Source organism: Dendronalium phyllosphericum CENA369 (assembly GCF_016056275.1).
Taxonomy (GTDB): Bacteria; Cyanobacteriota; Cyanobacteriia; order Cyanobacteriales; family Nostocaceae; genus Dendronalium; species Dendronalium phyllosphericum.
In genome coordinates this window covers 1-45,416 of record NZ_JAECZA010000312.1, presented here as the reverse complement: position 1 = coordinate 45,416, position 45,416 = coordinate 1, and the positions used below count along the sequence as shown (strand labels likewise).

The window sequence follows — 45,416 nt, the reverse complement described above, 5'->3', positions numbered from 1 at the left end:
GTGGGGATGGTTAGCGCAGCGCGAATTAGAAGTACACCCAGCAAGTTATAAATCATTGACTAGGCAATACCAACAATCCGCAGCAGTACAATTTGGATTTTCCATAGATCCATTCGTGCGGCTGCACGCCTATTGGCTGTGCGATATCGCCTTGGAGGAGCAACGACTTGAGGCTGTTCTCAAGTCGTTGGTCAACGACGATCAGTTTGCTAAGTACAACCAAGTTTTTGATTTATTCAAATTTGGGCTGAGGATTCGCGCACGCCTCTTGAGTCGCATTTACCCGTTTGAGGCCTTCTTAGTCGATGGCAAACCGCTGATTGAGCGAGAAGTCCGGGAGGTGAAGAAGAAGGAAGTCACCCGCGAAAATGGTAAAGCTGTGGTGAAGTTTCTCCCTGGCGATGTCAAACGAGTGAAACGCAACCGTTCAAGAGATGCTTTCAAGCTCAGGTTAGGTATGGGCACTGTGCTAGAGCAATCCGGCGACAAGCTGGTGGAAAAAGGTAGCGGTTCGGCACTGTGCAGAATGAACTTTTGGCAATATACGATCACGAAAATCGAGATTGACAAACGCTTACCCAATAACCCTATCGGTGAGGAGATTGCTTTGTACAAAGCCGAACTCAAAAAAAATGTTGACGCTTCTGGTAAGCAGCTACTTAACGGCAAGCACTTACAGTCTAAACTCAGTTCCAAGGTTGCCAATATGCTGTTTCGGGAATTAACCAAAGCGATCGCTTTGGCGCGATCGTAAATAAGAGACGCACTTACCCCACTTAATTAAAGTGGGGTTTTAACTCAATTCAGTGAGTTAAAATTTGACCCTCAAAATTTTAATTGAGTAGTGAGACGTTAAAGGAATTATGACAGTTGAGGACTTAATCAAAAAATTAGAATCATTTCCTTTAGAGATGGAAGTAACTATTTGTACTACTGGATATGAGTACCTAGAGATTGAATCTTTCCAGTTTGACGATGTAGGAAAGACAGTAGAAATAGTAGTAAGTGATTTAGATGACGAATATTAAGAGACAAAAAGGGAATTTTGACTAAATAGCTGTATGAGCTACAAATACAAAGGATTCTGGGCAAGTATTCATGCAGTGTGCGAATCAGATAAATCTAGATTAGCCAGAGGTGATTGGCGTTCTCGCATTTTGGGATATAAGTACACGGTTCGCCGTAACGGTAAAGTTTGTTTACGTGTGGGATATGAAGATGAAGAAACGTTACCGCCCACTTATGACGATGCGATTGCTGATTTTCAGCATCGCGTAGATACGATTTTAGAAAGTTTATAACCCTGACAGAGGCGGAAGGTAAACCTTTGCATTTATCAGGGGTAACTTTATCTTAATCCCTATTCGCTATTCCCCAGTCCCCAGTAACTTACTAGAGTGAAGTAGGGAGTAGAGGGAGAGGAGCAGAGGGGCAGAGGTAGAAGAGAGCAGGGGGGGAGATGAGGGGGATGAGGGAGAATAACAACTGACCACTGACCACTGACAACTGACAACTGACTCAGCACTTAATAAATTCAGTCGCCAGCAGGAGGAAACACCAGATAGTACTTTTTAGGCTGATGGTATAGATATCCTCAAGAACTTAAAACATATGCCTCTCTACAAACTGGAACAATTTTACCCAAACTATCGAGAAAGATTTGGTGGTGATGATGTAAAAGCTTTAGATGTTCATACCGAAGGTGGAGTGAGGGTTGGCTCAGTTGCTGACGCTTTAGTTGACCAGGATGGTCGTTTTCGATATCTAGTTATTGACACAAGCGTAGATTCTCTGAGTAAAAAAATATTACTCCCAATTGGCCTTTCACGTATCAACTATCCAGCAAAACGTGTCTATGTTGACGGATTAAGTAAACAGCAAATAGAACATTTACCTGAATATGGAGAAAACATCCCTGTGGATGAAAATTTTGAAGAAAAGGTACGCAGTGTGTTTCGTTCTTCAACAAGTAATCTAATTTACGATCGCGAGACATACAGTTACCAAAAAGAACCAGCTTTATACGATTTGAACGAGCAATATCACCAAACGCTAAGACTTTACGAAGAACGTTTGATTGCTCACAAACATCGAATCAAAACTGGAGAAGTAGCAGTTAGCAAACATGTCGAAACCGAAATCGCAAGGGTTTCAGTACCTGTTGAAAAAGAACGTGTTGTAATTGAGCGAGTTCAGCCTACAGCAGCAACAGTTGTAGATCCAAACGAAGCTAAGTTTCAAGAAGGGCAAGTAGCACGTATAGAAGTATACGAAGAAACGCCCGAAATTTATAAAGAAGCGTTTGTGCGCGAAGAAGTCCGAGTTAAGAAAGTAGTAGATAGAGACACAGTAGAAACGCAAGATACAATTCGTCGAGAAGAGTTAGATATTAATACTGCGGGCGAATTGCATGTGGATGAAACTAGTACAACTAGACATGGAGTTGTTTAAGAGCTAGTTAAGGAATTTGTGAAGATATATTTTAAAAAATAGTACAGGCAGAGATACATATGTACTCTGCCTGTACTTTTGGCATTGCTATTAATTATATTTACCAAAATGTGAAACCTGATATCTAGAGTATAAAAGAGAATACCTATTTCTTTTGATAACCTTATACTGAAACAATTCAGTCGAGAGAAGGAGGAAAGTTCAGGGATAAATTTGTATTCTAATTAATAAGAAGAAGGTATGAAACTACTGAGGTAAAATTTAATGGCTCTTTATAAATTAGAAGATTTCGATCCTGATTACAAAGACACTTTTCAAGGTAATGATGTCAAAGGATTAGGTGTATATACAGAAGGAACTAACGAAAAGATAGGCATGGTCAGCGATGTCTTAGTAGACGAAGAAGGCCATTTTCGTTATCTGGTTGTTGACTTAGGTTTCTGGATTTTTGGCAAAAAAGTATTACTACCTGTTGGTCGTTCTCGCATTGACTATAACAGCGATCGCATCTATGCTGTTGGTCTGACAAGGGAACAAGCAGAAGATTTACCTGAGTTCGACGAACGTAACGCGCTCGATTACGATTATGAAGAAAGAGTACGTGGAATCTATCGCAATCCCAGCTACCAAACCACTGGTTTAGGAACTTCGCCAGTTATAGATACACCAGTTGGTCTAGGAACTCCAGCAATTGTGGATACACCTACACCTTTAGATGCAACCTTAGATACAAGCTATACAACAGCGAATACTCCGACTTACGACCGCGACACCTATAATTACGACCGCGATGATTCTTTGTTTGGGTTAAACGAGCAAAATCATCAAACCTTAAGATTGTACGAAGAACGGCTAATTGCGAACAAGCGACGCATCAAAACTGGAGAAGTTACAATCGGCAAGCATGTAGAAACTGAAACGGCAAGGGTAGCAGTGCCTGTAGAAAGAGAACGCGTTGTGATTGAACGCGTAACTCCCGCAGATGCCGGTAGAGCTGTTGCACCTGGCGAAGCTGACTTCCGTGAAGGCGAAGTTGCTCGCGTAGAACTTCACGAAGAAACTCCTGATATTCGCAAAGAAGCTGTTTTGCGTGAAGAAGTCAGAGTTAAAAAAGTTGTAGAGCATGACACGGTAGAGGCTCAAGAAACTATACGCCGTGAAGAATTAGATGTCAACGCTCCAGGACTGCCAGTTGAAGAGCGCTAATCGACAGAGTTAATTAGTGATTAGCTAATAACTAAGTAGACATAGTACAGGTAAAGCTTTTTTATAAATTAGCTTTACCTGTACTTATAGTTGCTAAATTATGATAAATAATATAATTAGTTTTTTAAATGTATTTCTTAAATCTTGTTTATGAATAGCCAATCAATGGCGGATAAATTCGATAGACACAGCCAGAAAAATAGTATTCGGAACTTACTAGAAATACTGAAAAAAAGAGTAAAATATTTCACTGTCATCGATAGTCAAGGTCAAATTGTCGGCAAAGTTAAAGATTTAATTTTAGATGCTAATCGTCAGATTAACTTCTTAATAGAACGGCAAATAAATGACCAAAATCTACAAACAGAGGAACAATATTTAGATAAACACAGATTCTTCACTTTAAGAAGTCAAAAAATCCAAAAAATTGACGATAAAACTAAATCTGTTTTTTTAGACATGGATCGAGTGCAAATAGAGTATATGCCCGAACATTTAGGAAGAGAAACCCCAGGTGACGAAAAAATGGCGGAGAATTTAACTGAGCAAGCAGGTAACCATCAAATAATAAATGGCCAATTAGAACCAGCCAATTTATCAAAAGCTGAAGAAGAAAAGATTATTCGTTTACTCGAAGAACGACTAGTAATTGACAATAAAAAACGCAAAATTGGCGAGGTAATTGTTCGTAAAGAAATTGAAACTCGGATGATACAAGTTCCTGTCCGACGAGAAAAACTAATTGTAGAACAAGTTAGTCCAGAACACAGACAACTTGCAGAGATTGATTTAGAGGAAGGAGAAATTTCTGGTATCGAGTTAACCGAAGGAGAAATACCCCAAGTCACTAGTTTTGATAATGGTTTAACCGTAACAGGTAACTTTAGCTCTCCTAAAATAGCTAGTTTACTTTTAAATGCGATCGCCTTAGAACGCAATCATGGATGTCAGCAGGTGAAAATAGCAATTACCGTTACAGACGAGTCAACCCAGAAAAAATATCAGGAATGGTTCGATAGGTGTTCTCAAGGACAACAATCCAAGCCGGAAATCTAAACTTTGAGCAGGTAACTTAAACTTAGTAGTGTAGATTTATCTACACTACTTTTTTGCTATTTACTCAAATCAGGTAGATAAACCCTAGTTATAACTACCGCTTACAATTTTTGCTTATAGTAGGCATAGTATCTATTAAACAGGCAGTATTTAAAAACCATTCCAAATTGTAAGCACCTATTGAAGTTGCAATCACAGATATTATGACTACCAAACTAGTAGTCCAAGGCTTCATTTCATGCATAGATTTTCGTTGTTATAGATTGGTGAATAGTATACTAAAATACATTAACTTAATCTGGTTTGAACAAGTCTTGTTCTTAACTATACTAATTTATAGTACCTCATGCATCAATACGGTTCAGTGGAAGAAGGTATTTGTTGAGGCTCTGGAGACAGTCGGAGTCCTTTCTTTCGTACTTGACGAACCAAAAGCTAGATACCAAGGTTGATATGACTGATTTTGTATAATTAAGTTTACCTTTATACAACTTTTGGTATGTACCTTTGGCGAGTAAAAATTGCCAAAAATAATACAAGAAAAGTCAGGATTCCAGCTAAATATAATGGATAGCCATAAGTTTGAGGATTTGATTGATGAATTAACATTCCTGCTATTACGGGGCCAACACCATTGGCAATACTTAAATACGATGCATTCAAACCCATTGCAGTACCTTGGTCTTGTGGTTTAGCGTTAAGAGAAATTAGCGTGTTGATCGCGGGTTGCACTAGAGAATTAAACAGTGAAAATAATATGCTGACAGCCACGAAATAAATTACTATAGGCAACACTGGCATCAGCACAAATGACAAACTGCGGATAAATAACGCTAAAAACAATATATTAACTACACTAAATTTACGTTTCAGGATTGAGACTCCCCAAGTCTGCATAATCGCACCTAGCACACCAAATAAGAGAAACATCGTTGTTAAAGACCGATTATTTTGACCCAACACATTCAGAAAGTAGGGTTGAAAGGCATAGGTAAAAATTGTGAAAGTAGTTCCGATGAAAAAGTTGATAATTAGAAGTACGCCCACTTTTGGCATAAACAAACCTCTAATTAAATTACCTAAACCGAGATCAAAAATATTGTGTGCTTTCTCAGCTCTTGTTTGTAGAGGTTCTGGGACAAAAAAGATTGTAATTAGAAGAGCGACGAGTGCGACTGTACTCGAAACTAAAAACGCAGCACCCAAAGATATCTGCTGTGCCAACAAGCTTGTAGCTGGCCCTAACACGAAGCCTAGACTTAAGCCAGCTCCAAAAATGCCAAATCCCTGAGCGCGGTTTTCAGGACTGGTGACATCTGAAATCATTGCTTGAGCAACAGAAGCATTGCCTCCAGTGATGCCATCTAAAAAGCGAGCTAGAAACAAAACAATTGCTGTTGTCGCAGTTCCAGCGAGTAAATTAGCGATGACAGTCCCAGCCAAACTAATAATCAGTAAAGGCTTACGTCCAAAGCGATCCGAAAGTTTGCCGATGACAGGAGTGGCGAAAAACTGAGCTATGGAATAAATCGAAAACAACAAACTAGTCTGGAAATCGCTCAGTCCAAATCGTTTGCCATAAAGATAGATAATGGGAATTAAAATTGTAAAACTGAGGGAATTAATAAAGGCAATTAAAGCTATAATCCAAAAATTTCGATTCATTTGCGATATTTAACCAGCAGGTTGTAACTTGTTGACAGTTCTGTAACTAAAGCCAGCAACTTTTGAACTCTAGTCATACTAACTACTCGCCGTTCCTTTGGCTACTCCCAATGAAAATTCGACTGAAGCGACTTTCACGGAAGCAACGAAAGCGTCTAATGCCATGCATTCACATTAAAGTCCAAAATGGACATTTCGAGATTGTGGGCTTGGGTGCATGGTATTCCTACTGGCGCGATCCCTACCATCTGCTGCTGACAATTCCCTGGAGCGGTTTTTTGGGGATGATATTTATTTTTTATGTAGCTATTAATACTGTATTTGCCTTAGCTTATTTGGTAGGAGGCGATTGTATTGCCAATGCGGAACCTGGTTCTTTTTTAGATTTCTTTTTCTTCAGCGTGCAAACTTTGGCATCTATTGGCTATGGTGCGATGTATCCTAAAACTATTTACGCCAATACTATTGTCACCATAGAAGCGATGGTGGGTTTGATGGGAATTGCGGTGATGACAGGATTAGCATTTGCTCGTTTTTCTCGACCGACTGCCCGTGTAATGTTTAGCCGTGTTGCAGTAATTACACCACATGAGGGAGTACCGACTCTGATGTTTCGCACTGCTAATCAACGACGCAACACAATTCTAGAAGCACAAATGCGGGTGTATTTGATGCGCGATGAAGTGAGCGCAGAAGGGCATTTTATCCGTCGGTTCCACGAACTCAAACTATTGAGAAACCAGACACCTGGCTTTGCACTAACTTGGTTAGCAATGCATGTAATTGATGAGTCCAGTCCTCTCTATGGAGTGACACCAGAGTTGCTAATCGAGACTCATACTATACTTATGGTTTCTTTAAGTGGCATTGATGAAACGGTTGCACAAGTTGTTAACGCCCGTCACAGTTATGGTACTCATGATATTTTGTGGAACAATCGGTTTGTCGATATCATACATCATAAACCCAATGGCGATCGCTACATTGACTATAAAGACTTTCACGATGTCTTACCTCTAGATTGAAGTAAATTAACTTCAGTCTGTAGGCTCCAACTGAATTGTTATACCTGCTTCACAGTTCAACCACAAAATCAGTGATGAATTTATCGTTTGCAAAAAACCTCGTGGATTGAGTAACGTCTGTAGCGATCGCGAAATACACGTTATATCCAAGTCATGCTTTGCTAGCCCTCCTGTTCTCGAAAAAATACTGTATTATTCAGCTTTTTACCTAGTATCGCCGTCGCCAGTAGTATTAGGACATTAACAGACGCTCGAACCTAGACATAAAAAGACTTTTCACCCAGTCACCAGTACCTAGTCACCAGTCCCCAGTCCCCAGCTATATCGCTAAATAATTCATGAGCAACATCTCTGCATTGCATCAAGCGTTGGTCGAACGGCTAAAACAGGAGGGACTAATCCGGACTCCGCGTGTAGAAGCTGCTTTTCGTGCTGTACCACGCCACCTTTTTTTGCCGGATGTACCACTAGAAAAGGTTTATAAAGATGATGCTATTGTCACTAAATATTTAGATGGTAAGCCTGTAAGTTCTTCGTCACAGCCAGCTGTGATGGCAATTATGTTAGAACAACTCGATTTGCAACCGGGCGATCGCGTTTTGGAAATCGGTGCGGGAACTGGTTATAATGCTGCACTCATGGCCCATATTGTTGGTGAAAGCGGCCAAGTAATTGCAATTGATATTGATGAAGATATTGTCCAAGACGCGCAAATGCATTTAGAAAAGGCTGGCTTTGAGCAAGTAAAAGTTATCTGCGCTGATGGAGGGTTTGGTTATCCTAGCGCCGCACCATACGATCGCATTATCCTCACGGTAGCAGCATGGGATATTGCGATCGCTTGGCAAGAACAATTAAAACCCCAAGGAAGGCTTGTTTTACCCTTAACTCTCAAAGACGATATCCAAATCACTATCGCTTTTGAGTTAGCTGATGGCTATTTAGTTAGTGTCTCAACTAGCAATTGCGGTTTCATGAAACTCCGTGGTGCTTTTGCCGAACCTCAAGAAGTGCAAAAGGCTCAGAAAAATATCTCTTTTCGCCTTAAGAAACTACTTATTCAAGTTGGAACCATGTTGTTATTACCTTTACCGCTGCAATTGCGATTAAAGTTATATAACTTGACGCGGTTTGGTCGTTCTTCTCTTCAGGGTATGCGGATTCGAGTCTATCCACAAAATACACAATACAGACCTGCGGCGAATGAATTGGCGATCGCCAAACGCTGGACGCAAGTTATTTTGGATTGGCAATGATGAGGATAAGGGGGCTGGGGATTAGTTATTTCCCTAGTCTCCTCATCTTCCTCATCGCTTTACATTCCGCTAGAAATTACACTAATGTTGAAAATTAGCCCGTTTTCTAGCTTGATATTCCATTAATGCCCCTGAGGTAACTACAGTTCGTCCATTTTGTCTTCGAGTCGGGATTTGTCCCTTTTGCAAAGCCATATACAAACTACTTTGGTCTACACCCAAAAACCTGGCTGCTTGTACGAGTGAAATGCCTGGTTTGAGCATATTCTGTCTTCTGTGTCTAGTTGATGAGCGGTACAACATGGCGAAATGTAAATCAACTACTACAAAAAATCGCGATCGCACAAATGCAGAACTAGCGATACTTTTTGGATAAGCAATCTTTACTTCCCTGCGCTATGGGAAAGGGTGTTGAGAACCTAACCAGTACAGCACCATTACTGCTTTGGAGAAAACCGCATTCTAATTAAATGCAAATCTAATTAGATTTTCATCTAAATGATAGCAGGTTCTAAAAAATAATTAAGATATTTTCAATATCTTAAAAAAGTGTAATAATTATTTACATAACTTAATAGTTAACTGGTAAATTCGTAACTGTTACATATAGCAATCGAAGCATAGGTTAAGACAGTATTGATTCCTCAAAGCTACCAAACAACTGCATTTATACTCAGCGAGAAGTTGCGAGGAGGGTTTCCCTCCGGGCAAACTTCGGTGACTCAGAACTTTGCTATATAGTTGCGTTTATTGTCTGCTGTTATTTAGTAAAAAATTTTAGATACATAAAAGGCTATTAGTCAGGCAATCAAAACTGCTAACTGCTCAATTTTTCCTAGTTGCGTTATTAGGATTTAATCTAGTTTATTGAAAATGCTTAATTCTTTACTTGCTGACAGTTCTACCTATATTCTTTGCTGCTACGTTAACGTAACTAATCAAATTCAGATTACTCGAATCTCTAATATTCCTGGTTGGTACTTTGAGCGCGTTGTATTTCCAGGACAACGTCTTTATTTTGAAGCACCACAAGAGGCGCACATGGAATTCCATACCTATGTAATGGCTAGTGCTATACTATCAGATCGGATTCCTTGTGAACGCCTGCAAGTTAACTGTGATGTAGACGAGCAGTTCTTAGTCAAACCTCGCCTTTTAGTTGCATCGGCAAAATAGATACAAATCATCCTAAGCCATACGTGCCTGAGCCAAGTCGCGAATTAATGGGACTCTGGAACGAATGTAAGCTTGCATCGTGTTACTTTCTTCACCAGTTAGTAGCTTATCTTGTTCAACTTGTCTTAATAATTGCTGGATCAGTTCCGCATCGCTGAATCCCAGAAGAGTGCTAGTCTGGGTTTCCTCAATTAAAAACCAGAGATGACGTAATGCTGAAGCTTTCACGGTACATACCCTCATTGCAACTGCTCATCGTTGTTGCCCCTTATCATAGTGGAGCATCAAACAATCTAAAGAAAATCTTAAGAGATAAAATCTCAAAAAATCCTAAAATAAGCAAAACTTAACTTATTAGATAGTAATCTACACAGTCTTTGATAAAATGTATAATATATGACCACAATAAATATTTCTAAAGATACTGGCATAGTCAGTCTTTATCTGCTTACATATACATCATCATTTGTGTCTCTAAATTTTCATAGAGTCGCTAGCTACTGAATATCTATGAAATCTCTCACCTAATTTCTGCCTTTGTGAAAGAATTGCCGTACAATTTCACTTGGTTTGCGATCCCAGGTGTCGATATGCTTGTAGATCAAATTATTTTGGTTGAGTTTATACGTGGAATAGCCATTGAAAAACACCTTTGCTTTCCACGGAACGCGCAATACTCCGCGAACTGTCCACTTTGCTAAAATCGTATCTTCGGCTGACTGATAGATTTCATGCACATCAAAGTAAATTTGGCTAAAGAATAGCCCAGCATGAAATCGTAATGTCCAAAATATGATGCGATAGTTAAATTTCCACTTGAATTTGTTTACCGGGTCTTGAAAGTAGATATCTTGCGTGTAGATGTCGTAAGAGATATCTTTCTCAAAAAGTGTCGGTAAATCTTGGTTGAGAGTTTGAATTACCCGATCTACTTGCAATTGAGATTCCATACGCCTAGTTCTTTAGAAAGAATTTTACAACGTTTGCGTAGACTTTTCGCGTCTACGCACTCAAGATTTAATCGCTCGTATTCATGTAACGAGTCAAAATTCTAATGACTTCTCCATTCACAGGCGACGGTAACGGTGGAGTCCATTCGCCTACCTCAGCAAAACCGAGAACATGCAAGTTGCGAACAATACTGTTAACGCTATCTTTAGAGTGCTGAGTGCTGAGTTCTGAGTCCTGAGTAAATAAAGCAAGATTTTTATGCTTCTGTTGCGTTTACAACGGGCATAGGTCTTTATCATGGTATGTATCACCTAATTTTTAGTTGATGAACGCGCGATGTCTGGCGACAAGCCGCAAAGCGTCTACGCTCTCAAGTTTTCCAGGCGAGGGAGCGATCGCTTTGTTATCTGTACATACCTAATATATTGTGAATCGAAAATATTTACAACCGCTCCGGTCTAATAAAAGACTGTAACAGTCTAATAAATCATAATTGCTAAAACAAAGTGTTAGCATCTGCCTTGCTACATCACGGATATTAACTGAGCGTTTTTGTGGTGATTCGATGGAAATTAGCAGTCATAATGGCTGAACGCAATATTAGTAACAAAGAACTGGCTGTTTTAACTGGAATGAATGCTAGATCGATTTCGAGGCTAAAAGTTCGTCGCCACTTCACCAGAATTGACGAATCGACGTTGAATGCACTTTGTAAAGCACTCAAGTGTCAGCCTGGAGACTTATTAGTTTATGAAGAGGATAAGCCTGATTCTAAAGAAAAATAGCTGATAGGCGATCTGAGCAATAAGGCTTGTTGCATTCATAGCTAAAGATTTCTAAAAAACCTCTCTACGCCTTGCCAAATAGAAGATGTTCTCTTGTTACTTGCCCTGGCAACACTCAAATCAGACAAAGTAGGAAAAGAGGCAGACTGAGCATAAGGGCCATTTCGCAGTACCTTAGCTAGAGCGTTGTTATTCTCTCGCAAACCCTCGTAAAAAAAGAATACTTCACCTTGAATGCCTAGCTGGCGATTATATTCAATTGCCTGCACTAGATATTCTGGACTCATACAGTAAGTGCCAAGCTTCATTAAAATTCCTGGCGCTAACCTTGGCAAAGTCGCATCTGTAAACTGCTGATTGACTAATTTATCGGCGATCGCTGTGTAACTATTAAACTCACGGCGATAAATCTGTGGGTGGATAATATCGACTATTCCCTGTTTCAGCCATGTGGGTGAGTCTTGTAGATATTCTTGCAATGCCCATTCATAAATATTAGGAGCCACCGACACCAATAATTCAGAATTAACTGCTTTGACTTCACTGTACAGACGCGCCCAGTAGTCTATGAGAATATTTGCACGCCACTGTAGCCATTGCCGATCTTTGGGGTTCTGTGGCGGATTTTGATGAAACTGTTGGTGATAGCGGGCGATAGTTCCTCGATCGTAGCCACCTTCACAAGGTAAAGCAGGAAAGCGATCGTCTCCTTGAATGCCATCAACATCATAATTATTTACTACTTCCAGCACCAAGTTCAACAGAAATTCTTGCACCTGGGGGTCAAGGGCATTCATCCACTCGAAACCATTTTTCTTCAGTAGATTACCATTGCAGTCAAGGGCTGCCCATTCTGGTTTTTTCTGTAAAATTACGCCACCATTCAAATTGTAGGAACTGGCAAAACCGTACTCAAACCAAGGGATGACTTTTAAGCCAACCCGCCGCGCTTCTGTAATTACTTCTGCTAAAGGATCGCGTCCAACGGACATGGGGTCTATTTCGACCCCAAAAATTTGTTGCATTGTCTGGCTGGGATACAGAGTGACTCCCTTGTTCCAAACCACAGGAAACACCACGTTAAATCCTGTTTCGGCGAGGAAATCCATCGCCTCGGCAATACGTTGCTTTGACCGGAGAACTTTACTGTCGGTAGTGGTCAACCAGATACCACGTATTTCTTTTATGTTCATGGTTTATCTGTTAGGGGACTGGGGACTGGGAAAGAAATAGTGAAGAGTTTCCCAATACTCTATAAATACTTTTATGAGAGTTTCCTGACTTGACGACAACATCTACCCAAGGGTGAGTTACCAGACGACAACTGTCTTTTAACAGATGTTTTGATAGTTAACCTCAACATAATTTAAACAACAGTAAAGTTCTACCAGAAATAAATACAACATATGTCTGTAACACAAAATTCTTGGAAACACGAATATATCACTACTAATGGAGTGAAACTACACTATGTTACCCAAGGCGCAGGCCCCTTGATGGTCATGTTACATGGGTTTCCAGAGTTTTGGTATTCTTGGCGGCATCAAATCCCAGAATTTGCCAAGTATTTCCAAGTAGTTGCTCTTGATTTGCGCGGCTATAACGATAGCGATAAACCAAAAGAACAATCTGCTTATGTCATGGATGAATTTGTTAAAGATATCGAGGGAGTAATTAAAGGATTAGGATACGACAAATGTATTTTAGTTGGACATGATTGGGGAGGAGCGATCGCTTGGTTTTTTGCCTATGCTCATCCGGAAATGGTAGAGCGATTAATCGTACTCAATCTACCTCACCCAGCCAAGTTTGTTCAAGGCTTATCTACTCCCCAACAGTTACTCCGCAGCTGGTACATCTTCTTGTTTCAACTGCCTTTACTACCAGAATTACTTTTACAATCTGCTGATTTTCAATTAATTGAACGGACTATTCAAGGTACAGCCTTTAATAAAAATGCTTTTACTCAAGCAGACCTAGATGCTTATAAAGATGCTGCGGCAAAACGCGGTGCGATCGCTGCAATGTTGAACTATTACCGCAACAGTTTATCGCAATTTATGCCCAATAAAAAATGGGGTATTTTAGATGTGCCAACACTGATGATTTGGGGAGAAAACGATACTGCACTTGGTAAGGAACTCACCTACGACACCACAGCCTATGTCAGAAACCTAAAAATTAGGTATATTCCCCATTGCGGTCACTGGGTGCAGCAAGAACAGCCCGAAAAAGTTAATCAGTATATCAAGGAATTCTTAGTAATCTAGATTACTAATATCAAACCTATCAAGTATTATTTGATAACAGAATAATAATGGTTAAAATCTCATGACAAAACTATTCTGAATAATGTAGTTTCTTAACAAGATTTAACACTTGTTTTATCGTGGTATTTTTGCAGATGATAACGCTCATAAATAGCCAAAACCTATAACCACTAATATTTCTGGCATCCGCACCAAAATATTTCCCAACACAAATAGTTGGTGAGTTAAATTAACACCCTCAAGCAACTTAATGAGATAATAGGAGCGTGTGGGAAAGAACGGATGCAATTTAATTACAAAGGGGACAACTTTATGAAACTCAAGCTATTCGGGGCTTTAGCCTTAGCAACTCCCCTCTTTTTCATTAGCGCGGTCAATGCTGGGAATTCACAAGACTTACAAAAACTATCTTCAACTGGGGAATGCACTGGGTGTAATCTATCAGGCGTGAACCTCAGTGGCGCTCATTTAATTGGCGCTGATTTACGAGGAGCAAATCTCCAAGGTGCTAACCTTTCTGGAGCTAACCTCGAAGGTGCAGATTTTACCAATGCTAATTTGAAAGAGGCTAACTTAACCCAAGCCTTAGTCACCAACGTCAATTTCAAAAAAGCGAATCTCAACGGAGTAAATTTTACTCGCGCTCAAATTGTTGACTCTAATGTGTATGGGGCATCAATGAACAATATGAATATCACTGATGCTGAAATCTATCACACTGGAATCGGTGTCGGTGGAGAAGGTGCGGGTGAAGTTATTCCTGATTGGGACTAACATAAAGCACCTTTAATTAGCATTAATGTTAACTGATGACTAATGACTGATAACTGCTCACTGTCAATAGCTAGCGGTCTAGTTGAGTCGATGTGCTATTTTTTAGGTGTAACAGTTTAGCTTTACTAAGAGGCTAGGGGAGAACTACTAATCTTTTTGATTATCTCCTCAAGCCTTTTCTGATTATTTCAGAACTTCTATGAAATACAATCAAAGCCTTTGGTATAGGGAAAAGTTTAAAGGGAAAGGGGAAGAACTTGTTTAATTCCTTTACCCTTTGCCTTAGGCGAAGCTTGTCCGCCACGCTGCACTAGTTTGAGACGTATATCATAAAGCAATCATTATGTCTAGTCTAAATTAATACGTGAAAACTTTTATTACGGTTTAATATCAAGAACAAATAGCTCAATTGACGAACGCGGCTTAAGATAGCTTTAATATCAGATAAATTCGGCATTTATCCTTATATAAATGAGAAGTGGTCTGATTTTTGCATGATTTGTACTTTAATGAGTACGGTTATGAACAACTGACACGGCATCAGATAATTACAACCTGAGGATTCAGTTGATTCATAAAAATAGAACTCAGAAAGCTGGTTATAACCAATCCTGCCACTTTCTGACTTCTATCCTCCTACTGACTGTCTACCTTGTAGTTGATGCAACGGAGGTTATAGAGCAATTATGGTTGACATTAACCCTTTTATGCTCTAAATCCAGTTGTGGTAATGCACGAGTGTATTACCCGATCAGCAGCCCTTTGGTTGTCATTGTCCAGATTAGAAAAACCCAACTGTCAAATTTATTGGAAGTGAAAATGCAAGAACCGGAATTCACAGAAACCACATCTAAAGAGACAACAGTGCCAGATATCAATAGCCAAACAGGAACTATTACCAAACTCCAACCTCCTGCACAGTCTCAAGAGGAATGGCTAAAATATGGAGAACAAATTTCCAGCTTTTTAGCGACATTACCCGAATATGTAGGAAGCTTGTTCAATCGGTACAAGCAACCATTGGTTAGCGTTGGTTTAATTCTAGGAGCACTTGTTGCGGTTAGAGTACTCTTGGCGATATTAGATGCTTTGAATGATATTCCTTTAGTCGCACCTACCTTCGAGTTGATTGGTATTGGTTACTCTGCTTGGTTTGTTTACCGTTATTTACTGAAAGCTTCAACGAGACGAGAGTTGACTGACGAAATTACAACTCTCAAATCACAAGTCGTCGGCAAAGAAGTTTAATATTTTACCGATGCTATCGTCCAAAAAACTAACCTACGGGCGTAATACTTCGGTTTAAAATTACAGAAGCTTGAGCAGTGAAAGCCACCGCTCAGGCTTTTTTAAATGCTTAAAATTTATCGCAAAAAAAGGGTAATACAAATTCAAAAAATGTTTGCAACAGATCGCCCTACCCGCCCTATCGGGTACTCTCTCCTTGGTAAGGGGAGGGCTGGGGAGGGGTTTGCCCATGTGTTGTATTATTTTTTCAAATAGGTATAAGTTTTTAGTTGTCAAAAGGCAAAATAATTCTTTTTATGCTTCACTGAGGCAGTTGCACAATATTTTCAGACGAAATTTTATCTACTTTTCCAGTTTGCACTAAAGCTTGATGAACCATTGCAGCTACTTCAGCACGGGTAGCTTCTTTATTGGGAGCAAAAACTTTGGGATTGGGATAGTTAATTACAAGACCATTGGCTGTGGCAGTTGCTATCTTACCAGTGGCATATTTAGGAATATCTTTAGCATCTTCGTAAATACTTAAAACTTGAGAAGGAGCAGCTGGTTCTTTGAGATTCAAGCCGCTAACAAGAGCAACCAACACTTGTACGTGCGAAATTTTCTGTTCTGGTTTAAAGACTTTGTTCGGATAACCTTTTAAAAATCCACTATTAATAGCTTGGTTAATAGCTGGTATTGCCCAGAAGTTTGCTGACACATCTTTAAAAGATATGGTGGAGTTATTACCTTCTTTTTCAAAAGCTCGTTGGAGTATAGCAGCAAATTCGGCACGGTTAACAGGCTGATTGGGTCGAAAAGAATAATCTGGAAAGCCTTTAATAATCCCACGAGAAGAAAGAACGTTTATAAAACGACCTGCCCAAAAGTCAGTAGACACATCGTTAAATGCAATTGGTGGGGGAATAGTTGACTTCTGTTCGGTAGGCGAGACTAAAGGTAAAGGTGATGATTGAATTGACGACTCAAAGTTTTTAGCTAGATAAGTAGGCTCCTGTGTGCTTGTTGACTCGATGGGAGGCACTTTACTAAATGGAAGTCTGGGGGTAGGAGTTACCGGGTCAATTGGGGCTGGGGTAATACTAGGTTCAACAACATCATTTGGCGACGATGGCACAGTGTTGAAGTTAGAATCCTTGTTCGGTTCCAACTGAGGAGTCAGTGATGGTGATGGTAGGTTATTAGGTTGAACGCTAGCAGATGGAGTCGGTAAAGGTGACAGTACTCCATTAAAGTTCCAGCCACGATCCTTATGGGAAAATGACCAAAATAGAATTCCACCAATGGTAGTGAAAGCAACGAAAATTCCGATAAATTCATCGAAGCCAAGGGCAGATTTCTCAGATGACTCTGGATCGAAAGGAGGTCTATTTGTCATCGTAATTACCCAGTTAAAAGTTAGGAGTTAGGAGTTAGGAGTTTGTAATTCATAAACTCATAACTATTTCAATTGTTTCACAATACCCGCAGTATGCTAGGAATACTGTCTATTGCCTCTAGATTGCGAATTTCTGCAAGGGCTTGCCGAAAGTTTCCTTCTTGCACATCGTAAGTGACAACAACAATCTCTGCTAGTTCTTCCTGAAAGCCAGTTTGGACGATTGACTCTAAGCTGACACCAAAATTGCCAAAGCAAGTACCTAGTTTACCGATAACTCCAGGTCGATCTTTGGTGAGGAACCGAGCATAAAATCGCGTCACGAGTTCCGCAATTGGAGCAATTTCACAGTAATCTTGATGTCTACACGCTAATAAAGGATTCGGATTAGTTGTACTGGTTTTGAGGGTAGCGACGAGATTTAAGATATCCGCAGATACGGCACTAGCAGTTGCACCAGCACCAGCACCGGGGCCAAAAAACATCACTTGTCCGATGGGTTCCCCTTCTACAAGAATGGCGTTATAAACTCCGTTAATGCTAGCTAAAGGGTGTGCTTTGGGTACTAAAGTGGGATGGACGCGAACGGAAAGAGGAGATGAAGGAGATGAAAAAGTTCTTTTAGCGATCGCCAATAATTTGATCGCGAATCCTAATTTTTCGGCGTAGGCAATATCTGTTTTACTAACTTGCCGAATTCCTTCACAGTAAACATCTTCCAGATGAATGCGCCCACCAAAACCCAATGATGCCAGGATGGCGATTTTATCTGCTGCATCTAAGCCATCAACATCAGCGGTGGGGTCGGCTTCGGCGTAGCCCAACTTTTGGGCATCAGCTAAAACATCGTCGAAGTTACTACCTTCTGTTTGCATCCGCGTCAGGATGTAGTTAGTCGTACCGTTAACAATGCCAGTAACGGCGTTAATTTGATTAACACTTAACGACTGCTTTAAAGGTTGAATTACAGGAATGCCACCGCCAACAGCGGCTTCTAGCATCACATATACTCCGGCTTGATTGGCAGCTGTAAAAATTTCTGCCCCAAAACGAGCGATCGCTGCTTTATTGGCGGTAACTACATGCTTGCCATGACTCAGGGCTTTCAGGATAAGCGATCGCGCTGGTTCCAATCCCCCCATAACTTCAACTACTATATCTACCGTAGGGTCATTGACAATTGCCTCTAAATCTGTGGTAATTATCCCCTCTGGCAATTCTACCGCACGGGGTTTAGAGAGCGATCGTACTCCCACCCGATATATCTCTATTTCCTGTAATAACGGGTGACGACCAACTAAGTCTTGCAGTAACTGCACCGTACCCGTTCCTACAGTTCCTAATCCAAGTATTCCCAGCTTTACACCCACAAACTTGCACCCAATTTCAGTGCTGAGTTCTGAGTGCTGAGTGCTGAGAAGTTAGAAGTACTTAGTACTCTCATATCAGAACTGAGAACTCTTTACTCAGCTATTTACAATCTAAATTTATAACAAAACAATTGTAGGTTAAGCAGTGCCTCTTGAGTGCTGATGAAGTTAGGAGTACTGAGTACTTTAACAGCAGACTCTTTTCTCAACTATTTATATAAAACAGAGTAGGGCGAGCAATACCCACCCTACTCATTCATAACTCAGCACTCAGCACTTAGGACTCAGCACTTTATTAGTATGTTTCTACGTGCCAACGACCAGCTTTCTTGATCTGTTTCTGGTAATCACTCCAGGTTACTCCTTCCTTGGCAGCAGCAGCTGTTAAAGCAGCATCAATGCCATCTTCCATACCTCGCAAACCGCAGATGTATGTGTGGGTTTTTTCTTCTTTAATCAACTGCCACAATTCATCAGCGTGTTCTGCTACGCGGTCTTGGATGTACATTCTGCCACCTTCAGGATTTTTCTGTTCCCGGCTAATGGCGTAAGTGAGGCGGAAATTGTCAGGATATTTCTGTTGGATTTCTTCCAGTTCTTCCTTATATAAGATGTTTGGAGTTGTGGGAACGCCAAATATTAACCAAGAAAATCCTTTAAATTGATATTCTGGGTTAGCTGCTCTTTCCTTATCTTTAAACTGCCGCCACAGGTAAGCCCGCATAGGCGCAATGCCTGTTCCAGTTGCCATCATGATTACTTTGGCATCGGGGTCATCGGGTAATAACATTTCCTTACCCACCGGGCCAGTGATTTTTACTTCTTCCCCAGGTTTAAGGAAACATATATGAGTGGAACAAACACCGTAGACTGTTTCACCTGTTTCTGGGTGCTTATACTCCAACTGACGGACGCACAGCGATATTGTTTTGTCATCTACATCATCACCATGACGAGTCGAGGCAATTGAGTAGAGTCTGAGTTTTTCTGGCTTACCGTTTTTATCTACACCTGGCGGGATAATGCCAATGCTTTGACCTTCTATATACTTCAAATTGCTACCAGTCAGGTCAAACTTGACGTGCTGAACAATACCAATCCCGCCTTCCTTCACCAATGGTTCATTAGAAATCACCTTACCAATAAACGGAGCATTGGGACGGTAGGTGTTGACAGGAACATCAGCGTGTTTGGCTTTCGCTTGAGTCATGGTGTTGCCTTTTTTGTCCTTATTGTTGGGCTGTTCTTCAGCGTTAGCATTCGCAGGTGTGGCTTTACCATTCCCCTTATCGTTAGCAGTTTTCCCACTTGTAAATGAGGCTCTGCCATTGAGTTGTTCTATTGCGCTCAATGGTTGTATGCTAACAATTTTGCCGCCTAGGCGAGTGATACGTCGCATTTCTTGATTCATGCGGTTGTAAGGCACTCTGATGAACACACTGCCACTATTACGAATTGGGTAGTTAGTTTGATCGGTTTCTTCGTTCTGACGCAGACCCACCACTTCGTAAACGAAGACGCGGCTACCTGATTCTATATTGGCAGCACCCTCAACAGCACCTTGATTGTACATTCGTTCTACCACTCCGATATTTACTTAACCGTTTCTCAAAAAAAAACTATTCTCATTACGCGCCAGTTTTAAGTTTATCGGATTTTGAGTTACCGAAACTGGCGCTTTGGGAAAGCGGCATAGGTAAGATAATGCCTTGCTAAGTACACTCACCAAAGACAGCAGGCATAGCAAAAAACACACCTGTTCACCTTCTAAGGTAAAGGATAAGTCTTTTGGAGAATGTTAATAATGAGTCAATTTAATCTTTTTTCCCAAACTATACCCTGATTAGGGAGATAGCATTTTACTACCCAAAAGGCATAGATACTATGACATATGAAATTAGCAGGCTAGTTTGATTGGCACAAGCCATAACTCATTTTGCCTTGACAATCTGCTGCCATACTCCGCTTTTTGGGTTTGACATTAGGTGCAACCAATTGCGGAAGATTTCTTCTAAATTGGTTTAACTTTCCTAAGTGTATACCTCTCCCGCTAACGTTTTTGACTCTGTTTGTTTTTCTGTTGTGGCTAATTCCATAACAGAGGACAGATACAGCAGCAAAACATTAATGACAGAGAAAGATATGATATAAGCAACTATAATAAGTTTTACGTGATGTGAAACATCTGTCAACCTCTATCAGTAAGACCTGATCAAACTTATTAGGTTATTGACTCACAAACGTGCTGAATCTAATAATGTGCGTTTCAGTTACATAATTTAGATTGCCAGAAACACACGGGCAATCAAGGACGCAAATATATAATCTGAGTAATAATGATTAGCTTAATGCTCGCGATCGCATTTGAGCATTTGGGGAAACTTACCGCCCAGGATTTTGTTAAATAACCTACTCGCTCATTCTTGGGATAGATTTTGGCTGGGAATTTCTCAAGCTTTGTCAGAGGGCAAATTCAAATTCAGCAACTGTCAAATTTTACTGCCAAGAGAAATATACCTGATAGACTCGACTAATCGAGATACAAACAAATGACGACGTGACCGCGCTAACTGTGGGTAATGATGACAAGTATTTTAAAATCAATAAATCATCAGAACGATCGGTAAACCACAGGATTCTTCCTGATAGCAAATCTTGTTATGGAATACCCCATTCTGTTAAAATTGTATATATCACTAGGATTAAATACTCACCAGTAGCGAATTAGAGCTAGTCAGACGAGTCACAACTAAAACTTAGTTGTATGCCCGTCTGATATATTGTAGCGCTGCTGGGTAGCGAGAACGCCGGATAAACCAACGGGGTAAACTCTTGGCTTCAGAATCTGCTGTGTGAAAAATTATTGATTGACACATTTAGTATCTAGAGGAAATTTATGACAAGTAAGCCGGAACGCGTGGTACTAATTGGAGTAGCCGGAGACTCCGGGTGCGGTAAATCTACGTTTTTGCGTCGTTTAATAGATTTGTTTGGTGAAGAATTAATGACAGTTATCTGTTTGGATGACTATCATTCTCTAGATCGCAAACAGCGCAAAGAAACAGGGATAACTGCGCTTGACCCCAGAGCCAATAATTTTGACTTAATGTACGAGCAAATTAAAGCGCTCAAAGAAGGTCAAGCGATTGATAAGCCGATTTACAACCACGAAACCGGCGCGATCGATCCCCCAGAAAGGATCGAGCCGAATCACATTATAGTTGTGGAAGGGCTGCATCCTTTATATGATGAGCGGATGCGATCGCTAATCGACTTCAGCGTTTATTTTGACATCAGCGATGAAGTCAAAATTGCTTGGAAAATCCAGCGCGATATGGCAGAAAGGGGTCATCGCTACGAAGACGTTCTAGCGCAAATTAATTCCCGCAAACCTGACTTTGAAAAGTTTATCGAACCACAAAGAGAATTTGCTGACGTGGTTCTTCAGGTATTGCCCACAAACTTGATCAAAAACGATACTGAGCGCAAAGTTCTACGGGTACGGATGCTTCAACAAGAAGGCAAAGAAGGCTTTGAGCCAGCTTACCTCTTCGATGAAGGATCGACAATTACTTGGACTCCCTGCGGACGCAAACTGACCTGTTCTTACCCTGGTATGCAACTTTACTACGGTTCGGATGTTTATTACGGTCGTTACGTTTCCGTATTAGAGGTAGATGGTCAATTTGATAACCTAGAAGAAGTAATTTATATCGAAACCCATCTCAGTAATACATCTACTAAATATGAAGGTGAGTTGACTCACTTGTTACTCCAACACCGTGAGTATCCAGGTTCTAACAATGGTACTGGTTTGTTCCAAGTGCTTACAGGATTAAAAATGCGCGCAGCTTATGAGCGTTTAACAGCAAAGGAAGCAAAACTAGCAGTTCGGGTGTAAAGCAGCAGTGTTTGTGTCAAAGCTTTGGGGGTGCTTTCGGGCGCTCCCTTTTTTTGTGAGTCATTTTTTAATTCATTCAAATTATAAAGAGTAAATATTATTGCTTCAAAAGATACTTAAGGGCATTTAGTGGTTTGTCAAAATCTCATAAGACACTAACTACTGAATGTGTCAATATTATTATGATTCCCAAAATTATTAGCTAGGCTAAATATCAATACGGTTTAGTTAATTTAACCGTATTGGGCTAAATACCAAATATTTAGTCAGCGAAAATTCTCAATAAAGGAGGAATTTTCTTTGTCTCGTCGTTATTTATTTACCTCGGAATCAGTGACCGAAGGTCATCCAGATAAAATCTGCGATCAGATTTCTGATACGATTCTGGATACTTTACTGACACAAGACCCCAGTAGCCGTGTGGCAGCAGAAGTCGTAGTTAATACGGGCTTAGTGCTAATCACAGGTGAAATTACTACTAAAGCTAACGTCAATTATGTCAATATCGCTCGCAAGAAAATTGCCGAAATTGGCTATGTTGATGCTGATAATGGCTTTTCTGCTAACAGTACCAGTGTAATTGTCGCCTTAGACGAACAATCACCTGATATTGCCCAAGGAGTTAACACCGCTCAAGAAACTCGCCAACAGGATAGCGATGAACTATTCGACAAAATTGGCGCGGGCGATCAAGGTATTATGTTTGGTTTTGCCTGCAACGAAACCCCAGAACTAATGCCCTTGCCCATCTGTCTTGCCCACCGCTTTGCTCGTCGATTGGCAGCAGTCCGCAAAACAGGTGAATTGCCATACCTGCGCCCCGATGGCAAAACACAAGTAACTGTGGTCTACGAAGATGGACGGCCTGTAGGTATTGATACTATCCTGATTTCTACCCAACACACAGCCAAGATTGGGGAAATCACAGATGAGGCAGCGGTACAAGCCAAGATTAAAGAAGACCTGTGGAAAACAGTAGTTCTACCTGTTTTTAGCGACATTGATGTTAAGCCGACTCAGGAAACACGCTTTTTAGTCAACCCCACAGGTAAATTTGTTGTTGGTGGGCCGCAGGGAGACTCTGGTCTCACAGGACGGAAGATCATAGTTGATACCTACGGTGGCTATTCACGGCATGGCGGCGGTGCTTTTTCTGGCAAAGATCCTACCAAAGTAGACCGTTCTGCTGCTTATGCTGCTCGCTATGTGGCAAAAAATATTGTCGCCGCAGGGTTAGCAGCCAAAGTTGAAATCCAGCTATCATATGCTATCGGCGTAGCGCGACCAACAAGCATTTTGGTAGAAACCTTTGGTACAGGCAAAGTAGATGACGAACTCTTGCTGGAATTAGTCAAAAAGAACTTTGAATTACGTCCAGCAGGAATTATCCATAGCTTTAACTTACGCAACTTGCCAAATGAACGAGGCGGACGTTTTTATCAGGACGTCGCGGCTTACGGTCATTTTGGGCGCAACGATCTAGATTTGCCATGGGAACGTACCGATAAGGCAGACTTGTTGAAACAGGCGCTAAATCAGTCTTTTTCAGCTGCGATCGCTTAGAGTAAGGGATAAGCGAGCGAGTCAAGGCTTTAACTGCTAACTCCAATCCCTTATTATCTTTAAATACAACTTGTGTATTAAACAGCAAACTCTCTCTGCCTTTATGCTGCTATAGCAACTACAAGGTAGAGATTTTTTATCTCTATTTGTAATCTAAACATTCAGCTATTGTGTCTTTTATTTAGATACATTTAGCAGTCAGTATACCTACAAATAATTTAGTTTTAACAGGATATATAAGAGACAGAGTAAGTTAATATACTATGCAAATAATCCGGCATCATTTTGTTGGAGTAAAGATTTTCCAAGTTTGCTGACTTATAAACATAAGCTGTTTTTCTAAAGTTGAAAGTTTTTCTACAATTAGACAAATGGATGTTAAAATCGGTCATGATATGAGCCGATCTATCAGGAGCAGCTACTTGAATGTTTTTTGGGGAAAATCAATAGTTGTCAGCGCTCTTTGTAGCTTAACCTTAGCTGTCAAGCGTTTTTATCAGACCTACATTTGCTTCTCATAGAGAACGGTAAGGGTCAGGTAAGGCAGTAGTATAGTCGATATAATATTACCGCGATTAACTAAGTATCAAAAACGGTGGTGAGAAGGATCGGCTCCTAAAAAGATATTTATCCTCAAAACTACCAAAATCACCGTGTAAATATTCATATCAAAACTACTCAAACATAATGAAATCGGGGAAATTATCTATAAAGCTATTATTTAAGCTTTTTATAAAAAAAGATAACATAAATGTTAATTTAGCAGTAGCTAACGACCGTCCAAGCAAGACTGATGTGGTGATTTTTACGGGAGGGCAAGGAGATTTGAGGGATGCAAACTCAAAAGCCAATCCCTGTTGACAGCAGTTCGGAAAGCAAAAAAGTGCCAGTTCAAGAACCATCAGACGAACTCCCGACTATAGAATTCCCCTCACGAGGGAAACTAAAAGCCAGTTCCTGGCGCATACATCAAAAAATTGGTTATGGGTACTTTGTAGCAATTGGAATTGGCTTTTTCGGTTCGCTGACTGGATTAGTCATTGCCAACTATTACCGAGGGCGAGAAATCAGGCAATTTAATCAAGCTCAAGAGCAGACACAACTATTAACTGATTATAAAGATGCAGTAGTAGGGGCACAACTACATAGTTCCAACCTCGCTGCATTTCTAGAAGATCCACAGCAGTTGCCAATCAAGAAAGCCGAATTTCTGAAGAATGTTGACAAAGCCAAGAGATTGGAGGGAGAAATTGGCAATTTTATCGATAAGAGACCTCACGATTTAGCAGCAACAAGTGCTAATTTACAGGCTTTATTACAAGATTACGAAATCAACTTAAAATCATACGTTGCCCAAATAGATACTGTTTTGCAGGCAATCGATTCCCAACAAGTGCAGCCACAGCAAATTGACTCAGCACGAGAACAATTGTTGAAAATTATGCGTGGTGAAACAGCCAAGCAATTAGATTATCTCTCACTAAAATTGACTAATATTTTGCAAACTGCTGAAAATCGAGAGCAGAGAAGGCAAACAGATGTAGAGCAAGCCAAAGGAGTTGAGAGATTAATTGTAATGGTGAGTATGTTGGTGTCAGTAGCGATCGCCGCCATTATAGCGTGGCGTACCAGTCGTGCGATCGCCGAACCAGTAATCACCGTCACTCAAGTGGCCGAACAAGTAGCGAGAAAATCTAATTTCGATTTACGCGCGCCAGTCACCACCGAAGATGAAATCGGCTTGCTGGCAAAATCGCTGAATCGATTGATTGAGCGTGTATCCGAACGAACTAAAGAACTAGAACAAGCCAAAGAATTAGCCGAAGCCGCTAGCAAAGCCAAAAGTGTATTTTTAGCAAATGTCAGCCACGAGTTACGCACGCCGTTGAATGCGGTGATTGGTTTGAGCCAACTACTGCAAGACGACGCAACCGATTTAAATTTATCCGGAGACTTTATTACTGACTTGGAAACAATCAACTCTGCTGGAAAGCATTTACTAGAGTTGATTAACGAGATTCTCGACTTGTCAAAAATTGAAGCCGGGAAAATGACGCTTTATCCGGAGACGTTTGAAATTGCCACACTAATTCATAACGTCGTCCTTACCGTCAAGCCGACTATCGAAAAAAATAGCAATATCTTAGAAATAGATTTCGACGAGCAACTTGGTACTATGTATGCCGATCAAATTAGGATGCGGCAAGTGCTGACAAATCTACTAGGCAATGCTGCTAAATTTACGACAAACGGTAAGATAACGTTGACAGTCAAGAGCGAAAAGCAAAGCTTGCTGCGGAATGCTCCTTTTGGCATGATTACTTTCACCGTAACTGACACAGGCATTGGGATGTCTGTGAGTCAACAGCAGCAGTTATTTCAACCCTTCACACAAGGCGATACCTCAACTACAAAAAAGTATGGCGGTACTGGACTGGGATTGGCAATTAGCCGTCACTTTTGCCAGATGATGGGCGGCGAAATTCTTGTCAAAAGTCAGCTAGGAATTGGTTCTACTTTCACCGTCAACTTACCACTCACGTTACAAGAATAAGTAACCTAACCATTCTAAGTAGAGAATTGAACGTAAATCCAGATGATATTTGATAATATACCTCGCTGTTAACGCTTTAGTTAACCCTGCTTAACAAACCATCTTTATTGAGCAACTTTCGGTAGGATATTGTAACCTGGGCAATAGTTACTCTTTATTGATGTGACGCTAGGCGATCGCTCTTTCACATCCATGACCACAACCATAGACTTTCTCAGTCACCTGAATCCCAGCCAACGGCAAGCTGTCGAACACTACTGCGGGCCGTTACTAGTTGTTGCTGGCGCGGGTTCCGGTAAAACGCGAGCGCTGACTTATCGCATCGCTAACTTGATTCTCAAACACCGTGTCGATCCCGAAAATATCTTGGCGGTTACATTCACCAATAAAGCTGCACGGGAGATGAAAGAACGGATTCAAAAGTTGTTCGCCGAACAACTGGCAATGAAAGAACACGGCCAGCGCTTTGATTTATTGACAGAATACGAACAAACGAAACTGCGATCGCAAGTCTGGCGCACCTACATCAAAGACTTGTGGTGTGGCACTTTTCACAGTTTATTTTCTCGGATTCTCCGCTTTGATATCGAGAAATACCAAGATGAAAAAGGACGGCGTTGGAATCGCAATTTCTCCATCTTTGACGAATCGGACGCTCAAAGTTTGGTCAAAGAAATTGTCACTAAACAATTAAATTTAGACGATAAAAAATTTGAACCTCGTTCTGTCCGCTACGCCATTAGTAACGCTAAAAATCAAGGGTTCTCACCCCAAGAATTTGAACGCGAACAACCCAATTATCGCGGACGGGTAATTGCTGATGTCTATAGTCGCTATCAAGATAAGTTAGCTGAAAATAATGCCCTCGACTTTGATGATTTAATTCTGATACCGACCAAATTGTTTCAGCAAAACGAGCAAGTATTAGGTTACTGGCATCGCAAATTCCGTCATATTCTCGTAGATGAATATCAGGATACTAATCGCACTCAATACGATCTGATTCGGCTATTAGTGACAAACGGCGAAGATAGAAAGAGTGAATGGGAATGGCAGAATCGCTCAGTTTTCGTCGTAGGGGACGCGGATCAGTCTATTTACAGTTTCCGCATGGCAGATTTTACCATTTTGTTGGAATTTCAAAATGATTTCGGTGATGGTTTGCCAGATGAAGATACCCGCACCATGGTGAAGCTAGAGGAAAACTATCGCTCTTGTGAAAACATTTTACAAGCCGCTAACGAACTAATCGAAAATAACACCCAACGTATTGATAAAGTCCTCAAACCTACGCGGGGAGCAGGCGAACAAATTTATTGTCACAAAGCAGATGATGAATTAGAAGAAGCTGACTTTGTAATTCGGCAAATTCGCACTTTAGAACACCAAAATCCAGAGGTGAACTGGGGTAGTTTCGCTATTCTTTATCGTACCAACGCCCAATCTCGTCCTTTTGAAGAATTGTTGGTGAAGAATCAAATTCCTTATACAGTTGTAGGAGGAATTAAGTTTTACGATCGCAAAGAAATTAAAGATGTCATCGCTTATTTAAGAGCGATCGCAAATCCAGCTGATACAGTTAGTTTATTACGAGTTATTAATACTCCCCGACGCGGTATTGGCAAAGCCACCATTGATAACTTAATAAATGCAGCCCAACAATTAGGCACAACTTTGTGGGAAATAATCAGCGATGAAACATCAGTTAATACATTAGCTGGACGTTCCGCTAAAGCTGTGAATAACTTTGCAGCTATGATTAGCAACTACCAAGAACAAATTGCCAACCTTCCGGTTTCAGAACTTTTAATGGGACTGTTAGAAGAATCTAGTTACGTGCAAGATTTGCAAAATCAAGGCACAGATGAAGCCGAAGACCGAATACAGAACGTCCAAGAACTTTATAACGCTACACTGCAATTTCAAGAAGAAAATGAAGATGTTTCTCTAACTGCGTTCCTCCAAAGTGCTGCTCTTAGTTCTGATTTGGATAACTTAAAAGAAGGGCAAACAGCTGTTTCTTTAATGACTTTGCACGCTTCCAAAGGTCTAGAATTTCCCGTGGTGTTTTTAGTGGGGTTAGAACAGGGATTATTTCCTAATTACCGTTCGATGAATGACCCAGCAGCTTTAGAAGAAGAACGCCGCTTGTGTTATGTGGGAATTACTCGCGCCCAAGAACGTTTGTACTTATCCTTCGCCCGCGAACGCCGCTTGTATGGTTCGCGCGAACCCGCACTGCGATCGCAATTTCTTGACGAATTACCAGAAGAATTATTAACTACTAAAAGTAAGATTCTTCAGGTTTATACTAAAATACCAGCCACAAGTAATGGCAAGCAAAACACAACACAGAATTGGCAAGTAGGCGATAAAGTATTACACAAAACCTTTGGGATTGGTGAAATAACTCACGTTTTTGGATCTGGTAATAAGATTTCTGTGGCGATTAAATTCTCCAGTCTGGGGCAAAAAATTATTGACCCTAGAGTAGCACAGTTGCAAAAAATAGAGTGATAAATTCGGATGTAGAAATGTATGAATTGTGTATATCCCAAACTGTAGTTAGCTATATTTCTACTTGTTCAAAATGTTCAACATTAGGGAATGGCTCATAAAAATGGTGTAGAAGCTTTTTCCAATCTTGGTACTTGGTAGAGCTTCTAAATCCAATAGTATGAGATTCTAAATTTTCCCATTTAACAAGTAATAAATATTTTCCTGGAACTTCTATACATTTATAGAGTTCATGAGATAAATATCCATTACTAGATGAAATAAAACTAGAAGCTTTTTTGAAAGCAGCTTCAAAATCGGATTCTAAACCCAATTTAACGTGAAGCATTGCTGCCTCAAGAATCATACTATTTTTCCTAATAATTAAGCTAATGTAATTAACTATGGTAAAGCGATCGCTAGCTGGTTATGTTGAAATTGAGAGAAGAGATTAGCCTCTAATACTTAACCAATTTTCAGCAAACCCCAATTAAACCAATTGGACTAAACTGTAATTAGCTAGAATCCTTGTAAAACGGAGAGGGGGGGATTCGAACCCCCGTTGAGTTGCCCCAAAACGCATTTCGAGTGCGTCCACTTAATAAGCTGAAAACCTTGTCTTATATAAATTTTAGAGTTTAGCAAAATAATATTTGCGTTAACTTCAACCAATTATTCAACCAATTAGTATACAATGCTACTAGTTCAACCATCTCAAAAGAGGTTATATGGTAGTGTCAAAGAGCGATTTTAAGCATTTAAGCGTTATGACCATGAAAACAAAGTATGGTGATATGTATCAGCTACGCTTAAGCAGTGCATTAGGTAGAAAAACTATTGGGTTGGGTGGTGACAGAATACAAGCACTGAATCTTGCTTTGTTGGTAGATGATGAAATAACACGGCTAATCGCGTTAGGAGAACCAATAGAACTAGATTCACTTAAAGAAATGGTAAGGAGTGAACAAGAAAAACTTAAGGCTAAAAAAACGGGTGGTATCAGATTAGTAGAAAAAAATGATTTGATTGTTTTGTGGGATAACTACGTCAAATTTCACACAGCATTGGGTGTATGGACTGAAACATATATTACTAGTCATATTGCTTTAATACGTCGATTATTAGACTCTTGCCCTTATCACAAATTAGAAGACAAACAAAGCTTGATAGAATGGTTATTTAATGACACTAATAGAACAAAAAAAACTAGTAAATCTCGATTAATGTTGATAGTAGCGGCTATTGACTGGAATAGCAAACAAGGTAATATTCCTAGAAAATGGGGAATAGAGTATCGTGATGCACTTGAAAGTATTAGTTTCAAAACTGAAAAAAAAAGCAGTTTAATCAATGAAGAAAATGATATTGACATTTTCTCGCTTAAGGAAGTCTATCAAATTATAGAAGCGTTAAAAAAAGAGACACATTCTCGATTTGAAGGAAGACATTATCAGTATTATAAGTATGTTTATTTCTGTTGGTTAACTGGTTGCCGTCCATCTGAAGCAATAGCTTTGAAATGGGAGAATGTTGACTTAGCTAAAAAACGGATAAAATTTTGTGAAGCAGAAATGAATAGAGGAGGATTGATAATTAAGAAGCAAGGTACTAAAACAGTATCTCACCGTTATTTCCCGATTAATCCTGAGTTAATGGAATTATTAACAACCATCCCACACAAAAAAGGATATGTATTCAGAAATATCCAAGGCAACCCAATTAACCATAATGTGTTTTATGGTGTGTGGAAAAACTTGTTAGACGTAATGGGAATTAAATATCGTGTTCCCTATCAGTTAAGACATACAATGATTAGTTATCATGCAAACAATGATTATCCAATTCATAAATTAGCTGAATTGGTTGGGAATAGTGAACAAATTATTAAAGAACATTATTTAAGGTTAGATATTGAAAGAATAAGTTTACCAGATGTAATTAAAAATTACTGAAATAATAGCAATAATCAATTAATAAGCTATTGTAATAAATAGACAAGTAAATAATTAATACTCGGCACTAACAGAAATACCTCTAGAACTTATATCTAGAGGTATTTTTATTTATTAGATAAGTCATTGGATGATTCATTCAATAACTCAGCAATACAAACAGACTCTTTACTTGTCTATCTCAAAACTTAGTTTAAGTAATACTTAAACTCAATTAGAACATTGCTATCTTATGCTGTCATCTAAAAACTGACAGTAAAACTGACAGTAATACTGACAGTTTTTCACAGCACATAAAAAGCATCTCTTAGTGTTCTCAAAATTTGTCTAACAAGTTGTCCAACAAGTTATCTAACAACTTAGCAACATAGACAAATAAAGGAATACAGGCAATAAAAAAGCATCCCCTAAAGGATGCCGTAAACAAAATGGTGATTAAACTACTCTCCTAGTAAGTCCATGACCTGCTCTAGCAGCAATTTAGCCTTGTACAGGTTCAGTAAGCTCTCCTGCTCCCACCTCTCAGGTGATTTCATTCTCCTACCTTCTAACGAGATTTTTATCAGCGCTGACTGTTCGTCAGTAGGCGTACCCATACGGTCTAATGCAGCGCCAATATTCTGAAAGTCCTCAAAAGGCAAGCGTTTTAACCCCCTACCTTCTTGTAACTGGTTAAGCGCGATCGCAGGGAAAGCCATTAGAGATGTAATCCAACTAACCTTATAACCAGCGTTCCCAGTCGGTCTAAGTCCATACCTACGACACAAATCACGTAACTCTGGAATTGTTTTGATTTCCAGTTCCGAACGTGTAAACATAGAATTGCCCTTTTTAAAAGTGGTATCGGTAGGTAACAAGTTTCTCAGACAGATTGCCTACCGATTCATCACTCTATTCGATTGGTTCCCATCGATTCAATCTATATTTACCTTTCTACATAAATGCCGAATCCAAGAGGAACGCCTGAAAATTTAGAACCGGGAAAAAGAAAAGGTGAAGAACCGCTAACAGAGAGAATGAATATACGCATGACCAAAGCCATGAAGGAAGCGGTCAAAGCGCAAGATGACCCTCCTGAATTTTGCAGAGAAGCCATCCAAGAGAAGCTAGACAAGCTTAACCAGTCGGATGATGGGTAACAATGACTCGACCCTTAAAGCCTGCGCTTAATATTCTGTTTTCAATAACGTAGCCTGAATGGAGTCATAAGCTAAGATACAAAATCTATTCAAAACAGCAAATTCTCTTTTTAAACCTACGACTCAGGACTTTTTTCACCAACCATAAATAAAAACTTTTTCCCGAATTGGCTAATGTATATGTTTTCGCTATTCATGTCCGAGTATCTTGGTTTTCCTTGTAGGTTATTTACATCACATAATCCTCTTTCTACTAAATTAGATAAACTATCTCTTACCATTTCTTCTGTAGGATTCTCTATTTTCCTTTGTTGTAACGCTACTTCAATTTCAGAATTCCTCAATCGATTTCCTTCTTTGCGAAAATCAGATATAAATTTCAAAACGTTAGCGTCTATACCATCTAAAAGCCTTAGTGTCTCTATATATATAGGGTGAATTGAATATCCTAATATTGCTGACTCTAATAAATTAATCCATTGTTGTCTAATTACTTCATTTTTATTTCCTATAAGTATATTCTCTAATATTGGCTGCAAGGTTTCATCTTCAATATCTTCTATTTTTTCTATTAATTTTTCAGGTTTTATATCTTTAATATTTGGTTTATTAAGAATTATTTTTAACGTTTCAACTAAATGAGCAGCTTTCTTTCTTGTTAAATTGGAAATCTGGATTATTTCTTTTTCAAAAAGTGCTTTGATTAAAATTCCTATTCCTGCTTTATCAGCATTACCTAAAATTTCAGTAATTATTGGTGTTATATCCATATTTCTATTTTATTTTTGACTTATAGATGATTTCCATAAAAATCTTACCCTATTTACGACAAAGACTGCTAATACAGGGTTTGCAAATGCACAAAATATGTCTCTAGTAGAAAAGTTTTTTCTAACACCTTAAGGTTGTAGAAATAATTTTTTTAATACTGACTAAAAAATATCCGAAAGGTTTAACCCTTCTGGCGAAAGAAACTTAGTAAAAACCATACGGTTTCCGCAAGCATAAAGCCATAAGAATAGTAAAGCTTTTAAAACAAATAATTGAATATTAGCTAATGTGTATTATACATATTACTGTATTATACAGTAGCGCTGTACCTGAAGTGTATTAATACGTATTACTGTACAATACAGTTACATTGCTTCTGCAAGTGTATTAACTGTGTGTAATACGGTACAATACACTTAGGGAATTAGGAAAACGTCAAATGTCAAGTAAAGGAATAGCTACAAGAGAAAAAGTATTTGCTGCTGCTGATGAATTATTTGCTAAAGGAATACTGGTTACTCAAGAAAAGATTAGAAAGGAGATAGGGGGCGGTTCGCATTCCACTATTGGCAAATATATTAGGGAATGGAAAGCGCAAGAAGATGATGATATTCCAGTAAAATCCTATCCCATGCCGGACAAGATAAAAAAAATGTATGAGGAGATGAATGAAGCACACTGGAATACTTTTTGTAGCAAATATGAATTGATAACTGATGATGAAAAAATTGCTGAATTAGAACAAGAAAATGAAACACTTCGAGAAAAGCTAGAGATAGCAAGACAAGATTCTATCCGTTTAGAACAATTAGAAAAAATTAGAAAAGAGGAGAATGAACGGTATGAAAAACTAGTACGGCAACAAAGAGAGGATGCTGTGGAAATACAACATTTGAAAAATCATATTGATAGTTTAATTTCACCTTAATCTCATAATTCAGTTAGGAATAGTAAATGAAAACTCAAACGTTAACACCTGAACAAGTTAAAGAATTGAGAAAAATTAAGCAACGATTAGTTGAATTAGAACAAAGCGGTGAGCAAAGAATTGCAACATTAGAAAGTATGGTGGAGAGCAATAACTTATACTACAAATAGTCCGAGTGTAAATATTGATTCGTAACCCTATTTTTATTAGATAGGGTTTTTATTTATTATTAAAATTATCAATTAATTAGAAGTGATTAATCTTGATGTAATTAATAATGATACTAAAATAAATATCTCTGCAAATCATATTTATGTTTATTTTTTCTTGACATTACCCTTAATAGCTTGGTCTAGCCAGAATTCAGAGGCGAGACTGATAGGGATGATTTTAATCTCGTTTCCACCTCCCCTACCAGAAAAGGTTTTTTCTCTCTCTATTTTTGTGACTCCTATAACTTGTTCCTGACAAGAGTTTGAGCTATTTAAACCCTCAATTTTGTGACTCGTATAATCCTTGTACAGACTACCTTCTAACCACTTCTCTTTCAAAAAACGTGACATCAAAAACTTATGTACATTGATTGCTTTGCCACACTGGGCTTGACTCATCACGTATTCCCCATCTGGTAGCTGAAACACTTCTACCTCAATTCCAGCTTTTTTTATTCCCTTTATCTGTCTATGTTGTAATTTAGTTGGACTAATAGTTGGACTATTAGTTGGACTAAATTTGAGAACACTAAGAGATGAAAGGATATAGTCTTGTTATTTGTCTATGCTGCTAAGTTATTAGATTAGTTATCCAATAAGATATTCAATAACTAGAGATGACACTAAGAGATGAAAAGATTTGTATTTAGCTATAAGTAAATATTATTTAAACGGTAGGAATTTATTAGTTCAACCAATTCAACCAATTGTTCAACCAATTCAACCAATGGAACTAGACTGTAATTAGCTAAAACCCTTGTAAAACGGAGAGGGTGGGATTTGAACCCACGAACTCGTTGCCGAGTTAACGCATTTCGAGTGCGTCGCATTCAACCACTCTGCCACCTCTCCAGCTATTTATTCACAAATTTGAGTACCCATTAAGCATTCAAACTAAGTGAATTTAAGGAATTGCAGTATCTGACGGCAAGTTACGTTAGATTTAAGCATTCCCAGGCCATGATAACAGATACTTGAAGCGATAGCCTGAAACTAAGCTAACAAAGTAATTTTCGCACTTAGGATATCGTCAAGTTTTATGAAAAACCATTACCAATTATAGACAACATCCACCTCACGCTCAGTACAGATAAAATGGCGATCGCAGATGCTAGCCAGAGAGAATAGTTAGAATGCTGGTATGGTAAGAACCGAAATTTACTTGGAGTAATTATTGGAGTACTACTGCTAGGAATTTTGGTGTAAAGATGGTATGGTCAGACTTTAGTATAGCGATAGTACTTTTGTTCTTATCAAAAAAGCTTGCTAATTTACTTTTTTGATTAACAAAAATCATAAATTAGTACATTCGTGGTACTCAAGACTAAAATAAAAGCTAAAAACGTTGAGTTTACGTTGTTATCATGATACCTATCGTTATTGAACAATCGGGTCGAGGCGAACGCGCTTTTGATATTTACTCACGACTGTTACGCGAGCGCATTATCTTCTTAGGTCAACAGATTGATAGCAACTTAGCTAACTTAATTGTTGCCCAACTACTGTTCTTGGATGCTGAAGACTCGGAGAAAGACATTTATATGTACATCAATTCTCCTGGTGGTTCGGTGACGGCTGGTATGGGGATTTTTGACACAATGAAGCACATTCGTCCAGATGTCTGTACAATTTGTACGGGGCTGGCGGCAAGTATGGGTGCTTTTCTACTCAGCGCTGGCACTAAGGGTAAGCGGATGAGTTTACCTCATTCTCGAATTATGATTCACCAACCTCTTGGTGGCGCGCAAGGACAAGCTACTGATATTGAAATTCAGGCGCGGGAAATTCTGTACCACAAGCGGCGGTTAAATGAGTATTTAGCAGATCACACTGGTCAGCCAATTGAACGCATTGCTGAAGATACCGAACGCGACTTCTTCATGTCGCCAGAGGAAGCTAGAGATTATGGCTTAATTGACCAAGTGATTGACCGTCACTCTGCTGGTAGCCGTCCTGCGGTTGCTGTTGTTAATTAATAGATAGTTGTCAGTGGTCAGTTGTCAGTTGTTAGTTGCTGCTGACTACTGACTTTTAATTTATCAAAACTCTGTTACTGGGTCTGGCTGAGATTCGAGATATTTTAAGAAATCTAGCAATTCTTCTTCTGTTATTAAAATACGCGATCGCTTGCCGTAAGCTTTAATTAAATATCCTCGTCCCCACTCTGTTGTCAAACCTAAACGCTCCATTTCAGCATCGGTTTTAGCCAGTATTTGAGAAAAATCTATAGGTTCCATAGCTGTCTCAATGTTTCAATAGTCCATGTCATTTGTCATTAACCTTCACAAATGACAAATGACAACTGACTATTAACTAATTAAAATCCTGCTACTGGATCTGGTTGAGATTCTAGATATCTCAAGAAATCTAGCAATTCTTCTTCACTTAGCAAAGAGCGCCCTAACTTTCCATAGGTTTTTTTGAGATGTTCTTTTCCCTGGTCTTTTGTCCAGCCTAAGCGCTCGATTTGGACATCTGTTTTTGCAAGTATATCGGATAAATTTACTGGTTCAGCTTTCTTCTTTTTCTTGCTAGCTGCTGTCAAATTACTCACATTCTCTGAAGAATTATAACTACGGGGTGTAAACGGTGTGACGTTACTGGCAACAGAACTGGGAAAAAGTGGAGTTTCTAACTGGTTGTCAGCCATCATATCAAAGTTTTCGGCTGGGGGATCGAATTCTAGGTCGCGATCGCTAGTTAAGGAAAAACTTTGATTTAAATCTTGATTGTAGGTATCATTTTTACTAGCGCTTCGTGTGTTACTTGTTACTACATCTGATTTAATATTCTGTTCCTTGACAGGTGGTATGGATATTTCTTGACTCCCGACCTCTGACTCTGACCACTGACCCTTCAAGTGATGCTCGTTCCTCGCTAACGCAGTCGCCCCTTCGGGGTTCGCCAGTCCTTCATCGTGACGGAGACCGCCAATACGAGGGCTAGACTCACCGCGCTGACTCACCTGGGTCGGGAAACCCTCCCGCAGCGCTGTCTCACTACTGCCAAAATCTCTATCTGTTGCAGAGGAATAAGTATTATTTATTCCTACTGTTGTTTTCAAATCAGAATTTGATTGTACTTGCGGCGATACAGTTTTTGGGGAAGATTCTACAGTCGCCTGTGGCGAACTAGTTATACCCAAAACCATCAGCGCCCTTGTTCTGGCTTGGTCTTCTGCCACTTCTACGGTTTCTGCTGCTGCCATACCAGTAGCACGGGTTACACCTTCAATTTGTACGCTTGCCCGAACAATATATTTTCCTTGAAAAATCTGTACTAATTCCGAAATTAGATTGCCGTTGGGATACAAGCTCTGAAATTGAGCCAACATAATACTGCCACCAATGTTAAGTCTGCTGAATAAGGGGGTTGATGCTACCTGTGTCCCAGTTATCTAATCGCCCCTCGTTGATATTTTCTCTTAATCCAAGTTACTAAAAAACTTTGCTAAATTTGAAGCCGTAATAGAGATAAGCTAAAGCGCATTTAACTTTCAGAAATACTTATAGTAGTTGTTGACCGCCGACTGTTGACACTCAACAGTCAACTTTGGTCAATGTGCAATTTAAAAGCGTAACAGCTTAGAGAGGTATTTTAATTCTACGTCTACAACTCTTCTATGGACAGAACAAGACCAAATTTTGGGAGTTTAACTCAAAGCGATCGCTCAAGATTTAAAATTGGCTACATAGGCAAAGGCAAAAATTTCTGATGATCGCATCGCTGCGTTTATGCTATTAGTGTGTCGATTCTGTGTCCCAATTGCAGTAACAGCAATTATTTGAGCCAATTTTTGGCTACTGTTGATTTCTGCTAAGTGGTTTTGCCTTCAATGCTATACTAATTACCCAATTCTATATCCGGAACTATTTCCTGGAAGTGCGCTCTAAATCTACAATAATGGAGATAAGGTTCGCCCTCACTGCTTGTTAAGCTGCTTAACCAATTGTTACCGATTCTACATGTGGGAAAATTGGATTTATTGGCGGTTTCTCCTTGTTAAAAATCAGAGTCTAATGGCGTAAGAGTACCTTTAAGCCAGACAATCAAACACCTGTGGTTTTCCCTGATAACGCTTTTGGGTCGCTTGGAGAGTTACAACAACCAGCCTCTCAAAAACCCGTTGCGTAATGACCAAGTAGGGTAATGCCATCAGGCAGACTTTATGAGTTTGGTTAGGTGAAGAGACTTTAACGCAAGCGAACTCTGAAATTTTCGTGCAATGAGAAGTTCTAGGGTTGCCTTCCTTCCCTAGAATTCAGAACCTTTCGTTTCCAGCTAGTGCAAGAAGGGGAAGTGGGGAGATGAGGAGGATGAGGGAGATGAGGGAGAAATAATAACTGACAACTAACTCTTGTAGAGACGCGATTAATCGCGTCTCTACGACAACTAACTCAGCACTCAGCACTGATGATGCACTAGTGTCTGTAAGCCACACAAGGGAATACAGGAAAGAACCAGATTAAACCATAAATGATGTTTTGACCAAAGGTCGGTTCACTGCATGGAATTTTCAATCGCTACACTCCTTGCCAATTTCACTGATGATAAATTGGTAGCTCGTAAAGTTTTGGAAAAGAAACTTGGTTGTGAGGACGAAGCCAGTTTACAAAAACTTCACATTACCTTGGAAGTACTAGAAAAAATTGGCATTTTGGTGAAAGAACGCGGCAAGTATCGCCGGGTGACAGAAGAAGGAACAATCGAGGCAAAACTGCGTTGTTCTAGCAAAGGCTTTTGCTTTGCCATTCAAGATGTCGAAGGAGCCGAAGATATATATATTCGGGAAAGCCATCTTAGTAATGCCTGGAATGGCGATCGCGTTTTAGTAAGAGTTCTCAAAGAAGGTAGTCGCCGCCGTTCTCCAGAAGGAGAAGTTAAGCTGATTTTAGAACGTTCTAATCACACTTTACTGGCACGGATTAAACAAGTAGAAGGCGGTTTTCGAGCAGTACCTCTGGACGATCGATTGCTGTTTGAATTAAAAATCCAAACAAACGGCATGAAATTGGAAGAAGCACTCGACCACCTGGCCCATGTAGAAGTCCTGCGTTACCCCCTAGCACAATACCCTCCTTTGGGTAGAGTAGTGCAAATCCTTGGTAGCGATGCCGAAGCCGCTGCTGATATCGATTTGGTTACATGTAAGCATGACTTATCCCGTAATTTCCCGGAAGGAGTGCAAGAAGCAGCAGCCCGGTTGCCTAAAAGACTGCTAAAAGCAGACCTCAAGAATAAACTGGATTTACGTAAATTATTTACATTTGCGATCGCTGGTAACAATGGTGATGCCAAAACGATAGAAAATGCTTTGAGCCTAGAAAAAACCGTCACCGGAAATTGGCTTTTGGGCTTTCACGTTGCCGATGTTTCTCACTACGTACAACCTGACGAATCTTTAGATAGAGAAGCACTGAGGCGGGGTAGGTCGGTGTATCTAGGAGAACTAGTGCTGCCGATGTTACCAGATACTGTAGCAGAACGCTGTTCTTTAGTGCCTGGAAGCGATCGCTTGGCTATCTCCTTTTTGATTACAATCGATCCCGATTCGGGACAAGTATTAGATTGGGAAATTCAACCCAGCGTTATCAACGTCAAAACTGCGATCGACAGACAAGATGCAGAAGCAATTCTTTTAGACAAATCTTCGGGAGCATCCCCAGAAGTCGTCGAGCTGTTGCAAGAATTAGATAAATTGCACAAAGCAGTCAAACAGGTACGATTAGCTCGCGGTAGCTTGCAGTTAAATCTGCCTTCTAGCCAAAACCCCTACCATGATGAGGGAATTTTAGGCGCTGTGGTTGTCAATGACTTGCCTGTGCGATCGCTTTTAACAGAGTTAGTGTTGCTAGTCAATGAACTGATGGCAAATCACCTGAGTGCTTTAGGTGTTCCCGCTATTTGGCGAGTTCAAGGCACACCCGATCCTGAAGATGTTCAAGAAATGCTGAAATTGGCGATCAATTTAGGCGTAGAACTGTCATTAGAGCCAGAAGTCGATATTCAACCACTAGATTATCAACATTTAACAAGAGCTTTTGCGGAATCGCCATCAGAGCAAGTTTTAACTTATTTGTTACAGGATACGCTCAAGCCAGCAGCCTACAGCACCACTAAAGGACTGCACTTTGGTTTAGCACTACAGCAATATACTCACTGTAGTTCTCCCTTGCGGCGCTATCCAGATTTGCTCATGCAAAGAGTGTACTATCAACTACTAGAACACGGACGCGATCGCCGCAACACCCGTGTCAAAGAACGAGTTAACCTGCGTCACTCCTCCAGCCACGGGGAAATTAACTGGAATGTTTTACCCCCAGAATTGCAACAAGAATTACAAAGCGATTTGACTAGGGTAATTATCCAGATTAACGACCGAGAAAAAGAAGTTCAAGAAGCCGAAGCCGACTTAGCCGGATTGCAAAAAGCCCAGCTGATGAAACAGCGCATCGGTCAAGTATTTCAGGGCGTAATTACTGGCGTGCAATCCTACGGCTTTTTTGTTGAAATTGAAGTACCAGCAGCAGAGGCGAAAGTCGGTAGCAATCCAGGTATACCTTTACGAGTAGAAGGATTAGTACATGTCAGTTCGCTCAAAGATGATTGGTATGAGTATCGTGCTAGACAACAAGCACTGTTTGGCCGCAAAAATCGTGCTTCTTATAGACTAGGCGATCGCGTAGCCGTACAAGTTAAAAGCGTCGATTACTATCGCCAGCAAATTGATTTAGTCACCGTCGGTAGTGATGGCGTACCCAAAGGATTGGGTATTGGCGATGTCAATGGCGATATATCTGATATTTACCTACCAAACGATATGGAACCTGATGATTTAGATGCTTATGGTGATGATGAATAGGGGAATGGGGGCTAGGGACTGGCGACTGGGAAATGGAAATTAGCAAGGAACTTAGTTCACAAAAATTAGTTTTTTTTACTAATGCTTAATACCCAATCCCCGATCCCCAATAATCGCGTGTCACATCAAACTAAGCCTCTGATAATCGGCATATCGGGTGCATCTGGTCTAATCTACGCCGTTCGCGCTCTCAAATATTTACTCGCAGCGAATTATGAAATTGAATTAGTTGCTTCTAAATCAACATACATGGTTTGGCAAGCGGAACAGGATACTCGGATGCCAGCAGAACCCGCAGGACAAGAGCAATTCTGGCGAGAGCAAGCTGGAGTAGCTCTTGCAGGTAAACTAAGCTGCCATCCTTGGAATAATGTCGGAGCTAATATCGCTAGTGGTTCCTTTCGGACTTTGGGAATGATTATCATGCCATGCAGTATGAGTACAGTGGCAAAGCTAGCAGTTGGTTTGAGTTCCGACTTACTAGAACGAGCAGCAGATGTCCAAATCAAAGAAGGGCGAAAGTTGGTTATCGTTCCTAGGGAAACACCTTTTAGCTTGATTCACCTGCGTAACTTAACTACTTTGGCAGAAGCAGGAGTCAGAATTGTTCCTGCGATTCCCGCTTGGTATCACAATCCTCAAACCGTTGAAGATTTAGTGGATTTTGTAATTGCCCGTGCTTTAGACCAACTAGATATTGACTGCATTCCAATTCAGCGGTGGCAAGGTCATCGTTAAAGTATGAAGTATGAAGTGTGAAGTATAAAGTAGAAATTATTCATGCTTTATTCTTCATCTTTCATCCTTTATCCTACCTTTAGGGAACGGCAAAGCCGTACATCCTTCCTTATGGCTGTAATTCGCTTAATTCTGTTGGTGGCTGTACTGGGAGGACTAACACTGTTGTTAGTTCAAAATTGGTCGCCTGTCCTACCACTAGTATTTTTGGGTATGCGAACTCAACCACTACCACTAGCAATGTGGATTTTGTTCAGTACTGCCGCAGGAGCTTTGACTTCTGTGCTAATAACTGTCTTGTTTAAATTATCAAATTATTTTGGCAGACAACGCCAAACCCCATTCAGGTCAAGAGCGAGTTCACCTCGTACAGCTAACCGTAGAGTAGAACAGACAAACCCGCCTTACACCCCGCCACCGCCAGCTAGTAAAACAAAGGACGCTGACAGGGAAGAGTTTGACGATTGGGAGACAAACAGCAATGCAGATGATGATTGGAACTTTGATGAAAAGCCCAAACAAGCAGCTAACCCCAATCTTAAAACTGAACCGTTTCGAGATTCTCAAACCTACGAACGTCAACAAGAACCTCAAAGCAGTTCTCAATCTGGTTCAGTCTACTCTTACAGTTATCGCCAGCCAAAAAATACTGCGGTAGGAAAAACGGAATCTGTTTACGATGCTGATTACCGAGTAATTATCCCACCTTATCAACCACCGACTAATAATCAAACCGATAATGCTGATGATGATGATTGGTCATTTTTCGAGGACGACGATGAGGGTGAAAACAAGCCCTCACGTCGTTAAGAGATAGGGTATTACGTATCTACTTAATCCCACATTGCTCGCGAGATTGTTGCTTGACTTTACCGTTCATGGCGGCTTCCTGCAAAGTCATGAAAGCATTAAAATCTTCTAGGTCATATCTAGTAGTCAATAGCTGTCGTAGTTGGTTTTCTGCTTCAACCGTTAAATAGCCAGTTGTTAAAGCTTGTCGCACAACGTCACGAATTCGAGTCATGGTTGATGCCTCTTACATACCACATTGATTCATTTGAGCGTATTCGGGTGGGTTATGCAGTAGTTTTTGTGCCTAAACCTTCAAATTTGCAAACCTTTTTTGTACAATGTCAGAAGGTCAGTCATTTTTTACACCTTTAGCTGTAATAGCTATTGATTAAAGCCTGCTATAACTAAATTTTAGAAGTTTCATACTGTGCTGTTATAAACATAGTATTATTCACCACTGAAATCGCTCCACCAGAAAGAGTCTTGCTAGTTTGTGTTGACAGAATTTGTTCTCTTAAAGTTTCAAACAAGCTTTATTAAATTTACGTTAAGCCTAAAGATACCTAACCAACAACTGCCAAGTCACCTAACGCAAGTTATTAAATTCGTTATAAATTCATCTTTTATTTATTCAGACTTCATCGAACAATCGTTAGGATATGACCTGGGTTACAATAAATACATAAATAAGATGGCAGCAAATGATTCAAATCAAGTAGAAGAAGAATTTTTAGAAGCTAAAAGTAATTGGGAGTTAGAAAAATTATACGTAGATTTAGCATCAACAAAAGGAAAAGCTCTAACACCTGTAGAAAAAAAATTCCTTAGAGGTTTGCTTTGTGGCTGTAGTCCTGCGGAAATTGCAAGTATAGTTTATCAAAGTCGCAGTAGCAGCACTGTCAGAGTTTATCTATCTAACGGATTATATAAATATATTGAAGAAATGCTGAGTAACCAAGCAGGATACTCAGTTAAAGTCAAAAATTGGAGTCGCGTTACTCATTTATTAGAAAAAGCAGGGTATAAAAAAGTTAGGTTGCAATTACAACCAACAATTAACGTTAGAAAAGCAGCCAAAGAACAAGAAACTGATTTAGTAAAAATTAAATCAATCCAAATCCCAGATTGGGGTGAAGCAATAGATGTTAGTAGGTTCTACGGACGAACGACAGAACTGGCAAAAACTCAACAATGGATTTTGCAAGAGCGCTGTCGGCTGGTAGTACTCTTGGGTATGGGTGGAATTGGAAAAACTGCTTTTTCTGTCAAACTAGCACAAGAAATTCAAGACCAGTTTGAATATGTTATCTGGCGATCGCTACGTCTTGCCCCCTCCTTAGAGGTAATCTTAGATCGATTAATTCAAATTTTATTTCCAAAGATAGATACAAAAATCACACAAACAGTGGATGTGAAGATTTCGCAATTGATAGATTGTTTGCGCTCTTCACGCTGTCTAATTGTTTTAGATAGTTTTGATTCGATTTTAGTTAGTGGTGAAAAAAATGGAAAAATAGAATATCTTACTACATCTACCACTAATCCCAGTAGTAAAAACGATTCTTTCTCCTACCTTTTATCTCCGATTCAATATCGTCAAGGATACGAGATGTATGGGGAGTTGATTAGACGAATTGGAGAGTCACAACATCAAAGTTGTTTAGTTTTAACTAGTCGTGAAAAAACTCCAGAAATGGCCTCTTTAGAAGGAGAAAAGCTATCTGTTCGTTCCTTAAAATTGACTGGCTTAAGTAAGCCAGAAAGTCTTTTAATTATTGAAGATAAAGGCTTTACTAATATTTCCAAAGATACTAATCAATTTTTATTTAATTGGTACGCAGGTAATCCTTTGTTTATTAAATTAATTGCTACCGCCATTCAAGAATTATTTGGTGGTAATATCGACGAGTTTCTGAAACAGGATACTGTGGTTTTTGGAGACATTCGAGCAACTTTAGACGAGCAATTCAATCGCTTGTCTTACCTAGAAAAGCATATGATGTGCTGGCTAGCTGTCAATCAAGATGCAGTCTCAGTACGAAACCTACAAGAAAAAAGCATACCAGGATTATCGCAACGATTATCGCAAAGATTAATCTTAGAGGCTATGGAGTTATTGCAAAGGCGATCGCTGATTGAAAGTCAAGCAAATCGCTTTCTCCTCAGTCCAGTGTTGATGGAATACACAATTGAACGATTAATAGAGAATAATTATAAATTTAGCGAAGATAAAGCAGAAAATTTATTGATGAGCTACACAACTTTTGCAACGCAACTAAAAGATTATATCGAAGAAAGTCACCTCAAAGGAGGAGATTTAGCGTAGAGTAAGTCCAGATAAATTCTAAATTGATAATTTATATTAAAAATTGATAACAATATTTAGCATTTATATCTAATTTGTAAAAATTAAAATATCCAGATCCCCAACTTATTCAATAAGTTGGGGATCTTAGTTTTACTGTTTTCAATATGGAAGGCTACTTACCAGCAGGTTGTGCAATTTTTTGGTGGGTAGTAGCGTTACCATTTTTCATTTTAGGGTTGCGATCGCTGGGCCTTTTGCTGCTTACTGGACATACCCCTCTTCTGTCACTTTCCGGAATAAGCAAGTAGTTCAGGAGCTAAATCATCCAGAAGCATAATAGGGTTTAAATTGATTCATTGCGGCAATTAAATGATTGAATCCCAGTAACAAATGTGAATTAGGGAAAATACTTAACCAAGGATAAATTAACCAAAATAGTAAAAGTGGTTGGATAATGAGACGCAGATTATTTAAAGCATTCTTCCATCCAGATTCATGGTTCCATTGCGGATGGTTAGAAAAATCAACATCACTCAGATCTTGTGCCTCAGTCTCAAGTTGACGAGATTGATTTAAGCCTAATAAGACG

General features: G+C 39.7%; 40 protein-coding genes, 1 tRNA gene and 3 pseudogenes. 27 read left to right on the top strand and 17 right to left on the bottom strand.

Annotation, left to right across the window (positions count from 1 at the left end; all coding sequences use genetic code 11):
- From I8752_RS35040 to I8752_RS35015, 6 genes are all read left to right on the top strand, one after another.
- A partial coding sequence (locus I8752_RS35040) for an IS110 family transposase (RefSeq protein ID WP_449757754.1) occupies positions 1-754 on the top strand: 754 nt, incomplete at its 5' end.
- A gap of 109 nt (positions 755-863) precedes the next feature.
- On the top strand, positions 864-1,028 hold the full coding sequence (locus I8752_RS35035; RefSeq protein ID WP_214436743.1) for a hypothetical protein: 165 nt from the start codon (positions 864-866) through the stop codon (positions 1,026-1,028).
- A 33-nt stretch (positions 1,029-1,061) separates the two neighbouring features.
- Positions 1,062-1,301: a hypothetical protein gene (locus I8752_RS35030; protein ID WP_214436742.1), complete on the top strand. Its 240-nt coding sequence runs from the start codon at positions 1,062-1,064 to the stop codon at positions 1,299-1,301.
- A 310-nt stretch (positions 1,302-1,611) separates the two neighbouring features.
- Positions 1,612-2,451 (top strand): DUF2382 domain-containing protein, encoded by an 840-nt coding sequence (locus I8752_RS35025; RefSeq protein WP_214436741.1) that lies wholly within the window; start codon positions 1,612-1,614, stop codon positions 2,449-2,451.
- Positions 2,452-2,715: 264 nt separating this feature from the next.
- Positions 2,716-3,657, top strand: coding sequence for a DUF2382 domain-containing protein (locus I8752_RS35020; protein ID WP_214436740.1), 942 nt, complete (start codon positions 2,716-2,718; stop codon positions 3,655-3,657).
- Between the two features lie 150 nt (positions 3,658-3,807).
- Positions 3,808-4,713 carry a YsnF/AvaK domain-containing protein gene (locus tag I8752_RS35015; RefSeq protein ID WP_225896107.1) on the top strand — a complete coding sequence of 302 codons (906 nt, stop codon included), beginning with the start codon at positions 3,808-3,810 and terminating at the stop codon, positions 4,711-4,713.
- A 483-nt stretch (positions 4,714-5,196) separates the two neighbouring features.
- Here the strand turns inward: I8752_RS35015 and I8752_RS35010 are convergent, their stop codons facing one another.
- Positions 5,197-6,378: an MFS transporter gene (locus I8752_RS35010; protein ID WP_214436739.1), complete on the bottom strand. Its 1,182-nt coding sequence runs from the start codon at positions 6,376-6,378 to the stop codon at positions 5,197-5,199.
- A 110-nt stretch (positions 6,379-6,488) separates the two neighbouring features.
- On the opposite strand from I8752_RS35010, the gene I8752_RS35005 reads away from it, so the two are divergent.
- Together I8752_RS35005 and I8752_RS35000 are read left to right on the top strand one after the other, a co-directional pair.
- The gene (locus tag I8752_RS35005) at positions 6,489-7,403 is read left to right on the top strand and encodes an ion channel (protein WP_214436738.1); all 915 of its coding nucleotides are present in this window, start codon (positions 6,489-6,491) and stop codon (positions 7,401-7,403) included.
- 338 nt (positions 7,404-7,741) lie between these two features.
- Entirely contained in the window at positions 7,742-8,659 is a 918-nt protein-coding gene (locus tag I8752_RS35000) for a methyltransferase domain-containing protein (protein WP_214436737.1), read from the top strand.
- Between the two features lie 81 nt (positions 8,660-8,740).
- Here the strand turns inward: I8752_RS35000 and I8752_RS34995 are convergent, their stop codons facing one another.
- Complete coding sequence (locus I8752_RS34995; protein ID WP_214436736.1) at positions 8,741-8,923, bottom strand: helix-turn-helix domain-containing protein; 183 nt, start codon at positions 8,921-8,923, stop codon at positions 8,741-8,743.
- Positions 8,924-9,532: 609 nt separating this feature from the next.
- Between I8752_RS34995 and I8752_RS34990 the strand changes: the two are divergent.
- Positions 9,533-9,775 (top strand): annotated as a pseudogene (locus I8752_RS34990) (DUF1830 domain-containing protein); the annotation flags it as partial.
- 72 nt (positions 9,776-9,847) lie between these two features.
- Here I8752_RS34990 and I8752_RS34985 read toward each other — a convergent pair.
- Both I8752_RS34985 and I8752_RS34980 read right to left on the bottom strand, forming a co-directional pair.
- Positions 9,848-10,063 carry a hypothetical protein gene (locus I8752_RS34985; RefSeq protein ID WP_318780937.1) on the bottom strand — a complete coding sequence of 72 codons (216 nt, stop codon included), beginning with the start codon at positions 10,061-10,063 and terminating at the stop codon, positions 9,848-9,850.
- A 296-nt stretch (positions 10,064-10,359) separates the two neighbouring features.
- Positions 10,360-10,785 (bottom strand): DUF2358 domain-containing protein, encoded by a 426-nt coding sequence (locus I8752_RS34980; RefSeq protein ID WP_214436733.1) that lies wholly within the window; start codon positions 10,783-10,785, stop codon positions 10,360-10,362.
- Between the two features lie 555 nt (positions 10,786-11,340).
- Between I8752_RS34980 and I8752_RS34975 the strand changes: the two genes are divergently transcribed.
- Positions 11,341-11,571 carry a helix-turn-helix domain-containing protein gene (locus I8752_RS34975; RefSeq protein WP_318780936.1) on the top strand — a complete coding sequence of 77 codons (231 nt, stop codon included), beginning with the start codon at positions 11,341-11,343 and terminating at the stop codon, positions 11,569-11,571.
- Positions 11,572-11,612: 41 nt separating this feature from the next.
- Here I8752_RS34975 and I8752_RS34970 read toward each other — a convergent pair whose 3' ends face one another.
- A complete protein-coding gene (locus I8752_RS34970; RefSeq protein ID WP_214436731.1) occupies positions 11,613-12,764 on the bottom strand; it encodes a glycoside hydrolase family 10 protein in 1,152 nt (383 codons plus the stop codon).
- A gap of 213 nt (positions 12,765-12,977) precedes the next feature.
- On the opposite strand from I8752_RS34970, the gene I8752_RS34965 reads away from it, so the two are divergent.
- The 3 genes from I8752_RS34965 to I8752_RS34955 all read left to right on the top strand — a co-directional run bounded on the left by I8752_RS34965 (position 12,978) and on the right by I8752_RS34955 (position 15,863).
- Positions 12,978-13,841, top strand: a complete 864-nt coding sequence (locus tag I8752_RS34965; protein ID WP_214436730.1) for an alpha/beta fold hydrolase — start codon at positions 12,978-12,980, stop codon at positions 13,839-13,841.
- A gap of 312 nt (positions 13,842-14,153) precedes the next feature.
- Positions 14,154-14,615 (top strand): pentapeptide repeat-containing protein, encoded by a 462-nt coding sequence (locus I8752_RS34960; protein WP_214436729.1) that lies wholly within the window; start codon positions 14,154-14,156, stop codon positions 14,613-14,615.
- Between the two features lie 819 nt (positions 14,616-15,434).
- Complete coding sequence (locus I8752_RS34955; RefSeq protein WP_214436728.1) at positions 15,435-15,863, top strand: CAAD domain-containing protein; 429 nt, start codon at positions 15,435-15,437, stop codon at positions 15,861-15,863.
- Between the two features lie 301 nt (positions 15,864-16,164).
- Here the strand turns inward: I8752_RS34955 and I8752_RS34950 are convergent, their stop codons facing one another.
- The 3 genes from I8752_RS34950 to petH form a co-directional block, all read right to left on the bottom strand.
- Positions 16,165-17,241, bottom strand: coding sequence for an S-layer homology domain-containing protein (locus I8752_RS34950; protein ID WP_214436727.1), 1,077 nt, complete (start codon positions 17,239-17,241; stop codon positions 16,165-16,167).
- 77 nt (positions 17,242-17,318) lie between these two features.
- On the bottom strand, positions 17,319-18,611 hold the full coding sequence (locus tag I8752_RS34945; RefSeq protein ID WP_214436726.1) for a homoserine dehydrogenase: 1,293 nt from the start codon (positions 18,609-18,611) through the stop codon (positions 17,319-17,321).
- 295 nt (positions 18,612-18,906) lie between these two features.
- On the bottom strand, positions 18,907-20,184 hold the full coding sequence (petH, locus tag I8752_RS34940; protein ID WP_214436725.1) for a ferredoxin--NADP reductase: 1,278 nt from the start codon (positions 20,182-20,184) through the stop codon (positions 18,907-18,909).
- A 1,323-nt stretch (positions 20,185-21,507) separates the two neighbouring features.
- Here petH and I8752_RS34935 point away from each other — a divergent pair.
- The 4 genes from I8752_RS34935 (at position 21,508) to pcrA (ending at position 29,146) form a co-directional block, all read left to right on the top strand.
- On the top strand, positions 21,508-22,512 hold the full coding sequence (locus I8752_RS34935) for a phosphoribulokinase (RefSeq protein ID WP_214436724.1): 1,005 nt from the start codon (positions 21,508-21,510) through the stop codon (positions 22,510-22,512).
- A 300-nt stretch (positions 22,513-22,812) separates the two neighbouring features.
- On the top strand, positions 22,813-24,075 hold the full coding sequence (metK, locus tag I8752_RS34930; RefSeq protein ID WP_214436723.1) for a methionine adenosyltransferase: 1,263 nt from the start codon (positions 22,813-22,815) through the stop codon (positions 24,073-24,075).
- Positions 24,076-24,907: 832 nt separating this feature from the next.
- Entirely contained in the window at positions 24,908-26,629 is a 1,722-nt protein-coding gene (locus tag I8752_RS34925) for a sensor histidine kinase (protein ID WP_214436722.1), read from the top strand.
- 192 nt (positions 26,630-26,821) lie between these two features.
- The gene (pcrA, locus tag I8752_RS34920) at positions 26,822-29,146 is read left to right on the top strand and encodes a DNA helicase PcrA (RefSeq protein WP_214436721.1); all 2,325 of its coding nucleotides are present in this window, start codon (positions 26,822-26,824) and stop codon (positions 29,144-29,146) included.
- A gap of 52 nt (positions 29,147-29,198) precedes the next feature.
- Here pcrA and I8752_RS34915 read toward each other — a convergent pair whose 3' ends face one another.
- Positions 29,199-29,492: an antibiotic biosynthesis monooxygenase family protein gene (locus I8752_RS34915; protein WP_214436720.1), complete on the bottom strand. Its 294-nt coding sequence runs from the start codon at positions 29,490-29,492 to the stop codon at positions 29,199-29,201.
- A 400-nt stretch (positions 29,493-29,892) separates the two neighbouring features.
- On the opposite strand from I8752_RS34915, the gene I8752_RS34910 reads away from it, so the two are divergent.
- Complete coding sequence (locus I8752_RS34910; protein WP_225896106.1) at positions 29,893-31,077, top strand: site-specific integrase; 1,185 nt, start codon at positions 29,893-29,895, stop codon at positions 31,075-31,077.
- 440 nt (positions 31,078-31,517) lie between these two features.
- On the opposite strand, the gene I8752_RS34905 is transcribed toward I8752_RS34910, so the two are convergent.
- A complete protein-coding gene (locus I8752_RS34905) occupies positions 31,518-31,895 on the bottom strand; it encodes a hypothetical protein (RefSeq protein ID WP_214436718.1) in 378 nt (125 codons plus the stop codon).
- A 123-nt stretch (positions 31,896-32,018) separates the two neighbouring features.
- Here I8752_RS34905 and I8752_RS34900 point away from each other — a divergent pair, with 123 nt between their 5' ends.
- Positions 32,019-32,216, top strand: a complete 198-nt coding sequence (locus I8752_RS34900; protein WP_214436717.1) for a hypothetical protein — start codon at positions 32,019-32,021, stop codon at positions 32,214-32,216.
- Between the two features lie 116 nt (positions 32,217-32,332).
- Here the strand turns inward: I8752_RS34900 and I8752_RS34895 are convergent, their stop codons facing one another.
- Complete coding sequence (locus tag I8752_RS34895) at positions 32,333-32,986, bottom strand: Abi-alpha family protein (protein ID WP_214436716.1); 654 nt, start codon at positions 32,984-32,986, stop codon at positions 32,333-32,335.
- 440 nt (positions 32,987-33,426) lie between these two features.
- On the opposite strand from I8752_RS34895, the gene I8752_RS34890 reads away from it, so the two are divergent.
- Together I8752_RS34890 and I8752_RS34885 are read left to right on the top strand one after the other, a co-directional pair.
- Positions 33,427-33,915 carry a DNA-binding protein gene (locus I8752_RS34890; protein ID WP_214436715.1) on the top strand — a complete coding sequence of 163 codons (489 nt, stop codon included), beginning with the start codon at positions 33,427-33,429 and terminating at the stop codon, positions 33,913-33,915.
- 26 nt (positions 33,916-33,941) lie between these two features.
- Complete coding sequence (locus I8752_RS34885; protein ID WP_214436714.1) at positions 33,942-34,085, top strand: hypothetical protein; 144 nt, start codon at positions 33,942-33,944, stop codon at positions 34,083-34,085.
- Between the two features lie 147 nt (positions 34,086-34,232).
- Here the strand turns inward: I8752_RS34885 and I8752_RS34880 are convergent, their stop codons facing one another.
- Together I8752_RS34880 and I8752_RS34875 are read right to left on the bottom strand one after the other, a co-directional pair.
- On the bottom strand, positions 34,233-34,556 hold the full coding sequence (locus I8752_RS34880; protein WP_214436713.1) for a hypothetical protein: 324 nt from the start codon (positions 34,554-34,556) through the stop codon (positions 34,233-34,235).
- A 336-nt stretch (positions 34,557-34,892) separates the two neighbouring features.
- Positions 34,893-34,979: transfer RNA gene (locus I8752_RS34875), tRNA-Ser, on the bottom strand.
- A gap of 512 nt (positions 34,980-35,491) precedes the next feature.
- Between I8752_RS34875 and clpP the strand changes: the two genes are divergently transcribed.
- Entirely contained in the window at positions 35,492-36,103 is a 612-nt protein-coding gene (gene clpP / locus I8752_RS34870) for an ATP-dependent Clp endopeptidase proteolytic subunit ClpP (RefSeq protein ID WP_214436712.1), read from the top strand.
- Positions 36,104-36,166: 63 nt separating this feature from the next.
- Here clpP and I8752_RS34865 read toward each other — a convergent pair whose 3' ends face one another.
- The gene (locus I8752_RS34865) at positions 36,167-36,364 is read right to left on the bottom strand and encodes a hypothetical protein (protein ID WP_214436711.1); all 198 of its coding nucleotides are present in this window, start codon (positions 36,362-36,364) and stop codon (positions 36,167-36,169) included.
- A gap of 80 nt (positions 36,365-36,444) precedes the next feature.
- On the bottom strand, positions 36,445-37,461 hold the full coding sequence (locus tag I8752_RS34860) for a hypothetical protein (protein ID WP_214436710.1): 1,017 nt from the start codon (positions 37,459-37,461) through the stop codon (positions 36,445-36,447).
- A gap of 1,173 nt (positions 37,462-38,634) precedes the next feature.
- Between I8752_RS34860 and I8752_RS34855 the strand changes: the two genes are divergently transcribed.
- From I8752_RS34855 to I8752_RS34845, 3 genes are all read left to right on the top strand, one after another.
- The gene (locus tag I8752_RS34855; protein WP_214436709.1) at positions 38,635-40,989 is read left to right on the top strand and encodes a ribonuclease R family protein; all 2,355 of its coding nucleotides are present in this window, start codon (positions 38,635-38,637) and stop codon (positions 40,987-40,989) included.
- Positions 40,990-41,106: 117 nt separating this feature from the next.
- The gene (locus I8752_RS34850) at positions 41,107-41,727 is read left to right on the top strand and encodes a flavin prenyltransferase UbiX (RefSeq protein WP_214436745.1); all 621 of its coding nucleotides are present in this window, start codon (positions 41,107-41,109) and stop codon (positions 41,725-41,727) included.
- A 111-nt stretch (positions 41,728-41,838) separates the two neighbouring features.
- Entirely contained in the window at positions 41,839-42,537 is a 699-nt protein-coding gene (locus I8752_RS34845; protein WP_214436744.1) for a LapA family protein, read from the top strand.
- A 19-nt stretch (positions 42,538-42,556) separates the two neighbouring features.
- On the opposite strand, the gene I8752_RS34840 is transcribed toward I8752_RS34845, so the two are convergent.
- On the bottom strand, positions 42,557-42,751 hold the full coding sequence (locus I8752_RS34840; protein ID WP_214436708.1) for a hypothetical protein: 195 nt from the start codon (positions 42,749-42,751) through the stop codon (positions 42,557-42,559).
- 459 nt (positions 42,752-43,210) lie between these two features.
- Here I8752_RS34840 and I8752_RS34835 point away from each other — a divergent pair, with 459 nt between their 5' ends.
- Both I8752_RS34835 and I8752_RS37850 read left to right on the top strand, forming a co-directional pair.
- Positions 43,211-44,845, top strand: a complete 1,635-nt coding sequence (locus I8752_RS34835) for an NB-ARC domain-containing protein (RefSeq protein WP_214436707.1) — start codon at positions 43,211-43,213, stop codon at positions 44,843-44,845.
- 143 nt (positions 44,846-44,988) lie between these two features.
- Positions 44,989-45,075: pseudogene (locus I8752_RS37850) on the top strand (cobalamin biosynthesis protein CbiM); the annotation flags it as partial.
- Between the two features lie 73 nt (positions 45,076-45,148).
- Here I8752_RS37850 and I8752_RS34830 read toward each other — a convergent pair.
- A pseudogene (locus I8752_RS34830) lies at positions 45,149-45,416 on the bottom strand (IS701 family transposase); the annotation flags it as partial.

Excerpts from the sequence above, each read along its gene's own strand:
- I8752_RS35035 (WP_214436743.1), top strand. The coding sequence starts at position 864 with ATGACAGTTGAGGACTTAATCAAAAAATTAGAATCATTTCCTTTAGAG.
- I8752_RS35030 (WP_214436742.1), top strand. The coding sequence starts at position 1,062 with ATGAGCTACAAATACAAAGGATTCTGGGCAAGTATTCATGCAGTGTGC.
- I8752_RS35025 (WP_214436741.1), top strand. The coding sequence starts at position 1,612 with ATGCCTCTCTACAAACTGGAACAATTTTACCCAAACTATCGAGAAAGA.
- I8752_RS35020 (WP_214436740.1), top strand. The coding sequence starts at position 2,716 with ATGGCTCTTTATAAATTAGAAGATTTCGATCCTGATTACAAAGACACT.
- I8752_RS35015 (WP_225896107.1), top strand. The coding sequence starts at position 3,808 with ATGAATAGCCAATCAATGGCGGATAAATTCGATAGACACAGCCAGAAA.
- I8752_RS35010 (WP_214436739.1), bottom strand. The coding sequence starts at position 6,378 with ATGAATCGAAATTTTTGGATTATAGCTTTAATTGCCTTTATTAATTCC.
- I8752_RS35005 (WP_214436738.1), top strand. The coding sequence starts at position 6,489 with ATGAAAATTCGACTGAAGCGACTTTCACGGAAGCAACGAAAGCGTCTA.
- I8752_RS35000 (WP_214436737.1), top strand. The coding sequence starts at position 7,742 with ATGAGCAACATCTCTGCATTGCATCAAGCGTTGGTCGAACGGCTAAAA.
- I8752_RS34995 (WP_214436736.1), bottom strand. The coding sequence starts at position 8,923 with ATGCTCAAACCAGGCATTTCACTCGTACAAGCAGCCAGGTTTTTGGGT.
- I8752_RS34980 (WP_214436733.1), bottom strand. The coding sequence starts at position 10,785 with ATGGAATCTCAATTGCAAGTAGATCGGGTAATTCAAACTCTCAACCAA.
- I8752_RS34970 (WP_214436731.1), bottom strand. The coding sequence starts at position 12,764 with ATGAACATAAAAGAAATACGTGGTATCTGGTTGACCACTACCGACAGT.
- I8752_RS34965 (WP_214436730.1), top strand. The coding sequence starts at position 12,978 with ATGTCTGTAACACAAAATTCTTGGAAACACGAATATATCACTACTAAT.
- I8752_RS34960 (WP_214436729.1), top strand. The coding sequence starts at position 14,154 with ATGAAACTCAAGCTATTCGGGGCTTTAGCCTTAGCAACTCCCCTCTTT.
- I8752_RS34955 (WP_214436728.1), top strand. The coding sequence starts at position 15,435 with ATGCAAGAACCGGAATTCACAGAAACCACATCTAAAGAGACAACAGTG.
- I8752_RS34950 (WP_214436727.1), bottom strand. The coding sequence starts at position 17,241 with ATGACAAATAGACCTCCTTTCGATCCAGAGTCATCTGAGAAATCTGCC.
- petH (WP_214436725.1), bottom strand. The coding sequence starts at position 20,184 with ATGTACAATCAAGGTGCTGTTGAGGGTGCTGCCAATATAGAATCAGGT.
- I8752_RS34935 (WP_214436724.1), top strand. The coding sequence starts at position 21,508 with ATGACAAGTAAGCCGGAACGCGTGGTACTAATTGGAGTAGCCGGAGAC.
- I8752_RS34925 (WP_214436722.1), top strand. The coding sequence starts at position 24,908 with ATGCAAACTCAAAAGCCAATCCCTGTTGACAGCAGTTCGGAAAGCAAA.
- pcrA (WP_214436721.1), top strand. The coding sequence starts at position 26,822 with ATGACCACAACCATAGACTTTCTCAGTCACCTGAATCCCAGCCAACGG.
- I8752_RS34915 (WP_214436720.1), bottom strand. The coding sequence starts at position 29,492 with ATGATTCTTGAGGCAGCAATGCTTCACGTTAAATTGGGTTTAGAATCC.
- I8752_RS34910 (WP_225896106.1), top strand. The coding sequence starts at position 29,893 with ATGACCATGAAAACAAAGTATGGTGATATGTATCAGCTACGCTTAAGC.
- I8752_RS34905 (WP_214436718.1), bottom strand. The coding sequence starts at position 31,895 with ATGTTTACACGTTCGGAACTGGAAATCAAAACAATTCCAGAGTTACGT.
- I8752_RS34900 (WP_214436717.1), top strand. The coding sequence starts at position 32,019 with ATGCCGAATCCAAGAGGAACGCCTGAAAATTTAGAACCGGGAAAAAGA.
- I8752_RS34895 (WP_214436716.1), bottom strand. The coding sequence starts at position 32,986 with ATGGATATAACACCAATAATTACTGAAATTTTAGGTAATGCTGATAAA.
- I8752_RS34890 (WP_214436715.1), top strand. The coding sequence starts at position 33,427 with ATGTCAAGTAAAGGAATAGCTACAAGAGAAAAAGTATTTGCTGCTGCT.
- I8752_RS34885 (WP_214436714.1), top strand. The coding sequence starts at position 33,942 with ATGAAAACTCAAACGTTAACACCTGAACAAGTTAAAGAATTGAGAAAA.
- clpP (WP_214436712.1), top strand. The coding sequence starts at position 35,492 with ATGATACCTATCGTTATTGAACAATCGGGTCGAGGCGAACGCGCTTTT.
- I8752_RS34865 (WP_214436711.1), bottom strand. The coding sequence starts at position 36,364 with ATGGAACCTATAGATTTTTCTCAAATACTGGCTAAAACCGATGCTGAA.
- I8752_RS34860 (WP_214436710.1), bottom strand. The coding sequence starts at position 37,461 with ATGTTGGCTCAATTTCAGAGCTTGTATCCCAACGGCAATCTAATTTCG.
- I8752_RS34855 (WP_214436709.1), top strand. The coding sequence starts at position 38,635 with ATGGAATTTTCAATCGCTACACTCCTTGCCAATTTCACTGATGATAAA.
- I8752_RS34845 (WP_214436744.1), top strand. The coding sequence starts at position 41,839 with ATGGCTGTAATTCGCTTAATTCTGTTGGTGGCTGTACTGGGAGGACTA.
- I8752_RS34840 (WP_214436708.1), bottom strand. The coding sequence starts at position 42,751 with ATGACTCGAATTCGTGACGTTGTGCGACAAGCTTTAACAACTGGCTAT.
- I8752_RS34835 (WP_214436707.1), top strand. The coding sequence starts at position 43,211 with ATGGCAGCAAATGATTCAAATCAAGTAGAAGAAGAATTTTTAGAAGCT.